The sequence below is a fragment of the Stutzerimonas stutzeri genome (genome assembly GCF_024448695.1).
Classification (GTDB): Bacteria; Pseudomonadota; Gammaproteobacteria; order Pseudomonadales; family Pseudomonadaceae; genus Stutzerimonas; species Stutzerimonas stutzeri_T.
This window is the reverse complement of sequence record NZ_JAMOHY010000016.1, coordinates 1-54,885: the sequence shown is the minus strand read 5'-3', so window position 1 is coordinate 54,885 and position 54,885 is coordinate 1. Positions and strand designations below refer to the sequence as shown.

Genomic DNA, 54,885 nt, shown 5'->3' with positions numbered 1-54,885 from the left:
CTACAACTCCATCAAGGCTTACAGAACCGCGAGCAGCTCGACGTCGAACACCAGCACGCTGTGCGGCGGAATGCTGCCGACGCCCTGAGCGCCGTAAGCCAGCTCACTCGGCACATAGAGGCGCCACTTGCTGCCGACAGCCATCAGCTGCAGCGCTTCGGTCCAACCAGCGATCACGCCACCAACCGGGAACTCAGCAGGCTGGCCGCGCTGGTAGGAGCTGTCGAACACGGTGCCATCGATCAGAGTGCCGTGGTAGTGGGTACGCACCTGGTCTTCAAGGCTCGGCTTGGCGCCGTCGCCGGCGGTCAGCACTTCATACTGCAGGCCCGAATCCAGCGTGGTGACGCCTTCACGCTTGGCGTTGTCGGCAAGGAAAGCCTTGCCTTCACCGGCAGCGGCTTCTGCTTTTTGCTGGGCTTCGGCCTGCATGCGCTCGCGGATCACGGCGAAGCTGGCGTTCAGCGCTTCCGGACTGACCTGACTGGCCGCACCGGCAAAGGCATCACGAATACCCGCGATCACCGCATCGAGACTTACACCGGGCGGCGGGTTGTCGCGCAGCTGATCGCCCAGCTGGCGGCCGATGCCGTAGCTAACGCGCGTTTCGTCGGTGGACAGGTTAAGGTCGGTCATGCCTGGGCTCCGCTGGAAAAAAGGGCGCACAGACTAGCACAGCATGACCGCCACCCCGCCACATGCCGCATCGACTCAGTGCTTGGTGAGCTTGTCCAGATAGCCCATGGCGAACGCCGACACCACGAAGGTCAGGTGGATGATCACGTACCACTTCAGCTGTTCACTTTGCAGTTGCTGGGCATTCATGAACATCCGCAGCAGGTGTATCGAGGAGATGGCGACGATGGAGGCAGCCACCTTCATCTTCAACGAGCCGGAATCCATCTTGCCCAGCCAGTCGAGCTTCTCACCCCCCTTGTCGACATTCAGCTGGGAAACGAAATTCTCGTAGCCTGACAGCATCACCATGACCAACAGACCGCCGACCAGCGCCATGTCGATCAACGACAGCAGCTTGAGGATCAGGTCACCTTCACTCAGCGACAGGATCATCGGCAGGATGTGCCAGATTTCCTGGAAGAACTTGATCGCCAGCGCCAGCAGCGCGAATGCCAGGCCGAAATAGATGGGCGCCAACAACCAGCGAGCGGCATACATAGTGTTTTCGATGAAGCGTTCCATGACATCGTCCACGGGAAAAACGGGCTGGCGAGTATACGTAGCGATCCGGCGCAAACAAGCCCCCGCGATGGGCAGCTGGCATTGTGGATAACAAATCTGTTGCCGCTATGAAGAAGCGGGAAATACTGTCGAATTTGTCCGGATCACTTGGACTTTCAGCCTATGTCCGTGATTCCCAGCCACGCAGAAAGCGCGCCTGATCGGCGTTGACCTTGCGTAATTCGGCGCGCATGTGCAATTGCCAGATCGGCAGCGAATCTTCCATGCAATAGCCCTGCTCATGAAGGCTGCTGGCGATGGCCTCAAGCACCGACTCGGCAGCCCGAAGCCCGCGGAACGGGCCCTGCACGCGGATCGCCGTGGGTTGCGAGCCGTCTATACCAGCGGCGCAGAGCAGAGTCCAAAGGCCATTCGCGCCCGCCACGGGCCAGATGGCGCATTCGATTCGAGTGACCAGCCCCAGGCACTGACGATTCAGACACAGGTTGTTCGGCATGACGGTAACCCTCGCGCTCGGTTGCGCACCGTCTTTCCGAGCGAATCGGCGGGCCAACCGGTTTATCCCCTGATCACTGTGGATAACCTTGTGGATAGAGAGTGCAGACTCTCTATTTCTCCAGACCCGCCGCGCGCCGTAACGTTCCGCTCAGATACCGCTCAATCACTCAGCCCTTGGCAGGGTCAACGGCGGCCTTCGCCTCCGCGACAGCTGCCGTCTCGCCCTTGTCGTCGTCTTCAAGGCCGATTTCGGCAATATCGCGCAGGCGCTCGACCACGCGTGCATTGACGCTTCCCTTGGGGAAACGGCCTTGCGTATCCGAGACGCCAACTTCTTCACCGACCAGCAGCGAAAGCGCTTCATCGACATGGCGCACGGCGTAGATATGGAAGCGCTCCTGACGTACAGCCTCCAGCACCCGCTCTTCGAGCATGAGCGTGGTGACGTTAGCGAAGGGAATGATTGCACCCTGCTCGCCGGTCAAGCCACGCGCCTCGCAAAGACGGAAGAAGCCTTCGATCTTCTCGTTCACCCCCCCGACGGCCTGCACTTCACCGAACTGGTTGATCGAACCGGTGATGGCGAAACACTGCTTGAGCGGCGTGCGCGAGATGGCCGAGATCAGCGCACAGCATTCACCGAGCGAGGCGCTGTCGCCATCAACATAGCCATAGGACTGCTCCAGCGCGATGCTCGCCGAGATTTCCAGCGGAAACTCCTGGGCATAACGGCTGCCCAGATAGCCGGTCAGGATCATCACGCCCTTGGAGTGGATCGGCTGCCCCAGATTGACCTCACGCTCGATATCGACGATTCCCGAGCCACCCGGATAGACGGTGGCAGATATGCGCGCCGGCATGCCGAAGGCCGAATCACCGACTTCCAGCACGGTCAGCCCGTTGCATTTGCCGATGGCCGCGCCTTCGCTGTCGATCAGAATGACGCCGGCCAGGATGTCGTCGAGAATCCGCGCCGAAACACGCCCGGTACGCGTGGCCTTGGCCTTGAGGGCCCGCTCGATATGACCGACATCGGTCACCTCATCACTGGCCAGCTGGCGAATGAAATCCGCCTCACTGACCAGCTGGAACAGGTCACCGATACGCGCAGACAGACGCCCCTGATGTTCGGCCAGACGTGCACTGTGCGTCGCCAGTCGCGCGACCGCTGCGGCGGTCAGCGGTGCCATACCTTCCTCCGAGGTACGGGTTTTCATCAGTTGGGCGAACTGTTCCAGACTGTCCTCTGCCAGCGGAATGTCCTCGTCGAAGTCCACCAGTACCCGGAACATCTCCTGAAAGTCCGGATCAAGGTCCTGCAGGGTGTAGTACAGCTGACGTGAACCGATGATGATGATCTTGACCTTGAGCGGAATGACTTCCGGCGTCAGGGTGACCGTAGCCAGCCGGCCCAGCTCGGCCAGCGGCGACTCCATCTTCAACTTGCTCGACTGGAGAGCCCGCTTGAGCGCCTCCCAGACGAAGGGCTCGCTGAGCAGCTTTTCCGCTTCGAGCATCAGAAAGCCGCCATTGGCGCGATGTAACGCGCCCGGTCGCAGCTGGCGGTAACTGGTATAGAGCGCCCCCTGATCGGCGTTGTATTCGATGCGGCCAAAGAGGTTGTCGTAGGTTGGATGCGGCTCAAACACGACCGGTGCACCGCCATCCTGCGCATGGCCGACCACCAGGCTCGGGCTGTACTGTTCTTCGAGCAGCTGGCGGTTGTGCGCCTCGGGATGATTTTCGTCCACCAGCTGCTCGACCACGGTTTTCAGCAGGTTGACCTGCACCGCCTGCAGGTAGGCTTCGATGCCGGCGTTCTCGGAATACTTTTCCGAGAGCGGCGCCAGCAGCGGCTGCAGCGCCTGGCTAATGGTCTCGTCATTGAGCTGGCGCAGCTGATTGCTGGATTCGCGCTTCCATTGCGGCAGGCTGGCCAGGCCTTCGTTCAGGCTCACTTCCAGCGCAGAGATGTCCGCGTGATAACGCTCGCGCTCGGCTTCGGGCAGCTGGGCAAACTCGGCTTCGTCCATGGACTTGCCGTCTTTCATGGGCGTGAAGGCGATGTTGGCGCTGTCGCGATAGAGGGCGATTTCCTTCTCCAGCGCCAGCTTCTCGATCACGTCCAGCGCCTTGTCGTAGCGCTGGTTGAAGGCGCGATCGATGGCGCTCTTCTTCTGCTGGAAGCTGGGGTGCTCGAACACCGCGGGGAAAGTCGCCAACAGGTTGTCGATCAGTTGCCCGATATCCGCAATAAAGGTACTGGCTCCGCCCTGGGGCAACTCAAGTACCCGTGGTTCGCGCGGCTCGTCGAAATTATTTACGTAGACCCAGTCCGAAGGCGTGTCGAGCCGCTTGCCTTCCGCCCGAAGATAACGACGCACAAAGGAGAAACGCCCAGTACCGGACTCGCCCATCACATAGACGTTGTAGCCCGGACGCGGCATCGCCACGCCGAACTGCAGAGCCTCTACGGCTCGCTCCTGGCCAAGAACACCAAGAAAAGGCTCAAGCTCATCGGTTGTCTTGAAGTCGAACTGATCGGGCTTGAAGGGGCGAGTCAGTGCATCGGGCGCCAGGCGCAGGCCGGCAGCGACAGTCTGGGGCATTGGAAATCCTTGCTGGGTGGCTCTCAGGCCACAAAAGTGACGCCATTCTGGCGATGCCTCCGCCGAGCCGCAAGGCTGGCTAAAAAGGCATCCCGTGCAACCTGTTACAAATCGAGACATTTTTCTAAAAGCCTTCCTCGGCCTCGCTTGATGCAAATCAACTCAACCCCTATACAAATGACGCCTCCTAGCATCAGCCAACACCGATAGAGGAATAAACAATGCGATCCACAGCGCCCCTGCTGCTCGGTAGCCTCCTAATGATTGCCGGCAGCGCCCATGCCGACGAACTGCGCGAGCGTGCCAACTCCATTTTCAAGCCGATCCCGGACAAGGTCACCGAAGTCCGTGGTCATGCCGTCAGCGAAGATCAGGCCATTCTGGGCCATAAACTGTGGTTCGATCCGCGCCTGTCGCGCAGCCACGTGATCAGCTGCAACACCTGCCACAACCTCAGCATCGGCGGCAGCGACAACGTCACCACCTCCATCGGCCACGGCTGGCAGAAAGGCCCGCGCAACTCGCCAACCGTGCTCAACGCCGTGTTCAACGCCGCGCAGTTCTGGGATGGCCGCGCCAAGGACCTGCAGGAGCAGGCCAAGGGTCCGGTCCAGGCCAGCGTTGAGATGAACAACACGCCTGACCGGGTTGTTGCGACCCTCAAGAGCATTCCCGAGTACGTAACCGAGTTCAAGAAAGCCTTTCCCAAGGACAAGGATCCGGTCAGCTTCGACAACATGGCCTATGCGCTGGAAGCCTTTGAAGTCAGCCTGACCACGCCTAACTCGCCGTTCGACCGCTTCCTCAAGGGTGACGACAAGGCGCTCGATGCCCAGCAGAAGGAAGGTCTGGCCCTGTTCATGGATGCCGGCTGCATCGCCTGCCACAACGGCGTCAACGTCGGCGGCCAGGGTTACTTCCCCTTCGGCGTGATCAAGAAGCCGGGCGCAGACGTACTGCCTGAAGGCGACAAGGGCCGCTTCGCCGTGACCAACACCGCCGCCGATGAGTACGTGTTCCGTGCTGCACCGCTGCGTAACATCGCACTGACGCCGCCTTACTTCCATAGCGGTGAGGTCTGGGATCTGGAGCAGGCCGTGGCCATCATGGGTGACAGCCAGCTGGGCCGTCAGCTCAAGGACAACGAAGTCAAGGCCATCACCGCCTTCCTTCACAGCCTGACCGGTGATCAGCCGCAGGTCGCCTATCCGATCCTGCCGATGAGCACTGCGACTACTCCGAAGCCGGAATAAGCCCCTCCGATGCCCGGCGTGCAATGCGCCGGGCATCACCTTCTGCCACTCCCCGCTTCAGCGAGCGAACCGCTCATCCCTCAGTCGTTGGACAGTTCCCGATCCCTTCACTAGCCTCAATTGAAACAAAGCGTATCGGTCGGAGCGCCATGGCACTGAAACATGCACAGTCCGGCGAGGCTATCAGCCTGCTCAGGGCAGATCCGTTTCCCGAGCTACGCTCACAGGCGCTGGTCAGCACCCCGAGCCTTGAGGTGATGCGCCTGGTGCTCAAGGCCGGTCACGTCGTACCCAGCCATGCAGTGGCCGGCCCCATCACCATCCACTGTCTTCAAGGCGTCATTGAAGTCCAGGTAGAAAGTCGCTGGCAGACCCTTCAGGACAATGAACTGATGTACCTGGCCGAAAGCGTCGAACATGCGCTGCAGATAATTGCCGACGCCGTCATCCTGGTCACGATCCAGCGACTGCCCCGCAATACCTGACAGTCCCGCTTCGACTGTTCCAGGCACCACACCATTCTCGGGAGAATGCGACCGTGGAAAAAGCGTTCCGAATACTCAGTCACGTGGTCCTGGGGTTGATGCTCGCCGCCATTCTCTACGCGGGTGGCATCGGCATCGTCTACTGGACAGGCATCGGCGTTTGACCAGCCGTTGAGGCGCTCCCATGAACAAGCGACAAACCCGCTCCTTCGCCATCATCTCCACTGCCATCGCAGCCGTGGCCTTTCTCGGGCTTACGCTGGACAGCCATCGGCAGTTTCCGGAACTGACCAATGCCGCCAGCATCACGCACGAAGTCACACGAGGCAAGGATGTCTGGCACGAGAAGAACTGCATCAACTGCCATACCATTTTCGGCGAGGGCGCCTATTACGCACCGGACCTGACAAAGATCGCCCAGCACCGCGGCGCGCCTTACCTCACGGCCTTTCTCAAGAACCCGGAAAGGTTCTATGACGAGCAGCGTCACCGCCGCCTGATGCCCAACCAGAATCTCACGGACGAGGAAATTGCGGGGCTGATCGCTTTTTTCGAGTGGGTCGCCAACGTCGATAACCAGGGCTGGCCGCCACGACCGATTCTGGTCACCGGCTCCTCGATTCCCGGCACCGACCTGACTCTGGCACAGCAGGATGCCTCCGGCCCCGGCCATACGGCCGAACAGCTGCCACCCGGCGCTCGTCCGGTCAGTGGCGGCGAAGACCCGATTGCCTTGGGCGAAGCGGTTTTCCGCACGGCATCCCCGGCCTGCCATGCCTGCCATTCGATCGCCCCCGGGGTGAATCTCGCCGGGCCAACCCTGGCCGGCCTGGCATCACGGGCCGAGAAGATAATGGCCTCGGCGGATTACCAGGGCAGCGCCGACAGCGTCGAAGCCTATATCCGCGAATCCATCGTCGAGCCCAGCGCCTATCTGTATCCCGGCGAGATGTATTCGGCGGGCGGCACGTCCTTCATGCCGACCACCTATGCCGACTCACTGACACCCGAGCAGCTGGATCATTTGATCGCTTACCTGGCGTCATTCAAATAAAAGCTGTTCCGCCTCGGGCAACCACCCGGCGGAGCGGCACCTTGCAGGGGATTGGCCATGCGCTATAAATCACAGTCAGTCGCTTACTGGTATTTCGCCGTCGCCATGGTGCTGTTCGGCCTGCAACTGGTATTCGGCCTGCTTTCGGCGGCCAAATACTTGGGGCCGGACCCACTGCTGTACATCCTGCCGTTCGACGTCACCAAGGTGATCCACACCAATCTGCTGATCGTCTGGGTGCTCACCGGCTTCATGGGTGCAACCTACTGGATGGTGCCCGACGAGTCGCGTACCGAGCTCTACAGCACCAAGCTCGCCTATATCCAGCTCGGTCTGTGGACCGCCATGGGCGTGACCGCCATCACCGGTTACCTGTTCCGCTACGGCACCGGCAACAAACTGCTGGAGCAGCCTCTGCCGCACAAGATCGTGATCGTCATCTGCATGCTGATCTTCCTCTACAACATCGGCATGACGATCAAGAAGTCCGGGCGCTTCACCACCACCGAAGGCGTGTTGCTGCTGGGGCTGGTCAGCTCCGCGGTGCTGTTCTTCCCCGCGCTGCTGCATTACGAGAACTACACGGTGTCGATCTTCTACCGCTGGTGGACCATCCACCTGTGGGTCGAAGGCGTGTGGATGATGATCATGGGTGCCTTCCTCGCCTACCTGCTGATCCGCCTGTCCGGCGCCGACCGGGAGGTGCTGGAGAAGTGGCTGTACGTGATTGTCGGCCTGGTCTTCATCGCCGGCATCCTCGGCACCGCCCACCATTACTACTGGGTGGGCGTCCCCTATTACTGGCTGCCGATCGGCGGCTTCTTCAGCGCGCTGGAGCCACTGGCCATCGTCGGCATGGCCATGTATGCCTACGGCGCCATGCGCCGCTCGGGGCTGCGGCATCCCAACATACTGGCGCTGCACTGGACGCTGGGCAGCACCGTGTTCACCCTGTTCGGCGCCGGCCTGCTGGGCCTGGCCCACACCTGGCCGAGCATCAACAAATGGACCCACGGCACCCTGATCACCGCCATGCATGGCCACGCCGCTTTCTACGGCGCCTACGCGATGATCGTCCTGGCCATGATCAGCTATGCCCTGCCCTCACTTACCCACAAACGTCCCGACCAGGGCACCACCATTGGCTACTGGGCGTTCTGGCTGCAGCTGGCGGGCATGTTCGGCATGACCCTTTCCTTCGCCACCGCCGGCATCGGTCAGGTGTATCTGGAGCGGATCATGGGCATGGGCTATCTGGATGTGCAGCTGAAGATCCAGATCCACTTCGTCATGCTGATCTCAACCGCCAGTATCTTCGCCACGGGCGTGGGGCTGTATATCTTCGACTTCTTCCGCTACCGCCCGCGTTTCGAGCCGGTGACCGACGAACAGGCGGCGGTGAACAGCGGCACAGCTATCGACCGGACGCTCTGAGGTGGGCATGGATCAGGCCGCACGCAGCCTGGCTACACGCCCGGCAACGGAAGAGCCCTGGTATCAGCCGTCCGGCAATGAAGTGACACTGTTCGAGAAGTGCCATGCACGAGGCCTGGCGGTCATGCTCAAGGGTCCGACCGGCTGCGGCAAGACCCGCTTCGTCGAACACATGGCCTGGCGGCTTGGCCGACCCTTGATCACCATCCCCTGTCACGACGACCTGGCAGCCAGCGACCTGATCGGACGTTACCTGATCCGCCATAACGGCACCGTCTGGCAGGATGGCCCCTTGACCCGCGCCGTGCGCGAGGGTGCAATCTGCTACCTGGATGAAGTCGTCGAAGCACGTCAGGACACCGTGGTCGTGCTGCATGCGCTGACCGATTACCGGCGCACGCTGCCCATCGACAAGACCGGCGAGAACATTGCTGCCGCGCCCGGCTTCCAGCTGGTGGTGTCCTACAACCCCGGCTACCAGCGCATGCTCAAGGACCTCAAGCCCAGCACCCGCCAGCGCTTCGTCGCCATGGACCTGGATTTTCCCGCAGCCGAACAGGAAGCGCTGATCGTGCAGCGTGAAAGCGCCGTCGAACCCTCTATTGCCAGAGGGTTGGTCAGCCTGGCCGAACGCATCCGTCAGTTGCGTGACCGGGGCCTGGCTGAAGTGCCGAGTACGCGTCTGCTGATCGCCGCAGGCTCACTCACCACATGCGGCATCCCCATACGCGAAGCCTGTTACGCCGCTATTGTCTCGCCCCTGTCGGATGAGCCGTCCATGGTCTGCGCCCTGCGCGATCTGGTTGACGGCACCTTCGTCTAGCCGATCACCATGGCCGAAGCCGAAGAGCTGGTCAGCGACGCGGCGCGCCATGCGACCATCTATGCGCAAAAGCTGTGGCGACGCTATCGTCCGCTGCCCAAAGGCCCGCCGACCGCCGTGCTGACCGATGTTGCACCGCGCCTGGACCTGTTGATCACGGCAGTGACCGGCACCAGTTACCCGATCAGAATTGCTCAGCCTCCGGCCTTGCCAACCTTGCTGGCGCGTTGCTTCCGGCAAGTTCAGGCACCCTGGCAACATCAACCCCTCCCTGGCACCGATGGCCAGCGCCTGTGGCTGCCCGTGGATTCGGGCCTCACGGACCTTGACTGCGGCGGTGAAGCCTATCGGGTGATGGCGCTGCAACAGGCGCTGCGCGCCCAGCGCGGCAGTGCCGAAGCGCTCCCGTCCGGACTGCCTGCGCTGCCGGCGGACGCCTATCTGCTGCTGGAAGCCTGGGCGGTGGATGAGCAGCTGGCACAAGCGCTGCCCGGCATGGCACCGGCCATCGAGCGGCTACGCCAACTCTGCCTGCAACGGCGCCCGGCGCTTTCGGACTTTTCCCGCGCACGCCAACCGCTGGAAATCCTGCTCAGGCAACTGCTCGACAGCCAATGCGGCAATGCCCCGGAAGGCTTCCCGCTGAGCGAATCGCCCGCGCAATCACTGCTGCTGGCCGAAGCGCTGCTCGCCTATCTGGGACTGTCAGTCGAAGACCGTTCCGGCGGCAATGCCCCGCTGCTCCGGGACTGGTGGACCGGCACCCTGCATGCACCCGTCACCGGTGCCAAGGCCAGGCTGACGCAGGAGTCCTCAGCAGACGATAGCGACCCGACTGGCACGGCACCACGCAGCGCCAGCCTCCCTCGCCGCCCGCAAGTGCGCGAGGCGAAAGAAGACGAGGATGACGACAACGAAGGCCTGTTCATGGTCCAGGCGGACGAGCCGCACCAGCACGCCGAAGACCCCCTGGGCATGAACCGGCCCGTGGACCGCGACGAGGACATCAGCGCCGACGAATACGGCGACATGCTCTCAGAGCTGCCCGAGGCACGGCTGGTCGCAACGCCAGGCAGGCCGAAGGAGGTGCTGATCTCCGATGATCCCCCGGACGCCAATACGCTTATGCAGCTCAAGCGCGCCAAGGCCGAAGGTCACGGATTCCACTATCCCGAATGGGACTACCGCGCCCGGCATTACCGCCAGCCCGGCGCCATCGTCAGGGTGCTGCCCAATCTGCCCGGCTCCCAGCAATGGGTGGATAACACGCTGGAGGAGCATCGCTCGCTGCTTGGCCAGATCAGGCGGCACTTCGAGATGCTCTGCGCCCGTCGTGTCATCCGCAGGCGGCAACTGGATGGTGACGAAATCGACCTGGGCGCCTATATCGACAGTTACGCCGACTTCCGTGCCGGTGGCTCGCTGTCCGACGCGCTGTACCAGACCCGCCGCACTGCGGAGCGGGATCTGGCCATCACCCTGCTGATCGACATCAGCGGCTCGACCGACGGCTGGATATCGGCCAACCGGCGCATCATCGACGTGGAGCGCGAAGCGCTGCTGCTGGTCTGCATTGCCCTGGAAGGCATGGGGGAGTCCTATGCCGTGCAGGCGTTCTCCGGTGAAGGCCCCGATGCGGTGATCGTGCGGCAGCTCAAGGGGTTCGACGAACGTTTCAGCAATGACGTGGCGCTGCGCATCAGCGCACTGGAACCCGAGCACTACACCCGTGCCGGGGCCGCCATCCGTCATGCCAGTAGCAGCCTCATGCAGCAAGCCGCCAGTCACCGCCTGCTACTGCTGCTATCGGACGGCAAACCGAATGACAAGGATGAATATGAAGGACGCTACGGCGTAGAGGACATGCGCCAGGCTGTCACCGAAGCGTCACTGCAAGGCATTTCGACCTTCTGCCTGACCATTGATCGCCAGGCCGCCAGCTACCTGCCCGGCATTTTCGGGGCGGGGCAGTATGCCTTGCTGCCTCGCCCCGAACTCTTGCCTACCGTTCTGCTGGATTGGTTCAGGCGGCTGGTGGTGCGTTAGCAGGCCGTTGAATACGGCCTGCTAGGGCCGGTTCTGCGCACGCAGCGCATCACGGATTTCGGTCAGCAGTATCTCTTCCTTCGAGGGCGCCGGTGGTGCCGAGGGTGCTTCGGCTTCCTTGCGCTTGAGGTGGTTGATGGCCTTGATCGCCAGGAAGATCGCAAAGGCCACGATGGTGAAGTCGAATATCGTCTGGAGGAAACTCCCGTAACTCAGCGTGACCGCCGGTGTATCGCCCACGGCCTCCTTGAGCACGATGGCCAGATCGGAGAAGTCCACCCCACCAATCAGAATCCCCAGTGGTGGCGTGACCACGTCCGCAACGAAGGAGGAAACAATCTTGGTGAACGCTGCGCCGACGATGATGCCCACGGCCATGTCGATCACATTGCCCCTGACGGCAAACGCCTTGAATTCGCTGATCAGACTCATATCGAAAAATCCTTGTGCTAATGGGCTTGCATCGGTGTTCCGTCCAACCGCAGCGAAACAACCGTCGTAGAGCATAGGCGCCCTTCGGAAGGCTTGCCAGAGCAGTCGCCGTCCGACGACTGGGGCGAGAGGATATCGCTCGCTTGATCGCCGTCAACCGGTGAATGCCAGCACCGGCTATAAGGTAGCGACTTTCAACCCGGAGCAGCTCTCATGCACCTCGAACTTCAATCCCTGAGTAAAGACTTCCCTGAAAAGAGCGCGCAACTGCAGAAGCTCTGTCAGGAAAACCCGATCTTCGCCCGTAAGGCCGAAGCTTACGAAGCACTGACCCAGCGCCTGGAAGGCAGTGAGAACCTGGACGGCACAGCACTTGAGGCACTCGAACAGGAACACGCTTCACTGAAAAGCGACATTGCCAAGAGCCTCAAGCACGCCTCCGGCAGCTGCTGTGGTGGTTGCGGCGGCTAAATGCCGAGGGACATCCGCAAAGCCCGCCATCACGGCGGGCTTTTCTTTGGGCATAACCCCCTCGCGAGGTAAAGGCTTCGTCTGTCGCAGGCCGGTTTAGCCAATGCGCAACCTCCCCTACAAAAGCCCACCAAACCTGAACCCCGCCCCCACCCAGACGAAAACTACTGCCGTCAGGGTAATCAGCAGAATGTGCAGCCCCAGCTGCGGCAGGCGCTGGGCGTCGAGCTTCGGAATCAGCGCCAGGCGAGCATGTACGCCGAGCAGCGCAGTGAAGCCCAGCAGCACCAGCTTGGCCTGTATCAGATGAGCGATGGGCGATCCGCCAAACCATTGCGAGTGGGGTAGCCACAGACTGGCCATCCATAACCCGGTAATGATCTGCACCAACAGCGCCGGAATACCGATACGTTCGTAAATCTGCTCGAAATTGCGCACCGGTTGCGGATCGCGCTCGCGCATGGCCCTGGGCAGCACACCGAACAGCAGTACCAGATGCCCGCCGACCCAGACGCTGGCCCCCAGCAGATGTAAAAACAACAGATGGCGCATGGTGGTTCACTCCTGATCGGTTGCGCACAGTCTGGCCATTCGCGCGCCACTTGTGGCTGATGACAATCAAGTCAGCCGCTATCATGCGACTCCCCTTCCACGACCCGGAGTTCCCATGGCCAAGGCCAAGCGCATGTACGGCTGCACCGAATGCGGCTCGACCTTTCCCAAGTGGGCCGGGCAATGCGGTGATTGTGGTGCCTGGAATACCCTGGTGGAAACCATCATCGACGGTGCCGCACCGCCCTCGGGGCGCGCCGGCTGGGCTGGCGATCAGGCCAATATCAAAACCCTGGCCGAAGTCAGCGTCGAGGAAGTGCCGCGCTTCTCCACGGCTTCCGGCGAGCTGGACCGCGTCCTTGGCGGCGGGCTGGTGGACGGCTCGGTGGTGCTGATCGGCGGCGATCCGGGCATCGGCAAATCCACCATCCTGTTACAGACCCTGTGCGCCATCGCCCAGCGCTTCCCCGCACTGTATGTCACGGGCGAGGAGTCCCAGCAACAGGTCGCCATGCGCGCCCGGCGCCTGGATCTGCCGCAGGACAAGTTGAAGGTCATGACCGAGACCTGCATCGAATCCATCATCGCCACCGCCCGACGGGAAAAACCCAAGGTCATGGTGATCGACTCGATCCAGACCATCTTTACCGAACAGCTGCAGTCCGCACCCGGCGGCGTCTCCCAGGTACGGGAAAGCGCGGCGCTGCTGGTGCGCTTCGCCAAGCAGAGCGGCACGGCGATCTTCCTCGTCGGCCATGTCACCAAGGAAGGCGCGCTGGCCGGGCCGCGCGTACTGGAACACATGGTCGATACCGTGTTGTATTTCGAGGGTGAATCCGACGGTCGCCTGCGCTTGCTGCGGGCGGTGAAGAACCGCTTCGGCGCGATCAACGAGCTAGGCGTATTCGGCATGACCGACAAGGGCCTGAAGGAGGTCACCAACCCCTCGGCGATCTTCCTCACCCGCGCCCAGGAGGCGGTGCCCGGCAGCGTGGTCATGGCCACCTGGGAAGGCACCCGACCGATGCTGGTGGAAGTGCAGGCGCTGGTCGATACCAGCCACCTGGCCAACCCGCGTCGCGTCACCCTGGGCCTGGATCAGAACCGCCTGGCGATGCTGCTGGCCGTGCTGCATCGGCACGGCAGCATCCCGACCTACGATCAGGACGTGTTCGTCAACGTGGTGGGTGGCGTCAAGGTGCTGGAGACGGCGGCGGATCTGGCGCTGATGGCCGCGGTGATTTCCAGCCTGCGCAACAGGCCGCTGGACAGCGATCTGCTGGTGTTCGGCGAAGTCGGCCTTTCCGGTGAGATCCGCCCTGTTCCCAGCGGCCAGGAGCGCCTGAAGGAAGCCGCCAAGCACGGGTTCAAGCGCGCCATCGTGCCCAAGGCCAATGCGCCCAAGGAAGCGCCAGCCGGTCTGCAGGTCATCGCCGTGACGCGCCTGGATCAGGCGCTGGATGCGCTGTTCGAATAGACCACGTCCCCGTTACGAATTAATGGAGCATCCTGCTTTTGTGGGAGCGGATTTATCCGCGAAGTTCGCGCTGAAGCTGCTCCACTGAAGCGGATATCAGGGCTCCCCCAGCGCCGCCAGCTCGCGCTCGAGCAGGGCTTCATCACCCAGATTGAGTTCGATCAGCCGCCGCAGATGACTGATCGAGTCGACATCGATGTGCCGGCAGACCAGCCCGACCAGCTCGCCATCGGTGCGCGTCATCTCGACCGTCATGCGCACTTCGGTGTCAGCAGACAGCCGTATCCGCGCTTCGAGCGATTGCGCGGGCTCGACATCCCAGTCTGCCGGTCGGTGCACCAGCAGGCCCTTGAGCGACAGGTCGTGCAGTTCAACCGTCCAGTGTCGCGCGCCCTGCACCAGCTCGGTTTCAGCATCGAAGGCGAAGCGCTGAAAGCGTCGGCGTTCGCTGGGGGTATTGCTCATCAAAAATTACTCCTCAATCACTGTATCGTCATGCCCGCAGGCACGCCGCTGTCACAGCCAGCGGCGAACACGCTGGCAATAGTTACCATACGCCTCGCCAAACAGCCGAGTCAGCAATCTTTCCTCATGCACAATCACCCCGCGCTGCATGCTGTAGATCAGCGCCGGCAGCAATAGCCATGGCCAGAGGCTGCTCCACAGCAGTGCGATACCGCAATAGATCAGGCTGTCGGCCAGGTAAATGGGATTGCGTGAAAAACGGAACGGCCCTTCTTCCAGCAGTTTGGCAGGCTTGCCGTAGGGGTTGACCGTGGTCTTGCGCCACAGCATCAGCAGTCCAGCCCAGAGCATCAGCAGTACGCCCGCGTCGATCAGCCCCCAGCCGATGTAGTCCGTCCAGAGGTTCTCCGGCAGCGCGATCGGCAACACCGATTCCAACAGCCAGGCAGCGGCGAGAAACAGCAGATAGATGACCGGCGGCGGCAGGATCACACCAGTGGCGCGCTTGAACATGCGTCGTACTCCAGGCGGGCAGGTGATGGCAGTCTAGCGCGTCGGACATGTGTCACGACGACCAGAATCAAGATGTACGCACTTGCCACCTGCAGACAACAGAAAGCCCGCTTTCGCGGGCTTTCCGATGCAGCGTTCGAACGCTTAGTTGCCGTATACCGGGAACTTGGCACAGACCGCTTCGACCTTGGCGCGGACCGCGTCGATCACCGATTCGTCGCCCATGTTGTCGAGGATGTCGCAGATCCAGCCGGCCAGGTCACGGCACTCGGTCTCGCCGAAGCCGCGAGTGGTAACGGCCGGAGTGCCGATACGCAGACCGGAGGTGACGAACGGGGAACGCGGGTCGTTCGGCACGCTGTTCTTGTTCACGGTGATGTGCGCGTTGCCCAGGGCAGCATCAGCATCCTTGCCGGTGATGTCCTGCTTGATCAGGCTGAGCAGGAACAGGTGGTTCTGGGTGCCGCCGGACACCACGTCGAAGCCGCGCTGGATGAACACTTCAGCCATGGCCTGGGCGTTCTTCACCACCTGCTGCTGGTAGGTCTTGAATTCCGGCTGCAGGGCTTCCTTGAAGCACACTGCCTTGCCGGCAATGACATGCTCCAGCGGGCCGCCCTGGGCACCGGGGAATACCGCTGAATTGAGCTTCTTCTCGATCTCGGCGTTGGCACGCGCCAGGATCAGGCCGCCGCGCGGTCCGCGCAGGGTCTTGTGAGTGGTGGTGGTGACCACATCGGCGAACGGCACCGGATTCGGGTAGACGCCAGCGGCGACCAGACCGGCCACGTGAGCCATGTCGACGAACAGGTAGGCACCAACCTTGTCGGCGATTTCGCGGAAGCGGGCGAAATCCAGCAGCTGTGAATAAGCGGAGAAACCGGCAACGATCATCTTCGGCTTGTGCTCGACGGCCAGACGCTCGACTTCGTCGTAGTCGATCAGGCCCTGGTCGTTGATGCCGTACTGCACGGCGTTGTACAGCTTGCCCGAGGAGGAAACGCTGGCGCCGTGGGTCAGGTGACCACCGTGAGCCAGGCTCATGCCGAGGATGGTGTCGCCAGCGCTGAGCAGCGCCAGGTAAACAGCAGCGTTGGCCTGGGAGCCGGCGTGCGGCTGGACGTTGGCGTAATCGGCGCCGAACAGTTCCTTGGCGCGGTCGATGGCAAGCTGCTCGACGATGTCGACGAATTCGCAGCCGCCGTAGTAGCGCTTGCCTGGATAACCCTCGGCGTACTTGTTGGTCAGCACGCTGCCCTGGGCTTCCATCACGGCTGGGCTGGTGTAGTTCTCCGAGGCGATCAGCTCGATGTGGTCTTCCTGACGCTGGGCTTCCTGCTGCATGGCAGCGAAAAGATCGGCGTCGTATTTGGCGAGGGTCAAATCACGGCTGAACATGGCAGTCCTCTGAGAATCAGCTGGCGGTATGTAAAGTGAGGCGCGGATTCTACCTCATCCACCGGGACGCGGGTATGAGGCGTCGTCATGTGCAACATGAACATGCCTGCACCCTCAGGCGCTGCGACCACCCAGACAGGCCAGCGCCAACTGCTCGGCCGGCATCGGTCGCCCCAGAAAGAAGCCCTGTACTTCGTCACAGCCATGCTTGCGCAGAAAATCCAGTTGCGCCTGGGTTTCCACGCCCTCGGCGATCACCGACAGGTTCAGGCTGTGCGACATGGCGATGATCGCACGGGTGATCTGGCCGTCCTGCTCACTTTGCGGCAGCCCATCGACAAAGGTGCGATCAATCTTGAGCACATCGATGGGCAGTTGCTTGAGGTAGTTCAGGGAAGAATAGCCGGTGCCGAAGTCGTCGATGGCGATCGAAAGCCCCAGCCGCTTGAGTGATTCGAGCATATCCATCGCCTCGCTGATGTCACGCATCAGGATGCTCTCGGTCAGCTCCAGTTCCAGACAGGACGGCTCGATGCCCCTGGCCTGCAGGATCGCGGCAATGCGCTGGCCCAGCCGGCCATCGCCGAACTGCCGTGCCGAAAGGTTGATTGAAACCCTTGGCACCCTCAGGCCGGCGACTTGCCAGTCGGCTATCTGCCGGCAGGCTTCATCCAGCACCCAGTCACCGACTTCCACCACCAGCCCCAGCTCCTCCAGCGCCGGAATGAAGTCACCCGGTGGCACCAGCCCACGGGAAGGATGCCACCAGCGCAACAGTACCTCGACCCCGGTCAGGGTCACGCCATCGGCCAGATATTGCGGCTGGTAGTGCAGCACGAACTGGCGTTGCTCGATGGCACGACGCAGGTCGCTTTCCAGCTCCAGACGCTCCAGCGCGCTGGCGTTCATTTCGGCCTGGTAAAACTGAAAGTTGTTCTTGCCTCGCTCCTTGGCGTGGTACATCGCGGTATCGGCGTTTTTCATCAGCTGGCTCATGTCCTTACCGTCCTGCGGACCGAGCGCAATGCCGATGCTGGCCGTGACGAAGAACTCGCGCCCCGAGAGCACGAAAGGCACGGTCAGGCTTTCAAGAACCCGCTCAGCCACATGCACCGCCCTGGACAACGCCTCATCGCGCCCACCCACCGGTTGCAGCAAAAAGGTGAACTCGTCGCCACCCATGCGCGCCACCGTATCGCCTTCCTCCACGCAACCCTCAAGCCGCACCGCAACCTCCCGAAGCATGCGATCGCCGGCAGCATGGCCAAGCGAGTCATTGATCGGCTTGAAGCGATCCAGGTCGAGGAACATCAGCACCACCCAGCTGGCGTGGCGCGCAGCCAGCTGCAGGCTGCTGTGGAGCCGGTCCTGGAACAGCGCGCGATTGGGCAGCTGCGTCAGGCTGTCATAGTAGGCAAGACGATGAATGCGTCGCTCGCTGGCCTTGTGCTCGCTCATATCGCTGAAGAAGCAGACATAACTGACCAGCTCGTTCTCGTCATCGCGCACGGCTGTAATGCCGACCCAGCAGGGCTGCGCCTCACCCGTCTTGCGCTTGACCCAGAACTCGCCCTCCCAGCTGCCGCTCTCGGCGATCTGAGCGAGTATGAAACCCATCTGGGTACTCTGCTCGACATCCGCGCCAAGCATCGTTGGCCAGCGTCCCATCACTTCATCGGCACCATAGCCGGTGATGCGATTAAATGCCGAATTGACCTGGACGATGCGGCCATCCGGATCGGTAACCAGAATGGCCGCCGTGGAGTGCTCGAATACGGTGGCGGCGCGACGCAGCTCCTTTTCCGCCTGACGCTGCTCGCTGATGTCGCGACCAATGCAAAGGGCGCCGTCGAAGCGCTGGTGCTCGTCCCAGAGCAGCATGACCCGCAATTCAATCGCCACTATTCGCCCATCGGCGGCGCGGCAATCGAAATACAGTGTCTCGCCCCGTAGGTTCTCGCCCAGCTCTGCCAGCGCCTCGGCATTGAAGGAGGCACGACGCACCCGACGCATCAACTCATAGAAACGTGCAGCCTGGCGCGAGCGGGTGACCAGCTGATCGAGACCATGCTGCAGCGCCCACTCCGGGCTATAGCCGAGCACCGGCTGCACTGCCGGACTGATGTAATTGATGCGTACCGCACTGTCGGTGGTGAAGATCACATCCCGCAGGCTACCGGCCAGCATGCGATAGCGGCGCTCGCTGTCACGCAGCGAGTGGCTATGCTCGACATTGGCAGTGACATCGCGAGCCACCCCGATCAGGCGCTGTACGCGGCCCTGCTCGTCACGCGCCAGCACCTTTTCGCTGATATTGAACCAACGCCAGCCTCCGTCATGGTGACGCCAGCGCAACAGCGATTCCTGCCCCACCTCGTCGGACATCGAGCCACGCAGCGCCAGCAGCCGCCAGATGTATTCCGCATCATCCGGATGACAGATGCGCTGCCAGAACGCATTGCCATCCGCCCCGCGCTCTTCCTCGCTATAGCCCAGCCGCACGGCCAGATTGCTGTTGCTGAACAGCAGCTGGCCGCTCGACAAATCCTGTACATAAAGGGTGTCGGGTACGGCCCGCAACACTTCAGACCAGAAGCGCTCGCGCTCGACCAATGCACTTTGCGCCTGCTTCTCGCGGGTCACGTCACGCAACACCCAGACGAACCCGGACGCCACCAGCCCTGCATCATCCTGGCGCAAGGCACGGCGGGTCACAGTAAACATGCGCCACTCGCCGCCCTGCAGAACCCGTACGATATCCAGACACAGATCGGCTTCTGCGTTGCTGGCGTCGAATGCCTGCTTGTCCAGACCAGGCAACAGCTCCTGCAGGCGATAGCGCGAGGCCTCGCCATTGCGCAGGCCGAACATGGTTTCGGCCCCTCCGTTGAGGAAACGCAAGCGCCCACTGAAATCGCTGATCAGAATTCGTTCGTCAATGGCCTCCAGGGCAATCGCCGAATAGCGCAGCGCCTGGAAATGATTGGCCAGCCGCTTGGGCAGCAACAGGCGCGCACACCGCACCAGCATCCTGCCAAGCGCGGATGGCGCGGCGGTAGCTGTTGTCTGCGCGTGTTGAGAGTCGATCATGGTCAAGCGAATCAGGCCTTCTGGACTGGATCACCAGGCTGTCATTAAGCTGACGCCACAGAGTGTCAAGAATACGCACATCAAGGCAAAGTGCCAGCACCATTTGCGTGGACGTTGGTTTGCCCTGCCTGGAGCATTCCGGTAGCTTTGCCCAATTGCTTTGACCCGCTTTTCCCAGCGGGATTCTTCCTCCTCCACTTCTTCTTCGTCACGGGCACTCGTCTCCATGGCTCAATACGTCTACACCATGCATCGGCTTAGCAAAGTCGTTCCGCCGAAGCGTGAAATTCTCAAGAACATTTCCCTGTCGTTCTTCCCCGGCGCCAAGATCGGCGTGCTGGGCCTCAATGGTTCGGGCAAGTCCACACTGCTGAGGATCATGGCCGGGGTCGATACCGAATTCGATGGCGAGGCACGCGCCATGCCCGGACTGAACGTCGGCTACCTGCCCCAGGAGCCGGAGCTCGATCCGAGCAAGACGGTGCGCGAAGTCGTCGAAGAGGCGGTGAGCGTCATCAAGGATGCCCAGGCGCGCCTGGATGAGGTCTATGCCGCCTACGCCGAACCCGATGCCGACTTCGACAAGCTGGCCGCCGAGCAGGCCAAGCTTGAAGCCATCCTGCAGAGCAGCGACGGACACAATCTCGAGCGCCAGCTGGAAGTCGCCGCCGACGCGCTGCGTCTGCCGGCCTGGGATGCCAGGGTCGAGCACCTGTCCGGCGGCGAAAAGCGCCGCGTGGCGCTCTGCCGCCTGCTGCTGTCGGCGCCCGATATGCTGCTGCTGGACGAACCGACCAACCACCTGGACGCCGACTCGGTGGCCTGGCTGGAGCGCTTCCTCCACGACTTCCCCGGCACCGTGGTGGCCATCACCCACGACCGCTACTTCCTCGACAACGTCGCCGGATGGATTCTCGAACTCGACCGTGGCGCGGGCATCCCCTACGAGGGCAACTACTCGGGCTGGCTGGAGGCCAAATCCAACCGTCTGGCGCAGGAATCCAAGCAGCAGTCGGCCCATGAAAAGGCCATGAAAGAAGAGCTGGAGTGGGTGCGCAAGGGTGCCAAGGCGCGCCAGGCCAAGTCCAAGGCACGCCTGCAGCGCTTTGAGGAACTGCAGTCGCAGGAATTCCAGAAACGCAGCGAAACCAACGAGATCTACATTCCCGCCGGTCCGCGCCTGGGCGACAAGGTCATCGACTTCAAGAACGTGAGCAAGGGCTACGGCGACCGCGTGCTGATCGACAACCTCTCGTTCAGCATGCCCAAAGGCGCCATCGTCGGCGTGATCGGCGGCAACGGCGCAGGCAAGTCCACACTGTTCCGCATGATCATGGGCAAGGAGCAGCCGGACGCGGGCAGCATCGAGATCGGCGACACCGTGCAGGTTGCCTGCGTGGACCAGGGCCGCGAAGACCTGGATGGCAGCAAGACCGTCTGGGAAGCCGTATCCAACGGTTCCGACATGATCCGCATCGGCAACTACGAAGTACCCTCGCGCACCTATGTGGGCCGCTTCAACTTCAAGGGTGGCGACCAGCAGAAGTTCGTCAAGGACCTGTCCGGTGGTGAGCGCGGTCGTCTGCACCTGGCGCTGACACTCAAGGAAGGCGCCAACGTGCTGCTGCTCGACGAACCGTCCAACGATCTCGACGTGGAAACCCTGCGCTCGCTGGAAGAGGCGCTGCTGGACTTTCCCGGCGCGGCCATCGTGATCTCTCACGATCGCTGGTTCCTTGACCGCGTCGCCACGCACATCCTCTCCTACGAGGATGATGGCGACATCCTGTTCTTCGAAGGCAACTACACCGAGTACGAAGCCGATCGCAAGAAACGCCTCGGCGATGCCGCTTCGCAACCGCACCGGGTGCGTTACAAGAAGCTGGCGCAGTAGGCCGCGTCTTCTTTCCCGCGCCTTCCGAACCCCCGCCATCTTGCGGGGGTTTTTTATGCGTGCTGCGGGATGCTGTCGCAGGCTCTTGCGGCGCCGTCACGGTGGACTGACACTCGGGATTTGAAAGCCCGACGAGGTGACAGTGATGAAGCGGATAGGCTGGGTTCCGGGTGTGCTGCTGTTAAGCGCTACGACCTGGGCGGCAGAGGTCGAAGTGCGCATGGAAAACATGCAGTTCGTACCTGCCGAGATACACATTCGAGCCGGAGATACGGTGCGCTGGGTCAGCACGGAGAAACGCGGCTATCACACCGTATGGTTCCAGGCCGCGGGACTGGAGGAGTCCGAGCCGCTGTTTCCTGGTGACGCCTGGCAACACCGTTTCGACCAGCCGGGCCGCCATGACTATATCTGCGGCCCACACCCGGACATGCGCGGCCGGGTCATCGTCGAGTAGGCAGCTCCGGGCTCGGGCCTACGAGGGGATGCAACCGCACCGGGTGTGTGGCATGGAACAGACACTAAGGTCTACTCACCAAGGCTGATGGCAAAGCACGCGAATATCTGGATAATCGTGCGCCTTACCTATCCAGGCCATACGATCACATGATCGCGTGAGCCATTCAGGCGCGAAGGGAAAACTCGCATGGCCGCACTCGGATTGCGTGGCAAATCGCTGCTGGCTCTGCTGCTGACCTGCCTGCTTGCACTTGCGATTGCCGGCCTCATTGGCCACGAAGTGCTCGACGGCATGCAGAAGCGTTTCGGCGAAGCCTATGCACGCAACCTGGTCCAGCTCAACCGTGAGCGGATGTTCGCACCGGTTTCCCGCGAGCTGGCACTGGCACAGCGACTGGCAGGCTCCCAGCTCACCCTTGCCTGGCTGAAAGACGAACAGGACCCGCAGTGGCGCGAGCTGTTTTTCCGTGAAGCCGCAAGTTTTCAACAGGCCTTCGGGGGCCAGCTTTATTTCGCCGCATCCGCACAAAGCAACGGCTATTACGCCAACGGCCCCAACCAGGCCCCGAGCCAGTCACCGCGCTACATGCTGGAACCCGGTTCGCGCGACGAGTGGTTCTATCTGGCGCTCGCATCGGCCACACCCTATCAGATCAATGTCGACCGCTCGGCGGTGACCGGCGAACTGAAGATCTGGTTCAACGTCCCGGTGCGCGAAGGGGAGCGCACATTGGGCCTGGTGGGATCCGGCATAGACCTGAGCATGTTTATTCAGGAGCTGGTCGCCTCGGACCGGACAGGCACCGAATCCATGGTGCTCGACGCCCACGGCTCGATTCTCGTGCATCCGAACCAGAATCTGGTGACGCTCAACGCCGACACCTCACGCGGACGCTCGCTGGCGACCAACCTGCTCGGCCTGCTGGACGACATGAGCGACGCCAAGGCGCTGCGCCAGATCATGACCAGCAGTCGCGCAGCACCCGGCGAGGTCATGACGCTCGAAGTCAGCCTTGACGGCAGCCCTCGCCTGCTGGCGCTCAGCTGGATTCCCGAACTCCAGTGGTTCGTGGCCAGTTCGGTAGACCTGAGCACAGCCCAGGTTGTGGAAATCCGCCCGTTACTACCGGCAATCGGTCTTTTTCTGCTGCTGATGCTGGCCGTGATTGCAGCCGCAGCCTGGCTGGTGGAGAAGCGCGTACTCAAGCCTTTGCGACACCTGCGTATCAGCGCCCAGGCACTGGCCGCCGGGCATTACGGCGTGCCCCTGCCAACCAACCGTAATGATGAAATCGGCGAGCTGAGCGCCGCCTTCGAGACCATGGCACAGCAGGTCCGCCGACATACCGCCGAACTCGAAGACCGGGTCCGCGAGCGCACCCATGAGCTGGAGCAGGCCAACCGTGAAATGGTTGTTGCGCACAAGAAGATCGACGACTCCATCGACTACGCCAGCCTGATCCAGAGCGCCATCCTGCCCAACCGGCAAATGGCGGATAACATGGGCGACAACCTTGCGGTGCTCTGGAGGCCGCGTGATGTGGTAGGTGGCGACTTCTATCTGTACCGCGCAGACCCGCGTGGCTGCCTGTTCGGCATCGTCGATTGCGCCGGCCACGGCGTGCCCGGCGCACTGATGACCATGCTCGCCCACGCAGCCATCGATCAGGCGCTCGACACGGTCGACTTCGGCGACCCCGCGGCGGCACTCACCCGCACCGACGCCATCGTGCGCGGCATGCTGCACGAGGGCGGCCAGGCCCATGGGCTGGCGACCAATGTGGATCTGGGCCTGGCATATGTCGATTTGCAGCAGCGAAAAGTCATCTATTCCGGCGCGAAAATCGCCCTGCTTTACTGCGAGGGTGGCGAAGTGCGGGAAATCCGGGCCGCTCGCCGCGCCATCGGAGACAAATGGCCTGGCGAGTACCACAACAGCGATGTCGAGTTGCTGCCCGGACGCACGTTCTACATGACCACTGACGGCTTCCTCGACCAGGCCGGGGGTGATCGGGGCTACGGCTTCGGCAACAGCCGCTTCGCCGCACTGGTCCGCCAGAATGCCCGGTTGCCACTGGCTGAACAGCGCGAGGCGTTCAGCGCCGCACTGGCCGCCTATCAGGGTGACAATCCACAACGCGACGACATTACAATGCTGTTTTTCCGGTTCGACTGAGCGAATCCCACACGGAGTGATCCATGGAACCTCTTGACCTGTTTGCCATGCGCGATCGCTACAACCAGCAGCAGATCATGCTGTGTTTCAACGGCCCGATTTCGCGCAGCCTGATCGAGGAAATAGGCAACGCCCTGCGCAATTACATGGAAGCCGAGCACGCGCACCCCTCATCGGCGATGGACGTGTTTGCCGCCTACATCGAGATGACCCAGAACATCCGTCATTACACCCGCGAAAAGAACTGGACCGACCAGCAGGCCGGCGCCACCGTCGTGGTTTCGCGTGATGAACAGGGCCGCTATGTGGTCTCGGCCGGCAACCTGATCGAAGCCGCCGATGGCGCGACGCTGCTGACCGCCATCGACAAGCTGGCACTGCTGGACAAGGCCGAGCTCAAGGCCATGTACAAGGAGCAGCTGCGCAAGCCACGCAACGAACACGTGATTTCCGGCGCAGGTCTGGGGCTGATCGATATCGCCCGAAAATCCAGCGAGCCCTTGCGCGCCTCCTTGCAGCCGGTTGCCGATGGACTCTGTTTCGTCAGCCTCAGCGCCGTCATCTGAATACGTAGAGCACGTCTTACATGAACGATTTTGCACTTCCAGGCAGTCAATCCACCCCCGCCATCCAGTCCGACTGGGCTGCCGGCAGCCTCTCGATGCAGGGAGACTCCTACCCCGAAAACTCCTATGAACTCTTCCATCAGATCTACCAGTGGATCGAACGCTTTCTTGCCGAAGCCGAGCGTCCGTTCAGCCTCGAACTGCGCTTGCTGTATCTCAACACCAGCAGCATCAAGGCGATGATGGACATTTTCGACCTGCTCGAAGCGGCTCATCAGGAGGGCAAGTCCGTTGCCGTCAACTGGTACTACGACCGCCACAACGAGCGTGTGGTCGAACTCGCCGAAGAGTTCAAGGAAGACTGCACCTTTGCCTTTTCCATCCTCAGCCACGACTAGCGGAAGAACGATATGCGCGGCACGACTCCGCTTGAGCAACAGGTCAGTACCCTCCTCGCCGACACGCGCCATGAAGGTCACCCACTGAAGGAAGCCCTGAGCCAGTTGTGGGGGGCTCATCACGACCTGCTCGAACGCATCGAGCGCATCGCACGGGTATCCGACGGTTACCAGAGCCTCGCCCGCGAGCGAGAGCTGTGCATGTCCGCACGCTTCGAGAAGCAGCTGCGCCAGCTGGAGAAGGTTGCGCGCATTTCCGACCGCTACCAGACCATGATGCAGGACCTGAATATCTCGCTGCGCGAGGCGTCAACCCATGACGCCCTCACCGGTATCGCCAATCGGCGCCTGTTGACCGAGCGCCTGCGTGACGAGGTGGATCGAGCCAGACGCTACGAGCGACCACTGTCCATTGCCATGCTGGATATTGATCGTTTCAAGGTGATCAACGATGCCCACGGGCATGAGGTCGGCGACCATGTACTGGTGGAAGTTGCGCGCGTGATGGAGGCGGAAATCCGTGAACAAGATCTGTGCGGACGCTGGGGTGGCGAGGAATTCCTCATCCTGATGCCCGAAACCATGATCGATACCGCCGAACGGGTCATGCAGCGACTGGGCGCCAGTATCGCCTCGCTGGTGGTGCGGATCGACGACCAGCAATTGAACGTCACCGTGAGCATGGGCATTGCGCAACTGCAAGGTGAGGAAAGCTATTCCAGCGCCATCAACCGTGCCGATGCGGCCCTGATGTGCGCCAAGCGGGCCGGTCGTGATCGCTGCGAGCGGGCCGAGCAGTAAACCGAGTACCCGTCATTCACTCACGCCCTGTCGCGCAGCCAGTCCCTGAGCGATCTGCTCGACAATCTCGTCCGGTGTCAGGCGGATATCCACCGCCATCGCCTCCTCCGGTCCGGGCGGCTCAAGTACGGCCAATTGATCATCCAGCAGCGCAGGGTCGAAAAAGTGTCCCCGACGATTCCTGACTCGCTCAGCAAGGATTTCAGGCGGACCATGCAGGAAGACCAGCCTCACCTCTGCGACATTTCCGCGCAGCACGTCGCGATACCATCGTTTGAGCGCCGAGCAGGCAAACACGTGATCGGCACCCTGGCGAACCCGCTCCACAATTGCGTTGTGCATCGCGTCCAGCCAGGGCTGACGGTCCTCGTCGGTCAACGCGATACCCTCGGCCATTTTTGCCTTGTTGGCCGCCCCGTGATACTGATCGGCATCCGAGAAGCCGCATCCCAGACGGGCTGCAAGCCGTTCGCCGATGGTGGTCTTGCCGCTCCCGGAAACACCCATGATGACAACAATCATTCGCACCGTTCCATTCAGTAAAACCATCGGAACTCTTCAACCTCCGTCGTCGCTCAGGCGAGGCCGAAAAGCCCGGTTTGCGCATGGCGCGCATCAGAAAGTGGCACCATCCGCTCAGTCCGCCCTTTCGCCGGGCAAAACTTGTTTGCTAAAGTCGCCGGCCAAAAAAATTTAATAACTGCCTAATGGGCTGTATCCGAGGGCCTTTCAGATGATCGAAACAGTTGATGCCTTTCTCGCCCGGTTGAGGCAACGTGACCCCCATCAACCCGAGTTCCATCAGGCCGTGGAAGAAGTCGTTCGCAGCCTCTGGCCCTTCCTGGAAGCCAACCCGCACTACATGCAGGCCGGCATCATCGAGCGCATGGTAGAGCCGGAGCGGGCCATCATATTCCGCGTACCTTGGGTGGACGATCAGGGCCGCGTACAGGTCAACCGCGGCTTCCGTATCCAGATGAACAGCGCCATCGGCCCGTACAAGGGTGGCCTGCGCTTCCATCCTTCGGTCAATATCGGGGTGCTTAAGTTCCTGGCGTTCGAGCAGGTTTTCAAGAATTCCCTTACTTCGCTACCCATGGGCGGCGGCAAGGGCGGCTCGGATTTCAATCCCAAGGGCAAGAGCGACAATGAAGTCATGCGCTTCTGCCAGTCGTTCATGACCGAGCTGTATCGCCACATCGGCGCCGATCTCGACGTACCGGCGGGCGACATTGGTGTCGGCGGCCGTGAAATCGGTTTCCTCTTCGGCCAGTACAAGCGCCTGTCCAACCAGTTCACCTCGGTACTGACCGGCAAGGGCCTGGCCTACGGCGGCAGCCTGATCCGCCCGGAAGCCACCGGCTACGGCTGTGTCTACTTCGCTGAGGAAATGCTCAAGAACACCCGCGACAGTTTCGAGGGCAAGCGCGTATCCATCTCCGGTTCCGGCAACGTGGCGCAATATGCCGCGCAAAAGGTCATGGAGCTGGGGGGGCTGGTCATTTCTCTGTCCGACTCAGGCGGCACCCTGCACTTCCCTGACGGGTTGAGCGAAGAGCAGTGGGAATACCTGATGGACCTGAAAAACGTCCGTCGCGGTCGTCTGGAAGAAATGGGGGCGCACTTTGGCGCGACCTACATGCCCGACCAGCGTCCCTGGAGCCTGCCCTGCGACATCGCCCTGCCGTGCGCTACCCAGAACGAACTGGACGGAGAAGATGCCCGTACCCTGCTGAAAAACGGCTGCATCTGTGTGGCCGAAGGCGCCAACATGCCATCGACGCTGGAAGCCGTGGACCTATTCCTGGAGGCCGGCATTCTCTACGCACCGGGCAAGGCCTCGAACGCCGGCGGTGTGGCCTGTAGCGGCCTGGAGATGAGCCAGAACGCCATGCGTCTGCACTGGACCGCCGGTGAGGTGGACACCAAGCTGCACAGCATCATGCAGTCGATCCACCACGCCTGCGTCGCCTACGGCGAAGAAGATGGACGGATCAACTACGTGAAAGGCGCCAACATCGCCGGCTTCGTGAAAGTTGCCGACGCCATGCTGGCCCAGGGCGTCGTGTAAAAGCAGCGGCACGCGTCAAGCAAAACGATAAGCCCCCTTCCGAAAATTCGGACGGGGGCTTTTTCTTGCAGGGTGGAAAACGCGCGAAGCGATTTTCCACCCGAAACGGGAACGGACACGCAACGGCCTTGTGCCGGATCAGCCATCGCTACGCGCGGATGGCTTCGGCCATCCACCCTACCAATAGTTCTCCACCGCCACCTGCCCCGGCCTGCGGGTCAACGCCAGGTTGAGATCACGGGTTTTGAGTAGCTGGCGAGTGTCTTCGATCATCTGCGGGTTGCCGCAAAGCATGATGCGCGAGTGCTCGGGAGTCAGTTGCAAATCAGCCACGCGCTCCAGTTCGCCGCTTTCGATCAGCTGGGTGATGCGTCCGTTAAGCGCGCCGGGCACCTGCTCACGGGTCACCACCGGCAGGTAGGTCAGTTTGCGGCCCAGCCCTTCCAGATAATCACGTTGCGGCAGCTCACGGATCAGTTGCTGATAGGCCAGCTCCGATTCGGTACGTGCGCTGTAGACCAGCACGATGCGCTCGAAGCGCTGCCACACTTCGAAGTCCTGCAGGATAGAAAGGAACGGCGCCAGCCCGGTGCCGGTGGCCAGCAGCCAGAGGTCGCGCCCGTCGGGGAAGCGGTCGAGGGTCAGAAAGCCGAACGCCTGCTTGTCGATCAGCAGCTCGTCTCCCACTTTGAGCCGGCTCAGTTCGCTGGTGAACTCGCCATCAGGCACCACTATGGAGAAGAAATCGAGGAATTCATCGTGCGGTGCGGACACCATCGAATAGGCCCGCCAGACAATGGAGCCGCTGGGCTTGCGCACGCCAAGCCGGGCGAACTGGCCCGCCGTGAAACGAAAGCCCGGGTCGCGCGTGGTGCGCAGGGTGAACAGCGTCGGCGTCAGCGTCTGCACCTCGAGCAGACGCTGGCGGGTGAACTTCTCTTCGCTGACGGTCATACTTCACTCCCTTTGCAAAATCAGCCGGATTCAGCCCATCGCGACCGTCCAGCCCTTGCGAGTATTGATACCCCAATCCGCCGCCGACAAACACCGCCAGTTCCTATGCCTATTCTTGAAACGCCCTTCGCCCGTCTCGACCTGATTCGACAACCGGAACAGGCCAACGAGCCGCTGCAGGCCTTCGATGCCGCCGACGAGTACCTGCTCGCCCATCTGCACGAACAAGGCCTGCCGTCCAACGCGCGGGTACTGGTGCTCAACGACAACTTCGGCGCGCTGGCCTGTTCACTGGCCGGCCATGCGCAGATCGTCAGCAGTGGTGACTCGCACCTGGCCCATCTCGCCCTGGACAAGAACCTGCAACGCAACGACCTGCCCGGTATCGACTTCGTACCGGCCAGCGAACGCCTGACCGGCCCCTTCGACTGCGTATTGATCCGCGTACCCAAGACGCTGGCGCTGCTGGAGGAGCAGCTGATTCGTCTGCACGCTCAGTTGGCGCCCGGCGCCCAGGTGATTGCCGCCGCGATGGTCAAGCACCTGCCGCGTGCTGCCGGCGATCTGCTGGAACGCTATATCGGTCCTGTGCAGGCCTCGCTGGCGGTAAAAAAAGCGCGCCTGCTGTTGGCCACCCCGGCCGAAAAACCCGCGCCGGTCTCGCCCTACCCGACCCGCTATCGCCTGGACGAGCCGCGCCTGGAGCTGCTCAACCACGCCAACCTCTTCTGCCGTGAGGGCCTGGATATCGGCACTCGCGCGTTCCTGCCACACCTGCCACGGGCGCTGGGCGATCTGCGCGTGGCCGATCTCGGCTGTGGCAACGGCGTACTCGGCATCGTCTATGCCCTGCACAACGTCCAGGCGCAGCTGACGCTGGTGGATGAAAGCTACATGGCCGTGCAATCGGCGCGGGAGAACTGGCAGGCGATTCACGGCGAGCGTCCAGTCGAGATTCGCGCTGGCGATGGCCTGGCTGAACAACCGCTCGCCTCGCTGGATCTGGTGCTGTGCAACCCGCCGTTCCACCAACAGCAGGTAGTCGGTGACTTCCTCGCCTGGCGCATGTTCACCCAGGCCAAGGCGGCGCTGGGCAAGGGCGGCGAGCTGTGGATCGTCGGCAACCGTCACCTGGGCTACCACCTCAAGCTCAAGCGGCTGTTCGGCAAGGTCGAGCAGGTGGCAGCAACGCCCAAGTTCGTCATCCTGCGGGCGATCAAGAGCTAGACACTACGTAGGGTGGATGTCGCTTTTCACATCCACCGGCTCTTGCCGCCTGCAATCAAAGCAGCTTGTCCAGCGTAATCGGCAAATCCCGCACCCGTTTCCCCGTGGCGTGATAAATGGCATTGGCTACCGCTGCCGCAACCCCGACGATGCCTATTTCGCCGACACCCTTGGAGCCCAGGTCGTTGACCACACTGTCCTGCTCCTCGACGAAGATCACCTCGACCTCAGGAATATCGGTCTGCACCGGGATGTGATACTCGGCCAGGTTGTGGTTCATGTAGCGACCGAGCGTGTGGTCGATCAGGGTTTCTTCCTGCAGCGCCATGCCGATGCCCCACACCACCCCGCCGACGATCTGGTTGCCAGCGGTCTTGGGATTGACGATGCGCCCTGCCGCAATGGCGCTGACCACCCGGCTGACCTTGATGGTGCCCAACGCCTCGTCGACACGGGCCTCGACGAACACTGCCGAATGCGTGGCCGTGGCCCACTCCTGGCGCTTCTCGCCCGGCTCGACTCGGGCTTCGGCGGCCAGGGTGCCGTTGCTGCGCACCACCTCGCCGAGTTCGACATGAATGCCCGGATCACGCTTGAGCAGCAGCTTGCCATCAACGAGAGCCACATCCTCCAGGCCCGCGCCCGCAAAGGGTGAGCCGGGAAACTGCTGCACTGCATCCAGCACTTTCGCCCGCAGCAGCGCGCAGGCCTTTTGCACGGCTGAGCCAACAGAGGACACCGTCGCCGAACCGCCTTCCAGCGGCGCCTGGGGCAAGCTCGAATCGCCGAGACGAAACGCCACCTTATCCAGCGGCACGCCCATCGCGGCAGCTGCGATCTGGGTCATCACCGTGTAGGTGCCGGTGCCGATATCCGCGGTGGCGCTGCTGACGATCAGCCGGCCATCCGGTTCGAGGCAGGCCTTGGCACTGGCCGGCATCTGCATGGCCTCCCAGACGCCGGTGGCCATACCCCAACCGATCAGCTCAAAGCCCTCGCGCATGCTACGTGGCGCCATCGAGCGGCGCGACCAGCCGAAGCGTTCGCCGCCCTGCGCGTAGCAGGCGCGCAATTCCTTGCTGGAATAGGGCTTGTCCTGATTGCCGTTGCGCTCGGCGAAATTGACCAGCCGCAGCTGCAGCGGATCAATGCCGCTCGCATAGGCCAGTTCGTCCATGGCGCACTCCAGCGCGTAGACGCCGAGGGTCGCGCCGGGCGCGCGCATGTCCAGCGGGGTGTACACGTCGAGCGGCGCAAGTCGGTAGTCCAGCGCAACGTTAGCGCAGCGATAGAGCATTCCCGACCACTCCACCTCGTGCTCGGTGAAGTCCTCGAAGCGCGAGGTCTGGCCGATGGCGCTATGCCCCACCGCCTGCAGCTCGCCATTCTCGGCCGCCCCCAGCGAGAGACGCTGAATGCTGCGCGGGCGATAGCCGAAGGTGAACATCTGCTGGCGCGTCAGCACCACGCGCACTGAGCGCTTGAGCGTGAGGGCAGCCATCACCGCCAGCGGCAACTGGTATTGCGGACGCAGCCCGGAACCAAAGGCGCCGCCGACGAAGGGCGACAGGATGCGAATCCGCCCCTTGAGGCCGAACACGTCCTCGACATAACGCTGGCAGTTCTGCACACCCTGGGTCTTCTCATAGATCAGCAGGTCGCCGCCCGGTTGGTAATGCACGGTGGAGGCGTGCATCTCCATGGGATTGTGGTGCTCCACCGGCGTGACGTATTCCTGCTCGATCCGGTGCGTTGCGGCAGCGAAAGCGCCGGTGAAATCGCCGCGCGGCTCTGGCGTTTCGGCCGGTGCTTCATGGGCCTGATCGCGGGCGGCGAGCAGGTCGGTCTGATGCGGCTCGCTGTCGTACTCAATGCGTACCAGCGAGCCGGCATGGCGCGCCAACTCCAGGGTTTCAGCCACCACCAGCGCTAACGGCTGGCCGCTGTAGAGCACGCGTTCGTTGTACAGCGGGCGGAATGGCGAGCCTTCAGCGGCATCGTCGTCTTCGTAGGGCTCGTCGTAGCTGGCGATGGGCGGGCGGTTCTGGTGGGTCAGCACCAGCACCACACCGGGCAGCGCCTCGGCTTCACGGCTGTCGATGTGGCGCACGCGACCACGGGCGACGGTGCTCGACACCACACTGCCATGCAGCAGGTGAGGCGTGCCGAATTCGGCGGCGTAACGGGCCTGGCCGGTGACCTTGAGCGGACCATCGACGCGATCCAGCGGCAGGCCGACCGGTGAGTTGAGCGTATTCATCGGGCGGCTCCTCGGGCAGCCTCACCAAGCGCACGGATGATGGCGCGGCGAGCGAGCTCAGGTTTGAAGGCGTTGTGCTGCAGCGGCTGGGCGCCCTCCAGCAGCAGGTTGGCGGCGATGGCGAAACTTGCCTCATCAGCAGGCTTTCCACACAACGTTTGTTCGGCAGCCTCGACCCGCCAGGGCTTGTGAGCGACACCGCCGAGCGCCAGGCGCGCCGCCTTGATGGTCGTACCATCCAGCTCCAGCTCCAGCGCCGCGGCCACCGAGACCAACGCAAACGCGTAGGAGGCACGGTCACGCAGCTTGAGGTAGGCGCTGTGTTGCGCAAAGCCCTCTGCCGGTAGCTCCACGGCGATGATCAATTCACCTTCGCTCAGACTGTTGTCGAGCTCGGGCCGGTCGCTCGGCAGACGATGGAAATCGGACATGGCGATGCGCCGCTTGCCGTGCGGCCCCTGGACATGCACTTGCGCCTCCAGGGCGGCCAGCGCCACGCACATATCGGAAGGGTGCACCGCGACGCAAGCTTCGCTGGCGCCGAGAATCGCGTGGATGCGATTGAGCCCGTCTCGCGCCGGGCAGCCGGTGCCCGGCTCGCGCTTGTTGCACGGCGTGCCGGTGTCGTAGAAGTAGTAACAGCGGGTGCGTTGCAGCAGATTGCCGCCGGTGGTGGCCATGTTGCGCAGCTGTGGCGAAGCGCCGGCGAGAATCGCCCTGGACAGCAAGGGATAGCGTTGTTCGATCTGCGGGTGCCAGGCCAGATCGGCATTGCTCACCAGCGCACCGATCATCAGCCCGCCGCCCGGCGTTTCCTCGATCGCGTGCAACGGCAGGCGGTTGATGTCGATCAGCTGGCGCGGATGCAGGACGTTTACCTTCATCAGATCGAGCAGGTTGGTGCCACCGGCGATGTAGCGGCTGTCCGGGCCGGCCAACGCCAGCGCCTCCTCGATTCGCTCAGGTCGGTGATAGTGAAAAGGGCTCATGGTGCCTTCTCCTGCAGCCGGTCGCGGCTGGCGGGCAAGGCTTCTTCCACCGCCGCGAGAATGTTCGGGTAGGCACCGCAGCGGCAGAGGTTGCCGCTCATCAGCTCGCGAATACTGTCTCGGTCATGGGCACGGTTCTCGCCGGCCAGACCGACCGCCGAACAGATCTGCCCCGGCGTGCAGTAACCGCACTGGAAGGCATCGTGGCGGACGAAGGCGGCCTGCATCGGGCGCAGCTCGTTGCCTTCAGCCAGCCCTTCGATGGTGGTCAGCCGGGCACCGTCGTGCATCACCGCAAGCGTCAGGCAGCTGTTGATCCGCTTGCCGTTCAGCAGCACCGTGCAGGCGCCACACTGGCCGTGGTCGCAGCCCTTCTTGGTGCCGGTCAGGTCGAGCTGTTCGCGCAGCAGATCGAGCAGCGTGGTCCAGGAACGAACGTCCAGCTGGCGATGCTGGCCGTTCAGATGCAGGGAAAGGGTGCAGGTAGTTTCGCTCATGTCAGCCTCACGGTTTAGGCGTACGGATCGCTTTCCCTGCGTTGTGGTTACGACTGAGGCCTGAGCGAAAACGTTCAGCAACCGGGCAGGCGATCCTGTGGCCGGTCGATGTCCTGCAGAATGCCGGGGTCGTCCACGTCGAGTTCGATGAGTAGATTGCCGGCGAACAGGGCTTGCGCACCCTGATCACCATCGAGCGTCAGCAGCGCGTCCCGGTACGCCGAGCCAATACCGCGCGGATGCCCGCGACGCCCCTGATACACCGGCACCACCAGCGCGTCCTCGCGAATCGCGGCGGCTATGCGACGCAGGGTTTCGCCGCGCACATAGGGCATATCGCCCAGCACGACCAGCCAGCCGCGGACGCGGGTCTGGTGCGCCACCGCTTGGGCCAGGCTGTGACCAAGCCCGCGTGAAGTGACGGCCAGCGTGGTGAAACTTAGTCGCTGCTCGTTTTGCACCAGCCATTCACGCAGGCCGCGATTGTCCTCCCGCACCACCACCAGGCTTTGCTCGGTCGCACCCTGCAGCGCCATCAGCGTTGCCTCCATCACCGACGTCGAATCACTGTCGACGCGGCAAGGCGCGCGCAATTTGTCCTCGTTCAGATGCTCCCGGTAGCGACTGCCCTGCCCGGCGGCCAGCACCAGCGCACCTACGCCGGACTCAAGCATGGCGCGGCGATACTCCGTTACGAATGGCTACCACCTCGGCCATCAGCGACAGGGCGATTTCCGCGGGCGTGCGGCTGCCGATGGCCAGCCCGATCGGCCCATGCAGCCGTGCCACCTCGGCTTCGCTCAGTCCCAGCATCAACAGGCGCGTCCGCCGCTGGTCGTTATTGCGCCGCGAACCCAGGGCGCCGACGTAGAAGGCCTTCGACTTCAATGCGCTGAGCAGCGCCATGTCGTCCAGGCGCGGGTCATGCGTCAGCGCAACGATGGCCGTGTGTGCATCCGGCTCGACAGCCAGCACCGCATCGTCCGGCATGCCCTTGATGAAGCGCACCTGCTCCGCTGGCCAGGCGTGGCGGTAGCCTTCACGCGGATCGCAGATCAGCACCTCAAAGCCCAGCCCCACAGAGAGTTCGGCGACATAGCGCGACAGCTGCCCCGCGCCGATCAGCAGGATGCGCCAGCCGGGACCAAAGGGCGCGTTCAGGGTCTTGCCGTCGAAGCTCAGCAACTGACCGGGCTCGGTGCACCTCAGGCTGACGCTGCCGCTGGCCAGGTCGAGGCCTCGCAGCACGCATTCATGGGCTACGCAGCGCTGCAGCAACTCATCGAGCCAGCCCACGTCACGCAAGGGTTCGCGCACCAGGCGCAGCGTGCCGCCGCAGGGCAGGCCGAAACGCGCCGACTCCTCGCGGGTGACGCCATAGGTGATCAGCTCGCAAGCGTCATGCGTCGTATTCGACGATTCACGCGCCAACAAATCATCCTCCACGCACCCGCCCGACACCGAGCCCTCGACCCGCCCATCGTCGCGCAGCGCCAGCAGCGCACCCACCGGCCGCGGTGCGCTGCCCCAGGTCTGTACGACGGTGTAGAGCGTCACCCCCCGACCCTCGCGCAGCCAGTCGCGGGCGCGGCGCAATACCGCCAGATCGACACTGTCCATCGTTTCCCCTTGTTCATTTCGGCACCGGCATCTGGCCGGTCTGCTTTCAGTGACCGACGCGCCATGCGCTAAGTTCGGCTCGCCAAGCAGGGCCTCGCTGGTCGTCGCCAAGGCCGCATGAAGAGGTCCAACCGATCGGGCGACCGGTGTAAGATGCGTGGCTTTTTTGCGACCCGCCCAGCCATGGGCTTTGCTATCAGGTACGCGGCGCGCCGTGCACCTCAATGCCGCCAAGAAAATCGCCAGGCCACGACCGGCACACAAGGGGATTCACCATGCTGGAGAAGCTGTTTCAACTCAAAGCGCACAACACCAACCTGCGCACCGAGATGCTTGCCGGTCTCACCACCTTCCTGACGATGGCCTACATCCTCTTCGTCAACCCGAGCATCCTTGCCGAAGCCGGCATGGACCACGGCGCAGTGTTCGTCGCCACCTGCCTGGCGGGCGCCATCGGCTCGGCGATCATGGGACTGCTCGCCAACTACCCCATTGCGCTGGCGCCGGGCATGGGCCTGAACGCCTTCTTCACCTACACCGTGGTTCTGACCATGGGTTACGCCTGGCAGACCGCCCTGGGCGCGGTATTCCTCTCCGGGGTGATCTTCTTCCTGCTGTCGATCTTCAAGATCCGTGAGTGGATCATCCACAGCATTCCGCTGGCCCTGCGCGCCGGTATTGCCGCGGGTATCGGCCTGTTCCTGGCGATCATCGCGCTGAAGAACGCCGGCATCGTGGTCGACCATCCGGCGACGCTGGTGGGTCTCGGCGACCTCAGCGCCGGCGGCCCGCTGCTGGCCTGCCTGGGCTTCTTCCTGATCGCCGCGCTGGCCTATCGCAAGGTTACCGGCGCAGTGATGATCGGCATTCTGGTGGTCACCGGGCTATCGATCCTGCTGGGCCTGTCGCAGCTCAATGGCGTGGTGTCGATGCCGCCGTCACTGGCACCGACCTTCATGCAGCTGGATATTATCGGCGCGCTGGACATCGGCCTGATCAGCGTGATCTTCGCCTTCCTCTTCGTCGACCTGTTCGACACCTCAGGGACGCTGATCGGCGTCGCGCAGAAAGCCGAGCTGCTCGACAAGGACGGCAAGCTGCCGCGCCTGGGCCGTGCATTGCTGGCCGACAGCACCGCCACCATGGCCGGCGCCGCACTGGGCACATCCACCACCACCAGCTATATCGAGTCCGCAGCCGGCACGGCTGCGGGCGGTCGCACCGGCCTGACCGCCTGTGTCGTGGCGCTGCTGTTCCTGCTCAGCCTGTTCTTTGCCCCGCTGGCCGGTGCCGTGCCGGCCTACGCCACCGCACCGGCCCTGCTGTTTGTCGCCGTGCTGATGATGAGCAGCCTGGCCGGCATCGACTGGGACGACATGACGGTCGCCGCACCTGTGGTGGTCACTGCCCTGGCCATGCCGCTGACCTTCTCCATCGCCAACGGTATCGCCTTCGGCTTCATCGCCTGGACTGCCGTCAAGCTGCTGGCCGGACGCTGGCGCGAACTGAGCCCGGCAATGTGGGCGCTCTCGGCGCTGTTCGTGGTCAAGCTGGGCTGGTTCGCCGGCTGACGTTCCGTAAGGTGGATGACGCTTTTTTTCATCCACCTTTGATACGGAGACGGTGGATGGATGAAGCGTCAGCTGCGCGCCCCGATCCACCCTACGATTTATCTACCATTCCAAGAGTCTTCATGAGCGCTCCGCAATTCGACCCCGCCACTTACGACACCCAGCTTGCCGAGAAGACCGCGCGGCTGCGCGACCTGCTGGCACCTTTCGCGGCACCCGAGCCCGAGGTATTCGACTCACCGGGCGCGCACTATCGCCTGCGCACCGAATTCCGTCTGTGGTACGACCAGGGCCAGCGTCACTATGCGATGTTCGAGCCGGGCGACAACCACACGCCGATCCTGATCGATGACTTCCCCATCGCCAGCCGTCGCATCAACGAACTGATGCCGCAACTGAAAGCCGGCTGGCAGGCCAGCGATGCCTTGGGGTTCAAGCTGTTCCAGGTGGAATTTCTGACCACCCTGGCGGGCGACGCGCTGATCACTCTGGCCTATCACCGACCGCTGAACGAAGCCTGGCAAGCTGCAGCCGAACAGTTGGCGGCGAATCTGGGTGTGAGCATCGTCGGTCGTTCGCGCGGCAAGCGCATCGTCATCGGGCGCGACTATGTCGAGGAAGAACTCGTGGTGGCCGGGCGGACTTTCCGCTATCGCCAACCCGAGGGCGCCTTCACCCAGCCCAACGGCGAGGTCTGCCAGAAGATGCTGAACTGGGCCTTCGAGGCGCTCGGCGAGCGCGACGACGACCTGCTGGAGCTCTACTGCGGCAACGGCAACTTCACACTGCCGCTGTCCACCCGCGTGCGCCGCGTACTGGCCACCGAGATCAGCAAGAGCTCGGTCAATGCCGCGCTGGTCAACCTGGCCGACAACGGCATCGACAACGTCACCTTGGTGCGTCTGTCCGCCGAGGAGCTGACCCAGGCACTCAACGAGGTTCGCCCGTTCCGCCGCCTGGCCGGCATCGACTTGAAGAGTTATGACTTCGGCAGCGTCTTCGTCGACCCGCCGCGCGCCGGCATGGACCCCGATACCTGCGAGCTGACCCGCCGCTTCGAGCGCATCCTCTATATTTCGTGCAACCCGGAAACCCTGGCGCAGAACATCGCCCAGCTGCACGACACCCATCGCATCGAGCGCTGCGCACTGTTCGACCAGTTCCCCTACACCCATCACATGGAGTCCGGGGTGTTGCTGGTGCGCCGCTGAGGCAGTGATCGGGCTCTGTATGCGATAGCCAGCGGGACATAGCCAGACTTTTCGTTTTAGCAGTCCTTCGGCCTGCATTCGCCGCGAGGGCGCGGCGCCCACGAGATGTGCGGTGGGGCTTGGCTTCTTCGTGGGAGCCCCGCCCTCGGAGCGAAGCGTTTAGCTCCGTACGCATATCAATATTCAACCTGCAGCTCGGCGCTGCGCGGTTCGGCCTGGCAGGCCAGCGCCCAGCCCTGGCGCACCTCGCTTTCGCTCAGCACCTGGTTGCTGCGCATGCTCACGCTGCCCTCCACCACCCGGCATTTGCAGGCGGCGCAGACACCCGAGCGGCAGGCGCTCGGCGGTTGCAGGCCGGCCTGTTCCATCGCCTCCAGCAGCACCTCGCCACGCGGTACGTCCAGTTCGTGACGGCGACCGTCGAGCGCGACCCGCAGGCGACTGTGGCGACCGCCCGTCTCACGGCCCGCCTCGCCACGCGGCGCCGCCGCCCCAAAACGCTCCAGATGGATGCGCGCCGCCACCAACCCCAGCTCGCCCAGCGCCACGCTGGCGCCATCCATGAACGGCTGCGGGCCGCAGACAAAGGCCTCGGCAAGCGGCCAACCGGCCAGCTTCGCGGCGATGGCCGCAGCATTCGGCACACCCTGCTCGGCATCGAGCCAGATGCGCAGTTGCAGACGCTCGGGGTAACGCGCAGACCACTCGGCCAGCTCCTCGGCAAAGATCAGCGAGGCGGCATCGCGGCTGGCGTAGAACAGGAACACCCGCCCGCTGCCCTCGACCAGCGCCGCCTGCAGGATCGCCATCAACGGCGTGATGCCGCTGCCGGCACCGAGCAGCAGCAGATCGCCCTCCAGGCTGCGCGGCACGAACACCCCGGACGGCGGCAGCGCCTCGATGCAGTCGCCCGCCTGCAGATTGTCCAGCAGCCAGTTCGACGCGCGCCCGCCGGGCACCCGCTTGATAGTGATGCGCAGCGCGCCATCCGCCTGCGGCCGCTGCGACAGCGAGTAGCAGCGCAGCAGCGCCGGCTCGGCACCGGGCACCTTGAGCGTGAGGAACTGCCCCGGCTGCGTGGTAAAGCGTGCGCGCTGGGCGGCCGGCACCTGCAGGGTGAACGAACAGCTGTCGGCGGTTTCAGCCTGGCGTGAGGCGATGCGCAGGCGGGTGAATTCCCCCTCGACCGGCGACGGCGACGGCGACGACGCGAGTGAAGTCGCTACCGGCGCCGAGGTCGAAGGTGCAGTCGAAGCCGGTCCCGACTTCGGTACGCCACGCAGCATCGGCCATACCGCCTTGCGGCGGAACAGCAGCACATAGCCGACATGCAGGCCGATCAGCCACAGCCCCAGGTTGGCGAAGAACTCGTGCACCTCTTCGGCGTCGCCCATCCAGCCGACGAATTCGATGTCGCTGGCGGCGCCGAAGACATCCGGCCCCACGCCCGGCAGGGCGGCCAGCACATCACCGTTGTCGACCATACCCAGGCCGACCACGCTGGCAATGGCGAAACTGCCCAGCGCGCCGACCGTCAGCCACTTGCCGACGCTCGACAGGCCCGGCTTGCTCCGCTGGCCCTTCGGCGGCAGCAACTGCGGGAAGCCGCGCAGGCGCAGCGGCACGATCAGCAGGCGCCACATCAACAGCGCCACCAGGCCATAGCCCAGCCAGATATGCAGCGTCTCGGCGTCGTCACCGCTGAGGTAGGTGCCAAGAAAGAAACCGGCCAGCAGCCAGTGGAACAGACGGAAACGATTGAAAGCAGCCACGACGGCGATCCTCTTTGAATGGATGCCGCCTTTGTATTCCTGCGAGCTGAAACGAAACTGAACGGCACCGACCGCTGCGCTTCAGCTTGGCGTAAGGTAGCGCGCCTAGGCTGCGCTCATTCCCAACCGGAGAGCGCACCATGAAAGCCCGCTGGATCATCCTCCTGTCCTGCTGCCTGAGCCTGCCGGCCCTGGCCAAAACCGAACACCCACTGCTGGCCGGCTACGCCGCACAGGCGCGTCAGGAGAATCCGAACTTCACCAGCTTCTCCGCCGAGCGCGGCAAGGCACTGTACTTCGCCGAGGAGCAGCGCAACGGCAAGACCATGAGCTGCACCACCTGCCACACCGCCGACCCGCGTCAGCCCGGCAAGACGCCGGCGCACCGCAAGGTCGATCCGCTGGCGCCGGCAGCCAACCCCGAGCGCTTCACCGACCTGAAGAAGGTCGAGAAATGGTTCCGCCGCAACTGCGACGACGTCTACGCCCGTGAATGCACCGCGCAGGAAAAGGGTGACTTCATCAGCTGGATCGACAGCATCAAGTAAGGAGCCCGCCATGAAGATTGCACCCCTCGCTGCCGTCGCCGGGCTGGGCCTGACCCTGGTATTGGCCGGCCTCAGCTTCGCCGATGACGACAACCATCACGAGCGCAAGGGCTACAAGCGGCCCAAGCGCCTGTCGGTACCGAGCGACGCACCGCTGGTGTGGAAGGAAGAATGCGCGGCCTGCCACATGCTCTATTCTCCCGGCCTGCTGCCTGCGGATGCCTGGCGCGAGCAGATGCGCACCCTGGGCGATCACTACGGCAGCAACGCGTCGCTGGACCCGGTGCAGGAAAAGGAAATCCTCGACTTCCTGGTTCGCGCCTCGGCCGCCAACCGCCTGCCGGTGGAGCCGTCACCGACCGCCGGCGAGCCGCCACGCATCAGCCAGACCCGCTGGTTCGAGCACAAGCACGACGAGGTCAGCGAAGCCAAGTTCGCCCGCGAGTCGGTCGGCGGCCGCTTCAACTGTGTGGCCTGCCATCGCGACGCGGAAAAAGGCGACTTCGACGAGGACCGGGTGAAGATTCCGCGCTGAGGCAAAAATAGCCGGAACATTTCGCCAACCGTTGCGTTATATCCCTGCGGCAACCCGATCGGCAGCACATGGGCACCGGTAAAAGCCGAGGCGCTGACAACGCCGGCAGGTTTTAGCGGTGCCCTCTGCGGTCAGCCCAGACGAGCGCTTAATGAACGACAGCGAACAGGACCTCATCCAGCAGGCCGCGCGTGGTGATCGCCAGGCGTTCGGCACGCTGGTGCGCGTCCATCAGGCGCGGGTCTTCCACTTCCTCCGTCGCCTGCTCGGCAGCGCCGACGAGGCCGCGGACCTGACTCAGGAAACGTTCATCCGCGCCTTCCAGGCGCTGCCCAGATGGCGTCCGGAGGCACGCTTGCAGACCTGGTTGCTGCAGATCGCGCGCAATGCCGCGCTGGATACGCTGCGCCAGCGGCAGCGCTACGTCGACGTGGCGCCGGAGAAACTGGCCGAGCCGGTCGATCCGGCGCCGTCGCCGCTGAGCCGGCTGCAGACCGGGCGCGACTTGGCGTTGCTGGAACGGCTGCTGGCCCGTCTGCCCCACGAACAGCGCGAGATCCTGCTGCTGCGTGAGGTAGAAGGGCTGGCCTACAACGAACTGGCCGCCACGCTGCAGCTCAATGCCGGCACCGTCAAGTCGCGCCTGGCACGCGCCCGCGAGGCGCTGCTGCACGGCTATCGCCAGGCCAACGGAGGCACCCTCGATGACTGAGCATCTGGACATGGCGAGCCTGTCCGCCTATCTCGACAACGAACTCGACGCCGCCAAACAGCGCCACGCCGACGCCCACCTGGCGGTTTGTCCGCAGTGTCGCGCCACCCTGGCCGAACTCGACGGGCTCGGCCAGGGCTTGCGTGCGCTGGTCTGCCCGGAATTGCCGGCCGGGTTGCAGGCGCGCCTGCAGCGGCCCTTCGCGCCGCCGCCCGCGCGCAGCTGCTGGTGGGCCCGGCACTGGGCGCAGGGTATCGGCGCCGCGGCGTCAGTCCTGCTCGGCCTGCTGCTCGGCTATGCCCTGCCCGGCCAGCCGCCGGGCAGCTCACCCAGCCACGACCTGCTCGCCGTCCTCGGCAGCGCCCCACCCGGCGCGCTCTGCGCGCGCCCCGAACTCTGCTACCTAAAGGTAAACCTGAAATGAGCAACACCACCCTGCGCAACGCCCTGGTCCTGTCCGTGCTGGTCAACGTCGGCGTGCTCGCCGGCCTCGCCTGGCAGAAACTCAGTCACGACGGCCTGCCGATGCCCTCCGGCGCACCGACCGAGCTGTCGCGCGAGCTGCAACTGAGCGCCAGCCAGCTGCAGCGCTGGCACGATGCCGAGGCGCCGTTCCTGGCCTACCTGCGCGCCTCCAACGCCAGCCTCGGCGAACACCGCAACCGGCTGATCGAGGCGATCTTCGCCGAACAGGTGGACCGCACGGTGATCGACGCCGAGCAGGCGAAGATCGCCGAACTGCAGAACGAACAGCAGCGCCTGCTCATCGACCAGCTGCTTCAGGAGCGCGAAGTCCTCGAACCGCAGCAGCGCGCGCGGCTCGCCCAGGTGCTCACGCAGCAGTCGCTCGGCGCCGACAGCATCGAGCAACTGCACCGCAAATGACGGATTGCACGACGCGATGGAACAAATCCGTCGCGCCTGCGTTAGAACATCAGGAACCGCACTTCGCCGGCTCGCTCAACGGAGTTCTATCGATGATCCGCAAACCCCACGCTCTCGCCCTCGCCATCATCCTCGCCGGCACCCTCGGCCACGCCAGCACCAGCCTCGCCGCCACCAGCCATGACCACGGCCACGGCCACGGCGCGACGGCGCTGCAACTCGATGCCGGCAAGCGCTGGGCCACCGATGCGCCGCTGCGCCAGGCGATCGGCACCATCAACGACGACATGCGCCAGGCGCTACCGGCGATCCACGAGGATCGGCTGCCCGCCGCCCGCTACGGCGAACTGGCCGAGACGGTGCGCGGCCAGGTCGCCTACATGGTGGAGAACTGCAAGCTGAGCGCCGAGGCCGACGCACAGTTGCACCTGATCATCGCTCAGCTGCTCGCCGGCGCCGACGCCATGAGCGGCGCCCCGGCTGACCAGCGCGACGGCGCAGTGACCGTGGTCGGCGCGCTGGGCGACTACGCCACCTACTTCGCCGACGACAGCTTCAAGCCGCTGGAACACTGATCGGCCGCCCCGCTCAGCCCTTGTCCGGCCGCGCCGGCGTAGCCGCTTTCACCGCGAGCGGCACGTCGGCGGCCACCGCGTCCGACTCGCCCTCGCCGCTGCGATCTCCGCTGGTATTGGCCAGCAGGCTGGCGGTGGCGGTCTGCAGGTAGGCGTGCAGCTGGCGCAGCAGCTGCGGCTGATCCTGGCTATCGTTCACGCGCATCGCCGAGCTGCACGGAGCGCCATCGAGCTGGCGGACTCACCGCTCTGCGGGTTCCAGGTCGCCGTGCACCTGCCGCGACACCCAGCCACACGCGCAACACTCGTCCGCTTAAGGTTCGCTTAAGCCAGGCGCCCTAGAGTGCAGACATTCCCCTACATGGAGTACGTGAAATGTCTGCATCGAACCCACTGGCACGCTACGGTCGCCTGAGCATCACCCTGCACTGGCTGATGCTGCTGTTGATCGCGGCGGTGTACGCGACCATCGAACTCAAAGGCAATTTCGCCAAGGGCAGCGAACCACGCGAACTGCTCAAGCACTGGCATTTCATGCTGGGTCTGACGATCTTCGCACTGGTCTGGCTGCGCCTGATTGCACGCTGGCTGCATCCGGCGCCGAAGGCGGCCGCCGGGGCCAGCTGGGAACGCGCGCTGGCCAAGCTGATGCACCTGGCGCTGTACGGCCTGATGATTGGCCTGCCGCTGCTCGGCTGGCTGACCCTGAGCGCGGCGGACAAGCCGATTCCCTTCTTCGGCCTTGAGCTGCCGGCGCTGATCGGCGCCAACAAGGCGCTGGCCGGCGAGTTCAAGGAGCTGCATGAAACGCTGGCAGTCGCCGGTTACTGGCTGATCGGTCTGCATGCGGCAGCGGCGCTGTTCCATCAGTACGTGCGCCGCGACGGTACCCTGCAACGGATGCTGCCGCGCCAGCGTCAGGCCTGAAGCGCTTCACTCGCCGCAGCGAAACCCTGTTGTAGAAATTCGGCACCACCCAGCCAGAGCTGGGGATGTCTTGCACAGGCCGTTATGCGCTGACGCAACCCACATTGACTACGGCGGCGCAGATCGTACGGCGTCTGTTGTCGCCGTCATGGACGGGTCTCCGCGACGGAAGGGACCCGGCGTCTGCTGCACTGTCGCTGCTTTCAGCGCATCAGGTTCGTCGCCCAGGCGAAACGGCTTCGGGGGGCCGTCGTCGATACGCCGCTTGGTCACGTGCGCTTCTGCCTGGGTTTCGACAGCCGTCCGTTCAGCCATACCCAGTAACGCCCCTGCAGCCAATAGCGCTGCCAGCACCCGATAGATCAGCGAAGCCAGGTCGAAACCCAGCAGCGAACCTCCATCCAGCCACAAGGAGCCGAGCCGCCCCGCAGTCAGCGCCAGCATGATAATCACCAGCATGACCAACGCCGTTCTGGCACGCTCCGCCCCCCCCATCGCCCACAGCAGAAACAGGCCCAAACCCAGCTGCAAACCGCCGTAATAGACGCGCATATGACTGATCGATGCACTTTCCATCAGCAACATGCCGTTGAGATTGGCCATTTCGTATGGCCACAACCAATAGGCGAGGCTGAACCCGAACATGGCCATAGCCTGGGCGATTAGCACAAAACGGGCAAAGCGCATCGAAAACTCCCTGGATAGCGGTTCGCAGCACATGGTTCATCCGACCGATAAGGACCTGTTTTGGTTCGTCCGGACTCGGCCCTCGCCGGCTGTCAGCTGCGACATTCGCTCACAGACTGGCACTTGGGTCGCGCCCGACTTGGGGGTATCGTGTGCCCACTCTGTAGGAGGTATTCCCATGCGTCGCTTACTGCTTGTCACCACCCTGCTCGCCGGCTTTGCCCAGGCAGCCGAACCCATTGCCATCGATGTGCACCGCGATGCCAACTGCGGCTGCTGCAAGGACTGGATCAAGCATCTCGAAGACAACGGGTTCGCCGTCACCGACCACGTCGAAACCAACATGGCATCGGTCAAGGCCAGGCTTGGCGTGCCGCATCGACTTGGGTCCTGCCACACCGGTGTCATCGATGGCAAATTTGTCGAAGGCCACGTTCCGGCTGCGGACATTTTCAAGCTGCGCGAGCAGCCCGATCTGATCGGTGCGGCGGTTCCCGGCATGCCGATGGGTTCGCCCGGTATGGAAATGGGTGATCGCAAGGATGCCTACAAGGTGATTGGCTTGAGCAGGCAGGGCAAGGAATCGGTACTCAGCACCTACCCCGGCAACTGAGCCATATGTTCCGAGCGGGACCGAACCAGGCCCGCTCAGCTTAACGGTCTGACTAAACGGGTTGGCCAGCAGGCAAAACACTTGTTATAACGTAACTCTTCTTTCCGGAGAGCTGCCATGAGTCGTCTTCTGCCTGCCTTGTCCCTTGCCCTGCTGCCCAGTTTCGTCGCTGCCGACGACCACGCCCACAGTCACTCGCACACAAGCCTCGGCGCCCATGAGCACGGCGTCGCCGAGCTGAACGTGGTGCTGGATGGCACAACACTGGAGATCGAACTCCACAGCCCGGCAATGAATCTGCTGGGTTTCGAGCACCCTCCCACCAGTGAAGACGACCATCGCCGAATCGCCGCCGCACGACAGCAACTGGAGCAGGCCGACACGCTGTTCGGGCTGACAGCGGCGGCTGACTGCAGACTCGGCAGTAGCCATCTCGAAAGCCCGCTGTTCAACCAGCACGCGCACGACGAACATCACAGCGATATCCAGGCCCACTATCACTACACCTGCGACACACCCGACGCCTTGAGCCGACTGGACCTTGTCGGCCTGTTCCGGGCTTTTCCGGGAACCGAGAAAATCCAGCTGCGCTTCATCGGTCCGAACGGTCAGAACGGCGCCAACCTGCGACCGGGACAGACGGCATTCACCTTCTGAAACGAAGCCGTCTGTTTGCTGCAAAGCCAAGCCAGTACACTCCAGGCTCGCTCGTGATGACCTTTTCCCGATGACCACACTGCTCGAACTTGATGAAATCGGCTTCGCCTGGCCTGACCAGGCAGAGCTGCTGGACATCCCCGCCTTCGCGCTGGAACGCAACCAGAGCCTGTTCCTCAAAGGCCCTTCCGGTAGCGGCAAAACCACCCTGCTGGGGCTGATTGGCGGCGTGCATAAAGCCCAGCGCGGCAGCGTTCGGCTGCTGGGCCAGGAGCTGGGAACACTCTCGGCCGGCGCGCGGGACCGCTTCCGGGTCGATCACAGCGGCTATATCTTCCAGCAGTTCAATCTGCTGCCCTTTCTCTCGGTACGCGAGAACGTCAGCCTGCCCTGCCGTTTCTCTCGCTTGCGCAGCAAACGGGCATGCCAGCGGCACGGCAGCGTCTCGCATGCCGCCACCCAGTTACTGGAGCATCTCGGGCTTGCCGCCAGCCTGCATGAGCGGCGCGCCGACACCCTGTCCATCGGCCAGCAACAGCGTGTTGCTGCGGCCCGCGCGCTGATTGGTCAGCCGGAACTGGTGATCGCCGACGAACCCACCTCGGCACTGGACGCCGACAGCCGCGAAGCCTTCCTGCAGCTGCTGTTCGCCGAATGCCGCGCGGCCGGATCGAGCCTGCTGTTCGTCAGCCATGACCAGAGCCTGGCCCCCCTGTTCGACCGCAACCTGTCGCTGGCCGAGCTCAACCGCGCCGCGCACCCTGCGGAGGCATGACGATGTTCCTGTTGCGCCTGGCACTGGCGAGCCTGAACAACCGCCGTTTCACTGCCGTACTCACGGTGTTCGCCATCGCACTGTCGGTGTGCCTGTTACTGGCCGTCGAGCGGGTGCGCAGCGAAACCCGCGCCAGCTTTGCCAGCACTATCAGCGGCACCGATCTGATCGTCGGCGCTCGCTCCGGCTCGGTGAACCTGCTGCTTTATTCGGTGTTCCGCATCGGCAACGCCACCAACAACATCCGCTGGGAAAGCTTCGAACATTTTGCCAATCACCCGCGCACAAGCTGGGCAATTCCCATTTCCCTGGGCGACTCCCATCGAGGCTACCGGGTGATGGGCACCAGCCAGGCCTATTTCGAGCACTATCGCTACGGCCGCAAACAGGCCTTGCGACTGGCCGAAGGGCGACCTTTTGGCGAAGATATTTTCGAGGTGGTGCTGGGCACCGAAGTAGCCAAGGCACTGAATTACACACTGGATGATCAGCTGGTACTGGCCCACGGGGTCGCCACGGTCAGTCTGGTACGGCATGACGACAAACCTTTTCGCGTCACGGGCATCCTGCAACGCACCGGCACTCCGGTCGACCGCACATTGCATATCAGCCTGGCCGGCATGGAAGCGCTGCATATCGACTGGCAACAAGGCATGCCGGCACGCGGCGCAGCGCGTATCGATGCCGAGCAGGCACGTCAGCTGGACTTGCAGCCGAAACAGATCACGGCCTTTCTGCTCGGCCTGGACAGCCGCATCGCCACCTTCACACTGCAACGCGAGATCAATCAGCATGCTGGCGAGCCACTGCTGGCGGTGCTGCCCGGGGTGGCCCTGCAGGAGCTCTGGAGCCTGATGGGGACGGCCGAAAAGGCGCTTTTCGTGGTCTCGCTGTTCGTCGTCTTCACCGGGCTGATCGGCATGCTCACCGCGATCCTCACCAGCCTCGCCGAACGACGCCGGGAAATGGCCATTTTGCGCTCGGTTGGCGCCCGCCCCTGGCATATTGCCGGGCTGCTGGTAGCCGAGGCCTTCTGCCTGGCGCTGGCTGGCGTGCTGTTCGGCCTGTTGCTTCTTTATCTGGCCATTGCGGTCGCCCAGTCGCCCATGCAAAGCCATTACGGACTCTACCTGCCGCTGGCCTGGCCCAGCACCTATGAATGGTCGTTGCTGGGCGGCATCCTGCTGGCCGGCCTGCTGATGGGTGCGGTACCGGCCTGGCGCGCATACCGTCAGTCCCTGGCCGACGGCCTGTCGATCCGCTCATGAGAAAAGCCATGCCGCACCTGTTGCTTGCCGCACTCTTGGCCCTTGTCGCGCCGCTTGCCTCAGCCGAGGTTCGCGAACTGCAGTGGTCGGACCTGATCCCGCAAGGCGCCCCGCCGCCACCGCCACCCGTTGCGCTGCATGACCTCTCGCAACTGGCTGATGTGCTGGCTGCCGAGAGCGGGCCGGTCGCGCCCCAGCAATCCCCGGCGGAACCGGTGGTCGAAGCGCTGGACGGCATCCGCGCCAGGCTGCCGGGTTATATCGTGCCACTGGAAATCAGCGAAGAAGGACGGGTAACGGAGTTCTTGCTGGTGCCCTACTTCGGCGCGTGCATTCATGTGCCACCACCACCGTCGAACCAGATCGTGCATGCCACCAGCGAACTGGGGGTGAAAATGGATGCGCTCTATCAGCCGTTCTGGATCGAGGGGCCGCTCAGGGTCGAGCACGCCAGCAGCGAACTGGCCGAAGCCGGCTACCGCATGGATGCCCAGAAAATCAGGGTCTACGAGCTGGAATAAGCGGAGTCGGCCCTATACGTAGAGGTGGACCATACCCACGAACATGGACGGCACTCCCGCACGGTTTCCTTCACGGGCATGGCCCGTTACCACGAAAGCGGATACGTGTAGCCCCGAGAAGGCCCGCTCAGTTGGCGCTGGCGATCTGCCGCTCGCGCTGGAAGCTCAACTCGCCCTCGGCCCACTCGCGCCAGGCGCGCACCTTGCCTCGTTCGGCGCCCGCACGTTCAGCCTGCTGCAAGGCATCCAGTCCGGCCTGCCAGTGGGCCTGTTCAAGCTCCAATTGCGCAACATTCAACCAGAACTTGGCGCCGCCAGACTGCTCGGCCAGCTCACGGTAGATACGCGCCGCAGGCGCTCGCTCGCGGGCCTGCCACCAGAGCATGCCGAGCCGCTCACGGCGTGTCGCGTTGTTCGCCAGCAGGCCCGCGTCCAGCATGCCCTGGAGCAGTTTCGCACCCTGCCAGGGCTGGTCCGCCGCACTGGCCAGCAGCACCAGATTGTCCAGCTCCGATTCGCTGAAGCGCAAACCCTTGGCATGCGCAGTGCGCAGGGTAGCCAGGGCCTTGTCTTCCGCGCCTGCCAGTTGCTGCAGCCCGGCAAGCTGACGCCAGCCCCTGGCCTCGTTGGGATGACGCACCAGCAGGCGCCGCTGCCAGCGCTCCGCTGCTTCATAGCGCTTCAGTTCGGCATTGACCGCCACCAGAAACTGCAGCCAGGTATCGGCGGCAGTCGGATTGGCCTGCACGTACCGCTCGGCGAGCGGCAGCGCCTTGGCGTGCTGCCCCAGCCCCTGGTAAGCCTGCACCAACATCTGCAGGACTTCTTCACTGGCCTGGGCAGACGACGAACCCAGCAGGCTGACGACCTTGGCATAGCGACCCTGCAACAGGTTCAGCCGGGCCAGGTTCAGGCGCTCACCTGCCACCAAGCCCTCGTCCAGCTTGCCGCTGGCGACAGCCTTCTCCAGCAATTCCAGCGCCTGCCTGTCGTTACCTTCTGCCCAGGCGAGGTAAGCCTGGCTACGCCATAACAGCGCCTGTTCAAGACTGTCAGGCTTTGCCTCGGCCTGATCCAGGGCTTTGCGTGCCGTGCTGTAGTCGCCCTTTTCCTGGGCAGTCTGAGCACGCTCCAACGCTCTGAACACGGCCGGATCGATACTTTGTGCGGCCTGCGTGTTGGCCATGAACAACAGTGAAATCAACAGCAGGAAACGTGGCATGTCAGCGTTCTCCTTGCAGGCGGAAGTGCAGGGTCTTGACCGCTTCGCGGGAGACTGCGACGCCATTTTCGGTACGCGGTGCAAAACGCCAGCGCGCAGCGGCACGGCGCGCTTCACGGTCGAATATGTTGCGTGGGGAGGCTTCAAGTACGCGGATGTTCTCCACCCGCCCTGCCGGATTGATGGTGAAGGCGAGCTTGATATGCCCCTCGATGCCCTGCTGACGCGCACGGTAGGGATATTCCGGGCGCACATCGTTGAGCGGCATCACTTCATGCTCAGGCCCGCCCGGCTGACTGGCGGCTGGTCCTGCGCTTGCCGGCGGCGCAGCGGCGGCGGGCGGTGCGGCGCCCGCCGTGAGGCCGGCGAGGCTCGGCGAAGGCGCTGCTGCAATGGAGAGGCCGGTATCGATACTCGGCAAATCCAGATCCAGTCTGGGCAGATTGGCATCCGGCGTTGCCATGCTCTGGGTCGGCGTCGGCTGCTGCGGCGTTTTCGGCTGCGGGGGCTGCGGCGCCTGCTGTCGGGAACGGGTTGCGCTCTGCTCGTCACGCCCATCCATGCGGACGAAATTGGCGATGGGTACCCGCTCGTCTTCGACCTGGCTGCGGGGCGGGCTGACCATGCTCAACATCAGCGCGAACAGCAGCAGCGCCACGATACAAGCGATGACAAAGGACAGCCCCAGGCGAGCCAGCGCCGGACGCATCAGCCCTCTCCCGTACTGGCCGCCAGCGCCACATCACGCACACCGGCCTGACGCGCCTGGTCCATGACCTGTACCACCAGCCCGGTACGCGCATCCTTATCAGCCTGCACCACCACCGCACCATCCGGTTGATCGACCCGCATGCGCTCGACATGGGCGCGCACGCTGCGCACATCGATTGCCTGCTTATCGATCCAGACCTGGCCATCGGCGGTGACCGCAATAAAGATGTTGCCCTTGTCCTGGGTGCTGGCCGTATCGGCCTGGGGACGCTGCACCTCGACACCCGACTCGCTGATGAAGGAGCTGGTGACGATGAAGAAGATCAACATGATGAAGACCACATCGAGCATCGGCGTCAGATCGATGCCGGTATCTTCTTCCTGCTGGTAATGATGGCGGCGCATACGCATCCGGTATTCCTCAATCGTGACGCAGCTGGTCGGCCAGCCGGTCGAGCGCCAGGCGGGCAATGCGCTCAAGGCGCGCCTGACTGAACAGTCCTGTGATGGCCAGCACCATGCCGGCCATGGTCGGCAGAGTCGCCTGCCAGACGCCGGCGGCCATGCCGCGCGGGTTGCCGGTGCCACTGAGGGCCAGCACATCGAATACCGCGATCATGCCGCTGACAGTGCCCAGCAGGCCCAGCAGCGGATACAGCGCCACCATGGTCTTGCCCAGCCGCAAGGGGCCGGACAGCTGCTGCTGCGCCTGCGCCAGCCAGGAGCCTCGCACGGCGCGCTGCCAGTTGCCGGGCTCGTCACTCAGCTGGCTCCAGGCCTGCCGGCGCGATTCTACCCAGCGCGGGAATACGCGGCGGATAAACCAGATGCGCTCGAACACCAGCGTCCAGTAGAGCACGCAGAGCCCCGCCAGCGCCCACATCACCACGCCCCCTGAGGTCATGAAGTCGAGCAGTGCAAAAGCACTGTCGACCAGACGCAACCAGAGTGCGTGGGTATCAATCACGACGCGGCGCTCCGGACAGATGCAGGGCAATCAGCCCGGCACTCTGCTGCTCCAGCAGTTGCACCAGCGCCTTGCTGCGACTGGCCAGCAGGCTGTGCAGGAACAGTAATGGGATCGCCACCACCAGCCCCAGCACGGTCGTCACCAGCGCCTGGGAAATCCCATCGGCCATCAACCGCGAATCTCCACCACCACCCTGGGTGATGGCCTGAAAGGTGACGATCATGCCAGTCACCGTACCCAGCAGGCCGAGCAGCGGTGCCACCGCGCTGAGCAGTTTAAGCAGCGGCAAGCCACGCTCCAGCGGGGGCGTTTCCTGCAGGATCGCCTCGTCGAGCTTAAGCTCAAGGGTTTCCAGATCAGACAGCTGCGGTTTCGGCCCAAGCACACCGATAATCCGCCCCAGCGGGTTGTCGGCGTGCGGATCGCTCAGGTCGCGCATCTGACGGCCAACGGCCCGCGACACCCCGGCCAGCCAGACCATGCGCCAGATCGCCAGGCACAGTCCGAGAAACCCAAGCGCCACGATCACCCAGCCAACCACTCCGCCCTGCTGCAGGCGAGCCCAGAAATCGGGCTGCAACTGCAATTGCGCCAGCAACGTTCCGCGACTGGGGTCCACAGGCAAACTGGCCAGTGCATCGCTGCTGCTCAGATAGTCATCAACCAGCCCCATGCCGGATGGCTGGCGCGGCAGTGCCAGCAGTTCACCGGCACTGGCGTCGTAGCGCAGAAAGGCATCGGGGCTGAACGCGGAGAAGCTCCCCACCCGCAGAACCGGCAGTACACTGCGCTGCCCATCCACCCCTACCACCGGCAGTTCGACACGCTCGACCCGGCCACTGGCTGCCAGGTCTTCAAGCAGAGTCATCCAGAAGCCATCAAGATCATCCGCCGAAGGCAGGGCCCGGCTTTCCGCCAGTGCCTTCAGACGCTGCATGCGCTCGGGGTACTGCATGTTGAGCAGACTGTCCTGCCACTGCCCGCCAATATCCCCGGCGCTCTGGCGTACCACACCAAACAGCTCACCCAGATGCCCCACCCGCTGTGCCAGCAACTGCTCCTGTTCGGCCAGCTCGGCTTCCTGACGATCAAACTCGGCCTTGAGCCGTTCGGCTTCAGCCTTCTGCTCATTCAGCGCAGCCTGCGCACGAGCGAGCAGTTGCGCCTGCTCGCTGCGGTCACGGATGAAGGCCTGCTCACGCGCCTGCATGGCCTCGACTTCGGCGGCGCGCTCGCTGCGAATGCGCTGCAGCAGTTGATCGGGCGTCAGTGGTTCGGCCGCCTGGGCCAGGGTCGGCAACAGACCGGCGAAAATCATTACGAGCAGACGGCTCATTGCGTAGCCTCCCTGGCCAGGGTCTTCACGGGAAGCACTAGATAATCCGGCGCCTGCTGCTGACGAGCGATCGCAATGGCCTGGGTGATGGGCCGGCGCGCACCGCCGTCAAGCACCTCCCAGCTGCCGCTTTGCGGGTTCCACCAACCACTCTCATGCGCATCGAGGGTCTGGTAATAGAGCATCACCCGCCCCAGACGCAGAAATTCGACGCTGCGTGTGCCGCCGTCTACAGGCAGCTCGCCGCGCCAGGCTTCCAGCGTGCGACCGTAGTCGCTCTCGATCTGGTAAGCCTCAAGGATGCGCCGGTATTTCTCCGCCAGGCTGACATCGGCACGGGATAACAGATCCTGCAACTGCACCAGGCGGTCAGCCCGCTCGTCCGGCAGGAACGGCAGGTCAGCGGTGATGAATTCACCCAGCACCTCGACCATCTGCACCATCTGCGGCGTCACCGCCTCCTGGGTACGCTCGATGCTGTCGAGCTGACGCTGAAAGCTTTCGAGCTCCTTGCGTTGCGCCGCTGTGAGTTCGACCAGCTGCCTGTTGTAGGCCTTCAATGCCTCGGCCTGCTGCAGTGCATTGCGATAGTCGTTGAGCATCTGCCGCGTGGCGTCGTCGAGTTGCTCGATTCGCGCTTGCGAGGCCTTGGCTTCGGCGGCCAGACGCTGACTCTCCTCCAGCGCCGCATCCAGCGGGGCAGCATGCAGCTGCACACAGCACGGCAACAAGGCGACCGCCAGAAGGCAGGGTATAAGAGCTTGCATTGATTGGGGGTCCTTGCAGACGAAGGTCAAACTCGAAAGAGAAACATTATCATCTAGGTAAGCAAGCGAAGGCAACCCGGACAATAGGTCGCAGCCCCGGCAAAGCGGAACCTTTTATTGAGCTGGATCAAAAACGAGGCGCCGTCGCGCCCTACCATGGCGCCAACTCGCAACAGAACCATGTCTCGATGGAGTTCCATTATGCGCAAGACCCTGTTTACCGCTTCCGTGCTGGCCGTAGCGCTCGCCACTCCCTTTGCTCAGGCCCATCAGGCTGGGGACATTATCGTTCGCGCTGGTGCGATCACTGTTGATCCGCGTGAAGATAGCGGTAATGTGAAAATTGGTGGCGCAGCCCAAGCAGGCACCGCTGCCACACTGGATAGCGACACCCAGCTGGGACTGAATTTCGCTTACATGTTGACCGACAAAGTCGGTATCGAGCTGTTGGCGGCCACTCCTTTCAGTCACGATGTGGGCACCAAAGGCCTGGGCGGACTCAACCTCGGCGAGCTCAAGCATCTGCCACCGACCCTGAGCGTGGTCTACTACCCACTGGACAGCAAGTCGGCCTTCAAGCCCTATGTTGGCGCCGGCATCAACTACACTTGGTTCTTCGATGATGAACTGTCCAGTGAAGCAGAAGCCGCCGGCTTCCGTGGTTTGGACATGAAAGACTCTTGGGGCTTGGCCTTCCAGGTTGGCGCCGACTATATGCTGACTGACAAGCTGATGGTCAACGCTCAGGTTCGCTATATCGATATCGAAACTACCGGCACGACACATGCAGGAACAACCAAGGTCAAAGTCGATGTAGACGTCGACCCGATGGTCTACATGGTCGGCCTCGGCTACAAATTCTGACGAAACCGGCAATCGCCGAATCGCAGACAAGACAAAGGCGCCCTCG

General features: G+C 63.3%; 57 protein-coding genes. 31 read left to right on the top strand and 26 right to left on the bottom strand.

The window, feature by feature from the left end; genetic code table 11:
• Window positions 1-18 precede the first annotated feature (18 nt).
• The 4 genes from NAV32_RS12665 to NAV32_RS12650 all read right to left on the bottom strand — a co-directional run bounded on the left by NAV32_RS12665 (window position 19) and on the right by NAV32_RS12650 (window position 4,307).
• A complete protein-coding gene (locus tag NAV32_RS12665) occupies window positions 19-636 on the bottom strand; it encodes an FKBP-type peptidyl-prolyl cis-trans isomerase (protein ID WP_256053163.1) in 618 nt (205 codons plus the stop codon).
• 75 nt (window positions 637-711) lie between these two features.
• Complete coding sequence (locus NAV32_RS12660; RefSeq protein ID WP_256053162.1) at window positions 712-1,200, bottom strand: TIGR00645 family protein; 489 nt, start codon at window positions 1,198-1,200, stop codon at window positions 712-714.
• A 160-nt stretch (window positions 1,201-1,360) separates the two neighbouring features.
• Window positions 1,361-1,696 carry a hypothetical protein gene (locus NAV32_RS12655; RefSeq protein WP_256053161.1) on the bottom strand — a complete coding sequence of 112 codons (336 nt, stop codon included), beginning with the start codon at window positions 1,694-1,696 and terminating at the stop codon, window positions 1,361-1,363.
• A 169-nt stretch (window positions 1,697-1,865) separates the two neighbouring features.
• Window positions 1,866-4,307, bottom strand: coding sequence for a Lon protease family protein (locus tag NAV32_RS12650; RefSeq protein WP_256053160.1), 2,442 nt, complete (start codon window positions 4,305-4,307; stop codon window positions 1,866-1,868).
• A 221-nt stretch (window positions 4,308-4,528) separates the two neighbouring features.
• Here NAV32_RS12650 and NAV32_RS12645 point away from each other — a divergent pair, with 221 nt between their 5' ends.
• The 6 genes from NAV32_RS12645 (at window position 4,529) to NAV32_RS12620 (ending at window position 11,402) form a co-directional block, all read left to right on the top strand.
• On the top strand, window positions 4,529-5,560 hold the full coding sequence (locus NAV32_RS12645; RefSeq protein WP_256053159.1) for a cytochrome-c peroxidase: 1,032 nt from the start codon (window positions 4,529-4,531) through the stop codon (window positions 5,558-5,560).
• Window positions 5,561-5,709: 149 nt separating this feature from the next.
• Entirely contained in the window at window positions 5,710-6,045 is a 336-nt protein-coding gene (locus NAV32_RS12640) for a hypothetical protein (protein WP_256053158.1), read from the top strand.
• A gap of 184 nt (window positions 6,046-6,229) precedes the next feature.
• A complete protein-coding gene (locus NAV32_RS12635) occupies window positions 6,230-7,099 on the top strand; it encodes a c-type cytochrome (protein ID WP_256053157.1) in 870 nt (289 codons plus the stop codon).
• Between the two features lie 57 nt (window positions 7,100-7,156).
• On the top strand, window positions 7,157-8,533 hold the full coding sequence (locus NAV32_RS12630; protein WP_256053156.1) for a cbb3-type cytochrome c oxidase subunit I: 1,377 nt from the start codon (window positions 7,157-7,159) through the stop codon (window positions 8,531-8,533).
• A gap of 7 nt (window positions 8,534-8,540) precedes the next feature.
• The gene (locus tag NAV32_RS12625) at window positions 8,541-9,356 is read left to right on the top strand and encodes a CbbQ/NirQ/NorQ/GpvN family protein (protein WP_256053155.1); all 816 of its coding nucleotides are present in this window, start codon (window positions 8,541-8,543) and stop codon (window positions 9,354-9,356) included.
• A 9-nt stretch (window positions 9,357-9,365) separates the two neighbouring features.
• Window positions 9,366-11,402: a nitric oxide reductase activation protein NorD gene (locus NAV32_RS12620; RefSeq protein WP_256053154.1), complete on the top strand. Its 2,037-nt coding sequence runs from the start codon at window positions 9,366-9,368 to the stop codon at window positions 11,400-11,402.
• Window positions 11,403-11,423: 21 nt separating this feature from the next.
• Here the strand turns inward: NAV32_RS12620 and mscL are convergent, their stop codons facing one another.
• The gene (mscL, locus tag NAV32_RS12615; RefSeq protein WP_256053153.1) at window positions 11,424-11,834 is read right to left on the bottom strand and encodes a large-conductance mechanosensitive channel protein MscL; all 411 of its coding nucleotides are present in this window, start codon (window positions 11,832-11,834) and stop codon (window positions 11,424-11,426) included.
• 213 nt (window positions 11,835-12,047) lie between these two features.
• Between mscL and NAV32_RS12610 the strand changes: the two genes are divergently transcribed.
• Window positions 12,048-12,305 carry a hypothetical protein gene (locus NAV32_RS12610; protein ID WP_256053152.1) on the top strand — a complete coding sequence of 86 codons (258 nt, stop codon included), beginning with the start codon at window positions 12,048-12,050 and terminating at the stop codon, window positions 12,303-12,305.
• Between the two features lie 117 nt (window positions 12,306-12,422).
• Here NAV32_RS12610 and NAV32_RS12605 read toward each other — a convergent pair whose 3' ends face one another.
• Entirely contained in the window at window positions 12,423-12,857 is a 435-nt protein-coding gene (locus NAV32_RS12605; protein ID WP_256053151.1) for a CopD family protein, read from the bottom strand.
• A gap of 115 nt (window positions 12,858-12,972) precedes the next feature.
• Here NAV32_RS12605 and radA point away from each other — a divergent pair, with 115 nt between their 5' ends.
• The gene (radA, locus tag NAV32_RS12600) at window positions 12,973-14,334 is read left to right on the top strand and encodes a DNA repair protein RadA (RefSeq protein WP_256053150.1); all 1,362 of its coding nucleotides are present in this window, start codon (window positions 12,973-12,975) and stop codon (window positions 14,332-14,334) included.
• A gap of 96 nt (window positions 14,335-14,430) precedes the next feature.
• On the opposite strand, the gene NAV32_RS12595 is transcribed toward radA, so the two are convergent.
• From NAV32_RS12595 to NAV32_RS12580, 4 genes are all read right to left on the bottom strand, one after another.
• Window positions 14,431-14,799, bottom strand: a complete 369-nt coding sequence (locus NAV32_RS12595; RefSeq protein WP_256053149.1) for a PilZ domain-containing protein — start codon at window positions 14,797-14,799, stop codon at window positions 14,431-14,433.
• Window positions 14,800-14,850: 51 nt separating this feature from the next.
• Window positions 14,851-15,312 carry a methyltransferase family protein gene (locus NAV32_RS12590; RefSeq protein ID WP_256053148.1) on the bottom strand — a complete coding sequence of 154 codons (462 nt, stop codon included), beginning with the start codon at window positions 15,310-15,312 and terminating at the stop codon, window positions 14,851-14,853.
• A gap of 144 nt (window positions 15,313-15,456) precedes the next feature.
• Window positions 15,457-16,710 (bottom strand): serine hydroxymethyltransferase, encoded by a 1,254-nt coding sequence (gene glyA, locus NAV32_RS12585; RefSeq protein WP_256053147.1) that lies wholly within the window; start codon window positions 16,708-16,710, stop codon window positions 15,457-15,459.
• Window positions 16,711-16,824: 114 nt separating this feature from the next.
• Window positions 16,825-19,800 (bottom strand): EAL domain-containing protein, encoded by a 2,976-nt coding sequence (locus NAV32_RS12580; protein ID WP_256053146.1) that lies wholly within the window; start codon window positions 19,798-19,800, stop codon window positions 16,825-16,827.
• Between the two features lie 226 nt (window positions 19,801-20,026).
• Between NAV32_RS12580 and ettA the strand changes: the two genes are divergently transcribed.
• The 6 genes from ettA (at window position 20,027) to siaD (ending at window position 26,094) form a co-directional block, all read left to right on the top strand.
• Window positions 20,027-21,694: an energy-dependent translational throttle protein EttA gene (ettA, locus tag NAV32_RS12575; protein WP_256053145.1), complete on the top strand. Its 1,668-nt coding sequence runs from the start codon at window positions 20,027-20,029 to the stop codon at window positions 21,692-21,694.
• A gap of 145 nt (window positions 21,695-21,839) precedes the next feature.
• On the top strand, window positions 21,840-22,151 hold the full coding sequence (locus NAV32_RS12570; protein WP_256053144.1) for a plastocyanin/azurin family copper-binding protein: 312 nt from the start codon (window positions 21,840-21,842) through the stop codon (window positions 22,149-22,151).
• A gap of 189 nt (window positions 22,152-22,340) precedes the next feature.
• A complete protein-coding gene (gene siaA / locus NAV32_RS12565) occupies window positions 22,341-24,329 on the top strand; it encodes a biofilm regulation protein phosphatase SiaA (protein WP_256053143.1) in 1,989 nt (662 codons plus the stop codon).
• Between the two features lie 23 nt (window positions 24,330-24,352).
• Complete coding sequence (siaB, locus tag NAV32_RS12560; RefSeq protein ID WP_256053141.1) at window positions 24,353-24,895, top strand: biofilm regulation protein kinase SiaB; 543 nt, start codon at window positions 24,353-24,355, stop codon at window positions 24,893-24,895.
• A 20-nt stretch (window positions 24,896-24,915) separates the two neighbouring features.
• Complete coding sequence (gene siaC / locus NAV32_RS12555) at window positions 24,916-25,293, top strand: biofilm regulation phosphoprotein SiaC (protein WP_256053140.1); 378 nt, start codon at window positions 24,916-24,918, stop codon at window positions 25,291-25,293.
• A 12-nt stretch (window positions 25,294-25,305) separates the two neighbouring features.
• A complete protein-coding gene (gene siaD / locus NAV32_RS12550) occupies window positions 25,306-26,094 on the top strand; it encodes a biofilm regulation diguanylate cyclase SiaD (protein WP_256053139.1) in 789 nt (262 codons plus the stop codon).
• Between the two features lie 12 nt (window positions 26,095-26,106).
• Here siaD and NAV32_RS12545 read toward each other — a convergent pair whose 3' ends face one another.
• Entirely contained in the window at window positions 26,107-26,616 is a 510-nt protein-coding gene (locus tag NAV32_RS12545; RefSeq protein WP_256053138.1) for a gluconokinase, read from the bottom strand.
• Window positions 26,617-26,827: 211 nt separating this feature from the next.
• Here NAV32_RS12545 and gdhA point away from each other — a divergent pair, with 211 nt between their 5' ends.
• Window positions 26,828-28,165 (top strand): NADP-specific glutamate dehydrogenase, encoded by a 1,338-nt coding sequence (gene gdhA / locus NAV32_RS12540; protein ID WP_256053137.1) that lies wholly within the window; start codon window positions 26,828-26,830, stop codon window positions 28,163-28,165.
• A 177-nt stretch (window positions 28,166-28,342) separates the two neighbouring features.
• Here the strand turns inward: gdhA and NAV32_RS12535 are convergent, their stop codons facing one another.
• Window positions 28,343-29,119 (bottom strand): ferredoxin--NADP reductase, encoded by a 777-nt coding sequence (locus NAV32_RS12535; RefSeq protein ID WP_256053136.1) that lies wholly within the window; start codon window positions 29,117-29,119, stop codon window positions 28,343-28,345.
• 105 nt (window positions 29,120-29,224) lie between these two features.
• Between NAV32_RS12535 and NAV32_RS12530 the strand changes: the two genes are divergently transcribed.
• Complete coding sequence (locus tag NAV32_RS12530; RefSeq protein ID WP_256053135.1) at window positions 29,225-30,346, top strand: methyltransferase; 1,122 nt, start codon at window positions 29,225-29,227, stop codon at window positions 30,344-30,346.
• Between the two features lie 55 nt (window positions 30,347-30,401).
• Here NAV32_RS12530 and NAV32_RS12525 read toward each other — a convergent pair whose 3' ends face one another.
• The 5 genes from NAV32_RS12525 to NAV32_RS12505 form a co-directional block, all read right to left on the bottom strand.
• Window positions 30,402-32,606, bottom strand: a complete 2,205-nt coding sequence (locus NAV32_RS12525; protein WP_256053134.1) for a xanthine dehydrogenase family protein molybdopterin-binding subunit — start codon at window positions 32,604-32,606, stop codon at window positions 30,402-30,404.
• Complete coding sequence (locus tag NAV32_RS12520) at window positions 32,603-33,595, bottom strand: FAD binding domain-containing protein (protein ID WP_256053133.1); 993 nt, start codon at window positions 33,593-33,595, stop codon at window positions 32,603-32,605. Before NAV32_RS12520 ends, NAV32_RS12525 begins: the two co-directional genes overlap by 4 nt.
• Window positions 33,592-34,092: a (2Fe-2S)-binding protein gene (locus NAV32_RS12515; protein ID WP_256053132.1), complete on the bottom strand. Its 501-nt coding sequence runs from the start codon at window positions 34,090-34,092 to the stop codon at window positions 33,592-33,594. The genes NAV32_RS12520 and NAV32_RS12515 overlap by 4 nt, the downstream gene beginning before the upstream one ends.
• A gap of 74 nt (window positions 34,093-34,166) precedes the next feature.
• Window positions 34,167-34,766, bottom strand: a complete 600-nt coding sequence (locus NAV32_RS12510; RefSeq protein ID WP_256053131.1) for a nucleotidyltransferase family protein — start codon at window positions 34,764-34,766, stop codon at window positions 34,167-34,169.
• Complete coding sequence (locus NAV32_RS12505) at window positions 34,759-35,712, bottom strand: XdhC family protein (RefSeq protein WP_256053130.1); 954 nt, start codon at window positions 35,710-35,712, stop codon at window positions 34,759-34,761. Before NAV32_RS12505 ends, NAV32_RS12510 begins: the two co-directional genes overlap by 8 nt.
• 275 nt (window positions 35,713-35,987) lie before the next feature.
• On the opposite strand from NAV32_RS12505, the gene NAV32_RS12500 reads away from it, so the two are divergent.
• The gene (locus tag NAV32_RS12500) at window positions 35,988-37,283 is read left to right on the top strand and encodes an NCS2 family permease (RefSeq protein WP_256053129.1); all 1,296 of its coding nucleotides are present in this window, start codon (window positions 35,988-35,990) and stop codon (window positions 37,281-37,283) included.
• 122 nt (window positions 37,284-37,405) lie between these two features.
• Window positions 37,406-38,494 carry a tRNA (uridine(54)-C5)-methyltransferase TrmA gene (trmA, locus tag NAV32_RS12495; protein WP_256053128.1) on the top strand — a complete coding sequence of 363 codons (1,089 nt, stop codon included), beginning with the start codon at window positions 37,406-37,408 and terminating at the stop codon, window positions 38,492-38,494.
• Window positions 38,495-38,670: 176 nt separating this feature from the next.
• On the opposite strand, the gene NAV32_RS12490 is transcribed toward trmA, so the two are convergent.
• On the bottom strand, window positions 38,671-40,266 hold the full coding sequence (locus tag NAV32_RS12490) for a 2Fe-2S iron-sulfur cluster-binding protein (RefSeq protein ID WP_256053127.1): 1,596 nt from the start codon (window positions 40,264-40,266) through the stop codon (window positions 38,671-38,673).
• A 140-nt stretch (window positions 40,267-40,406) separates the two neighbouring features.
• Here NAV32_RS12490 and NAV32_RS12485 point away from each other — a divergent pair, with 140 nt between their 5' ends.
• From NAV32_RS12485 to NAV32_RS12460, 6 genes are all read left to right on the top strand, one after another.
• Window positions 40,407-40,814: a DUF1924 domain-containing protein gene (locus NAV32_RS12485; RefSeq protein ID WP_103455118.1), complete on the top strand. Its 408-nt coding sequence runs from the start codon at window positions 40,407-40,409 to the stop codon at window positions 40,812-40,814.
• Between the two features lie 10 nt (window positions 40,815-40,824).
• On the top strand, window positions 40,825-41,349 hold the full coding sequence (locus NAV32_RS12480) for a diheme cytochrome c (protein ID WP_256053126.1): 525 nt from the start codon (window positions 40,825-40,827) through the stop codon (window positions 41,347-41,349).
• Window positions 41,350-41,500: 151 nt separating this feature from the next.
• Window positions 41,501-42,061, top strand: a complete 561-nt coding sequence (locus NAV32_RS12475) for an RNA polymerase sigma factor (RefSeq protein ID WP_014821483.1) — start codon at window positions 41,501-41,503, stop codon at window positions 42,059-42,061.
• Window positions 42,054-42,485: an anti-sigma factor family protein gene (locus tag NAV32_RS12470; RefSeq protein WP_256053125.1), complete on the top strand. Its 432-nt coding sequence runs from the start codon at window positions 42,054-42,056 to the stop codon at window positions 42,483-42,485. Before NAV32_RS12475 ends, NAV32_RS12470 begins: the two co-directional genes overlap by 8 nt.
• On the top strand, window positions 42,482-42,946 hold the full coding sequence (locus tag NAV32_RS12465; RefSeq protein ID WP_256053124.1) for a periplasmic heavy metal sensor: 465 nt from the start codon (window positions 42,482-42,484) through the stop codon (window positions 42,944-42,946). The genes NAV32_RS12470 and NAV32_RS12465 overlap by 4 nt, the downstream gene beginning before the upstream one ends.
• Before the next feature lie 92 nt (window positions 42,947-43,038).
• Window positions 43,039-43,521: a hypothetical protein gene (locus NAV32_RS12460; RefSeq protein WP_256053123.1), complete on the top strand. Its 483-nt coding sequence runs from the start codon at window positions 43,039-43,041 to the stop codon at window positions 43,519-43,521.
• A gap of 13 nt (window positions 43,522-43,534) precedes the next feature.
• On the opposite strand, the gene NAV32_RS12455 is transcribed toward NAV32_RS12460, so the two are convergent.
• Window positions 43,535-43,726, bottom strand: coding sequence for a hypothetical protein (locus NAV32_RS12455; RefSeq protein ID WP_256053122.1), 192 nt, complete (start codon window positions 43,724-43,726; stop codon window positions 43,535-43,537).
• Window positions 43,727-43,896: 170 nt separating this feature from the next.
• Between NAV32_RS12455 and NAV32_RS12450 the strand changes: the two genes are divergently transcribed.
• Window positions 43,897-44,448 carry a cytochrome b gene (locus NAV32_RS12450; protein ID WP_256053121.1) on the top strand — a complete coding sequence of 184 codons (552 nt, stop codon included), beginning with the start codon at window positions 43,897-43,899 and terminating at the stop codon, window positions 44,446-44,448.
• 108 nt (window positions 44,449-44,556) lie between these two features.
• Here the strand turns inward: NAV32_RS12450 and NAV32_RS12445 are convergent, their stop codons facing one another.
• A complete protein-coding gene (locus NAV32_RS12445) occupies window positions 44,557-45,135 on the bottom strand; it encodes a DUF4345 family protein (protein ID WP_256053120.1) in 579 nt (192 codons plus the stop codon).
• 178 nt (window positions 45,136-45,313) lie between these two features.
• On the opposite strand from NAV32_RS12445, the gene NAV32_RS12440 reads away from it, so the two are divergent.
• From NAV32_RS12440 to NAV32_RS12420, 5 genes are all read left to right on the top strand, one after another.
• Window positions 45,314-45,748, top strand: a complete 435-nt coding sequence (locus NAV32_RS12440; RefSeq protein ID WP_065983049.1) for a DUF411 domain-containing protein — start codon at window positions 45,314-45,316, stop codon at window positions 45,746-45,748.
• Between the two features lie 117 nt (window positions 45,749-45,865).
• Window positions 45,866-46,405: a DUF2796 domain-containing protein gene (locus NAV32_RS12435; RefSeq protein WP_256053118.1), complete on the top strand. Its 540-nt coding sequence runs from the start codon at window positions 45,866-45,868 to the stop codon at window positions 46,403-46,405.
• Between the two features lie 70 nt (window positions 46,406-46,475).
• Entirely contained in the window at window positions 46,476-47,180 is a 705-nt protein-coding gene (locus NAV32_RS12430; RefSeq protein ID WP_256053117.1) for an ABC transporter ATP-binding protein, read from the top strand.
• A 2-nt stretch (window positions 47,181-47,182) separates the two neighbouring features.
• Window positions 47,183-48,448: an ABC transporter permease gene (locus NAV32_RS12425; protein ID WP_256053116.1), complete on the top strand. Its 1,266-nt coding sequence runs from the start codon at window positions 47,183-47,185 to the stop codon at window positions 48,446-48,448.
• A gap of 8 nt (window positions 48,449-48,456) precedes the next feature.
• A complete protein-coding gene (locus tag NAV32_RS12420) occupies window positions 48,457-48,969 on the top strand; it encodes a DUF3299 domain-containing protein (RefSeq protein WP_256053115.1) in 513 nt (170 codons plus the stop codon).
• Window positions 48,970-49,096: 127 nt separating this feature from the next.
• Here NAV32_RS12420 and NAV32_RS12415 read toward each other — a convergent pair whose 3' ends face one another.
• The 6 genes from NAV32_RS12415 to NAV32_RS12390 are packed head-to-tail and all read right to left on the bottom strand — an operon-like array spanning window position 49,097 to window position 53,975.
• Complete coding sequence (locus NAV32_RS12415; RefSeq protein WP_256053114.1) at window positions 49,097-50,191, bottom strand: tetratricopeptide repeat protein; 1,095 nt, start codon at window positions 50,189-50,191, stop codon at window positions 49,097-49,099.
• Between the two features lies 1 nt (window position 50,192).
• Window positions 50,193-50,900: an energy transducer TonB gene (locus NAV32_RS12410; RefSeq protein ID WP_256053113.1), complete on the bottom strand. Its 708-nt coding sequence runs from the start codon at window positions 50,898-50,900 to the stop codon at window positions 50,193-50,195.
• Window positions 50,900-51,313, bottom strand: coding sequence for an ExbD/TolR family protein (locus tag NAV32_RS12405; protein WP_256053112.1), 414 nt, complete (start codon window positions 51,311-51,313; stop codon window positions 50,900-50,902). Before NAV32_RS12405 ends, NAV32_RS12410 begins: the two co-directional genes overlap by 1 nt.
• 10 nt (window positions 51,314-51,323) lie before the next feature.
• Complete coding sequence (locus tag NAV32_RS12400; RefSeq protein WP_256053174.1) at window positions 51,324-51,806, bottom strand: MotA/TolQ/ExbB proton channel family protein; 483 nt, start codon at window positions 51,804-51,806, stop codon at window positions 51,324-51,326.
• A gap of 55 nt (window positions 51,807-51,861) precedes the next feature.
• The gene (locus tag NAV32_RS12395; protein WP_256053111.1) at window positions 51,862-53,208 is read right to left on the bottom strand and encodes a MotA/TolQ/ExbB proton channel family protein; all 1,347 of its coding nucleotides are present in this window, start codon (window positions 53,206-53,208) and stop codon (window positions 51,862-51,864) included.
• Window positions 53,205-53,975, bottom strand: a complete 771-nt coding sequence (locus NAV32_RS12390) for a DUF3450 domain-containing protein (RefSeq protein WP_256053110.1) — start codon at window positions 53,973-53,975, stop codon at window positions 53,205-53,207. The genes NAV32_RS12395 and NAV32_RS12390 overlap by 4 nt, the downstream gene beginning before the upstream one ends.
• A 201-nt stretch (window positions 53,976-54,176) precedes the next feature.
• Here NAV32_RS12390 and NAV32_RS12385 point away from each other — a divergent pair, with 201 nt between their 5' ends.
• Window positions 54,177-54,839 carry an OmpW family outer membrane protein gene (locus NAV32_RS12385; RefSeq protein WP_256053109.1) on the top strand — a complete coding sequence of 221 codons (663 nt, stop codon included), beginning with the start codon at window positions 54,177-54,179 and terminating at the stop codon, window positions 54,837-54,839.
• Window positions 54,840-54,885 lie beyond the last annotated feature (46 nt).

Coding starts and splice junctions, on each gene's coding strand:
- NAV32_RS12665 (WP_256053163.1), bottom strand. CDS start 636: ATGACCGACCTTAACCTGTCCACCGACGAAACGCGCGTTAGCTACGGC.
- NAV32_RS12660 (WP_256053162.1), bottom strand. CDS start 1,200: ATGGAACGCTTCATCGAAAACACTATGTATGCCGCTCGCTGGTTGTTG.
- NAV32_RS12655 (WP_256053161.1), bottom strand. CDS start 1,696: ATGCCGAACAACCTGTGTCTGAATCGTCAGTGCCTGGGGCTGGTCACT.
- NAV32_RS12650 (WP_256053160.1), bottom strand. CDS start 4,307: ATGCCCCAGACTGTCGCTGCCGGCCTGCGCCTGGCGCCCGATGCACTG.
- NAV32_RS12645 (WP_256053159.1), top strand. CDS start 4,529: ATGCGATCCACAGCGCCCCTGCTGCTCGGTAGCCTCCTAATGATTGCC.
- NAV32_RS12640 (WP_256053158.1), top strand. CDS start 5,710: ATGGCACTGAAACATGCACAGTCCGGCGAGGCTATCAGCCTGCTCAGG.
- NAV32_RS12635 (WP_256053157.1), top strand. CDS start 6,230: ATGAACAAGCGACAAACCCGCTCCTTCGCCATCATCTCCACTGCCATC.
- NAV32_RS12630 (WP_256053156.1), top strand. CDS start 7,157: ATGCGCTATAAATCACAGTCAGTCGCTTACTGGTATTTCGCCGTCGCC.
- NAV32_RS12625 (WP_256053155.1), top strand. CDS start 8,541: ATGGATCAGGCCGCACGCAGCCTGGCTACACGCCCGGCAACGGAAGAG.
- NAV32_RS12620 (WP_256053154.1), top strand. CDS start 9,366: ATGGCCGAAGCCGAAGAGCTGGTCAGCGACGCGGCGCGCCATGCGACC.
- mscL (WP_256053153.1), bottom strand. CDS start 11,834: ATGAGTCTGATCAGCGAATTCAAGGCGTTTGCCGTCAGGGGCAATGTG.
- NAV32_RS12610 (WP_256053152.1), top strand. CDS start 12,048: ATGCACCTCGAACTTCAATCCCTGAGTAAAGACTTCCCTGAAAAGAGC.
- NAV32_RS12605 (WP_256053151.1), bottom strand. CDS start 12,857: ATGCGCCATCTGTTGTTTTTACATCTGCTGGGGGCCAGCGTCTGGGTC.
- radA (WP_256053150.1), top strand. CDS start 12,973: ATGGCCAAGGCCAAGCGCATGTACGGCTGCACCGAATGCGGCTCGACC.
- NAV32_RS12595 (WP_256053149.1), bottom strand. CDS start 14,799: ATGAGCAATACCCCCAGCGAACGCCGACGCTTTCAGCGCTTCGCCTTC.
- NAV32_RS12590 (WP_256053148.1), bottom strand. CDS start 15,312: ATGTTCAAGCGCGCCACTGGTGTGATCCTGCCGCCGCCGGTCATCTAT.
- glyA (WP_256053147.1), bottom strand. CDS start 16,710: ATGTTCAGCCGTGATTTGACCCTCGCCAAATACGACGCCGATCTTTTC.
- NAV32_RS12580 (WP_256053146.1), bottom strand. CDS start 19,800: ATGATCGACTCTCAACACGCGCAGACAACAGCTACCGCCGCGCCATCC.
- ettA (WP_256053145.1), top strand. CDS start 20,027: ATGGCTCAATACGTCTACACCATGCATCGGCTTAGCAAAGTCGTTCCG.
- NAV32_RS12570 (WP_256053144.1), top strand. CDS start 21,840: ATGAAGCGGATAGGCTGGGTTCCGGGTGTGCTGCTGTTAAGCGCTACG.
- siaA (WP_256053143.1), top strand. CDS start 22,341: ATGGCCGCACTCGGATTGCGTGGCAAATCGCTGCTGGCTCTGCTGCTG.
- siaB (WP_256053141.1), top strand. CDS start 24,353: ATGGAACCTCTTGACCTGTTTGCCATGCGCGATCGCTACAACCAGCAG.
- siaC (WP_256053140.1), top strand. CDS start 24,916: ATGAACGATTTTGCACTTCCAGGCAGTCAATCCACCCCCGCCATCCAG.
- siaD (WP_256053139.1), top strand. CDS start 25,306: ATGCGCGGCACGACTCCGCTTGAGCAACAGGTCAGTACCCTCCTCGCC.
- NAV32_RS12545 (WP_256053138.1), bottom strand. CDS start 26,616: ATGATTGTTGTCATCATGGGTGTTTCCGGGAGCGGCAAGACCACCATC.
- gdhA (WP_256053137.1), top strand. CDS start 26,828: ATGATCGAAACAGTTGATGCCTTTCTCGCCCGGTTGAGGCAACGTGAC.
- NAV32_RS12535 (WP_256053136.1), bottom strand. CDS start 29,119: ATGACCGTCAGCGAAGAGAAGTTCACCCGCCAGCGTCTGCTCGAGGTG.
- NAV32_RS12530 (WP_256053135.1), top strand. CDS start 29,225: ATGCCTATTCTTGAAACGCCCTTCGCCCGTCTCGACCTGATTCGACAA.
- NAV32_RS12525 (WP_256053134.1), bottom strand. CDS start 32,606: ATGAATACGCTCAACTCACCGGTCGGCCTGCCGCTGGATCGCGTCGAT.
- NAV32_RS12520 (WP_256053133.1), bottom strand. CDS start 33,595: ATGAGCCCTTTTCACTATCACCGACCTGAGCGAATCGAGGAGGCGCTG.
- NAV32_RS12515 (WP_256053132.1), bottom strand. CDS start 34,092: ATGAGCGAAACTACCTGCACCCTTTCCCTGCATCTGAACGGCCAGCAT.
- NAV32_RS12510 (WP_256053131.1), bottom strand. CDS start 34,766: ATGCTTGAGTCCGGCGTAGGTGCGCTGGTGCTGGCCGCCGGGCAGGGC.
- NAV32_RS12505 (WP_256053130.1), bottom strand. CDS start 35,712: ATGGACAGTGTCGATCTGGCGGTATTGCGCCGCGCCCGCGACTGGCTG.
- NAV32_RS12500 (WP_256053129.1), top strand. CDS start 35,988: ATGCTGGAGAAGCTGTTTCAACTCAAAGCGCACAACACCAACCTGCGC.
- trmA (WP_256053128.1), top strand. CDS start 37,406: ATGAGCGCTCCGCAATTCGACCCCGCCACTTACGACACCCAGCTTGCC.
- NAV32_RS12485 (WP_103455118.1), top strand. CDS start 40,407: ATGAAAGCCCGCTGGATCATCCTCCTGTCCTGCTGCCTGAGCCTGCCG.
- NAV32_RS12480 (WP_256053126.1), top strand. CDS start 40,825: ATGAAGATTGCACCCCTCGCTGCCGTCGCCGGGCTGGGCCTGACCCTG.
- NAV32_RS12475 (WP_014821483.1), top strand. CDS start 41,501: ATGAACGACAGCGAACAGGACCTCATCCAGCAGGCCGCGCGTGGTGAT.
- NAV32_RS12470 (WP_256053125.1), top strand. CDS start 42,054: ATGACTGAGCATCTGGACATGGCGAGCCTGTCCGCCTATCTCGACAAC.
- NAV32_RS12465 (WP_256053124.1), top strand. CDS start 42,482: ATGAGCAACACCACCCTGCGCAACGCCCTGGTCCTGTCCGTGCTGGTC.
- NAV32_RS12460 (WP_256053123.1), top strand. CDS start 43,039: ATGATCCGCAAACCCCACGCTCTCGCCCTCGCCATCATCCTCGCCGGC.
- NAV32_RS12455 (WP_256053122.1), bottom strand. CDS start 43,726: ATGCGCGTGAACGATAGCCAGGATCAGCCGCAGCTGCTGCGCCAGCTG.
- NAV32_RS12450 (WP_256053121.1), top strand. CDS start 43,897: ATGTCTGCATCGAACCCACTGGCACGCTACGGTCGCCTGAGCATCACC.
- NAV32_RS12445 (WP_256053120.1), bottom strand. CDS start 45,135: ATGCGCTTTGCCCGTTTTGTGCTAATCGCCCAGGCTATGGCCATGTTC.
- NAV32_RS12440 (WP_065983049.1), top strand. CDS start 45,314: ATGCGTCGCTTACTGCTTGTCACCACCCTGCTCGCCGGCTTTGCCCAG.
- NAV32_RS12435 (WP_256053118.1), top strand. CDS start 45,866: ATGAGTCGTCTTCTGCCTGCCTTGTCCCTTGCCCTGCTGCCCAGTTTC.
- NAV32_RS12430 (WP_256053117.1), top strand. CDS start 46,476: ATGACCACACTGCTCGAACTTGATGAAATCGGCTTCGCCTGGCCTGAC.
- NAV32_RS12425 (WP_256053116.1), top strand. CDS start 47,183: ATGTTCCTGTTGCGCCTGGCACTGGCGAGCCTGAACAACCGCCGTTTC.
- NAV32_RS12420 (WP_256053115.1), top strand. CDS start 48,457: ATGCCGCACCTGTTGCTTGCCGCACTCTTGGCCCTTGTCGCGCCGCTT.
- NAV32_RS12415 (WP_256053114.1), bottom strand. CDS start 50,191: ATGCCACGTTTCCTGCTGTTGATTTCACTGTTGTTCATGGCCAACACG.
- NAV32_RS12410 (WP_256053113.1), bottom strand. CDS start 50,900: ATGCGTCCGGCGCTGGCTCGCCTGGGGCTGTCCTTTGTCATCGCTTGT.
- NAV32_RS12405 (WP_256053112.1), bottom strand. CDS start 51,313: ATGCGTATGCGCCGCCATCATTACCAGCAGGAAGAAGATACCGGCATC.
- NAV32_RS12400 (WP_256053174.1), bottom strand. CDS start 51,806: ATGACCTCAGGGGGCGTGGTGATGTGGGCGCTGGCGGGGCTCTGCGTG.
- NAV32_RS12395 (WP_256053111.1), bottom strand. CDS start 53,208: ATGAGCCGTCTGCTCGTAATGATTTTCGCCGGTCTGTTGCCGACCCTG.
- NAV32_RS12390 (WP_256053110.1), bottom strand. CDS start 53,975: ATGCAAGCTCTTATACCCTGCCTTCTGGCGGTCGCCTTGTTGCCGTGC.
- NAV32_RS12385 (WP_256053109.1), top strand. CDS start 54,177: ATGCGCAAGACCCTGTTTACCGCTTCCGTGCTGGCCGTAGCGCTCGCC.